Here is a 54,924-nt window from a genome sequence, read left to right on the forward strand (position 1 = left end):
AGCGGCATCAACATCCTGCTCATCGCTCACCGCGACGTCACCGGGGCAGGGGGCTGGCTACGGCTGGCGGCGCCGACCGAGACCGTGCTGCGGACCCTGCAGCTCGTCGGCGTCGATGAGGTCATCCCCTGCCGCCCCACCCTCAGTGATGCGCTCAAGCCCTGAAACGCCCTTGTCGCGCGGTGCTTCGATACGCACACATCCGGCGACCGCCGATGACCGTGGTCGCCCGCTCCGCCGTGCACGTCATGGGCACGCGTCGGTCACCAGGCCACGCGGGGCTCAGTCGTCGTCCTTCCGGGGCGGTCGAGGCGGGGGCTTGCCGGCCTTGGCCGGCGGCTTCGGGTCGCCGTGGGGTGTGCCCCGGGTGTGGCCGTCGGTGTCCTGAGGGTGATGCGGAGCCGGCTTGCGGGGGTCGGCGCGGTGATGTCGGGCCGGTGCCTGATGCGTCGGAGTCGTCCGGTCGGACGAGCCCATGTTCATGGCGACGGGCTCGGTACGGGATCCGGGCGGCGCGGCTGCCGGACCGGAGGTCTCGGGCGAACCGGAATCGGGCTGGGCGCGCGGGGATCCGGTCGGCGGGGCGGCGCTGCGCCTGCTTTCGGGAGTCGCCGTGTCGGCGGGCGCGGGCGCGAGCGCGGTGGTCGAGGGCGTGGCGGCGCCGTTGTCGCTGTCGCCGCTGGTGCCCACGGCGACGGTGAGGGTCGTCCCGAGAGCCACGGAGACTGCGGCCAGCGCGGTCCCCATCGCCCGCCGGCGACTGCGCCGGGTGCCGCCCGGACGGCCGGGCAGGGTGACGGCCAGCTCTTCCGTCCGTACGGGTTCCTCGGTGTCGGGGTGAGCGGCACGGGCCGCCGGAAGGCGGGCCGGGAGAGGGGCCGAGAGCGGCGGGCGGTTCGGGTCGCTCCCGGCGCTGAGGTCGGAGAGTGCCTTGGCGCACTGCTCGGCGCTCGGGCGCGCCTCGGGCTCCCGGGCGGTCATGGCCCGCAGGAGGGCCGCCAGGTCCGAGTGGACCCAGGCGGGGACCGCGGGCGGACGGTGGAGGCGGGCGACCGCGGCTTCCAACGGGGTGCCCTGGTACTCCAGTTCCCCTTTCAGGCACTCCAAGAGGACCAGACCCAGCGCGTAGATGTCCGTGGCCGATCCGACGTGCCGTCCCTCGACCTGTTCGGGGGCCAGATAGGCGGCGGTGCCCGTCAGCACGTCGGGTGACGTATGACGCGTGGCGTCGGCCAGGCGCGCGATGCCGAAATCGGCCAGGTGAGGGACGCCGGCCGTGTCGAGCAGGACGTTCGACGGCTTGACGTCGCGGTGCACGATGCCGGCCCGGTGGACGTGTCCGAGGGCCCGCGCGAGAGCGGTTCCCAGATCGGCCACGCGCCGCTGGGACAGCGCTCCACGCGTCAGGAGGCCGCGCAGCGTGGGGCCGTTGACCAGCTGCATCACCAGGTAGGCGCGGCCGTCGTGGCGGCCGGCGTCGTAGACGGTGACCAGTCCGGGGTGCTGCAGACGGGCGAGGAGGACGGCCTCCGCGGTCAGACGGTCCTCGGTCCGCGGGTCGGCGCCCGGCCGGAAGACCTTGACGGCCACGGGCCGCCGCAGTCGCGTGTCGACGCCTTCGTGGACGTCGGCCATGCCTCCCGACCCGATCTTGGCGCCCAACCGGTAGCGGCCGGACAGGACATGAGGGGACTGCGGATCCGCTGGAACCGGCGCGGGATCCGGCAGGGCTGCTGGTCGGCGGGCCTTCATCTGGGTCTCCGTTGCTGTCACCGCGTACCGGACTCGGCCATCGGCCGTGCTGCGCGGCGGGTACCCCAGGCCGTCTCGGATATCCGGCCGGAGTCGGTGCCTCGATGACAGCCGGGCCTGCCGGCCGCCCGGCGCAGTCCCGCTGCGGTGAACTCTACTGCTCCTCGGCCCGACCGGCGGAGTCGCCCCGGGCTCGCTCGACAGCAGGCCCCGGCGTGCCCTGAGCGTGCGCGAAGCGGTCACTTGCCACGGGCGCGGGCACGGAGGTGGCCGCCTGGCCGACGCCCCGTCGGAAGTCAGATGACGAGCAGTCAGGAAGCGGAAGAGGAAGCGCCGTTGCCGCCTCGTGCGGGTGTGCGCAGGGCGAGGAGGGCGACGTCGTCGAGGCCGGGCGGCCGGACGCGGTGCAGGAGTTCGTCGGTGAAGGACGGCAGCGGGCGGTGGGCGAGGGCGGCGGCGTGCTGGCGCAGTCGGTGCAAGCCGTCGTCGAGTGTGCGGCCGGGTGCCTCGACGAGGCCGTCGGTGTACAGCAGCAGGGTGCAGCCCGGTGGCAGCACGACGGTGGCATCGGCGCGGGATGTGCGGACTCCGGTGCCGAGCAGGAGGCCGTGACCGTCGGTGAGATAGTGGGCCAGGCCGTCCCGGGTGACGAGGAGGGGCGGTGGGTGGCCGGCGTTGGTCCAGGACAGCAGCCAGTGGCCGTCACTGGTTTCCGTCACCCGGGCGAGGACGAGGGTGGCCATGGCGACATCGGTGATGGGCATGATCGCCTCGTCGAGGCGTTCGACGATCCGGCTCGGCGGCCCCTGCTGGGACCAGGCGTAGGCCCGGAGCATGTTGCGCAGCTGTGCCATGCCGGCGGCGGCCTCCAGGTCGTGGCCGACGACGTCTCCGACGGCCAGCGCTGTGGCACCGTCGGAGAGGCTGAAGGCGTCGTACCAGTCACCGCCGACCTGTGAGGCGTCGGGGGCGGGCAGGTAGCGGACGGTCATCTGCAGGCGGGGCACGCGTGGCATCTGCGGCAGCAGGTGGTTCTGCATGGTCTCGGCGACCTTGCGCTGGCGCTGGTACAGGCGGGCGTTGTCCAGGGCCAGGCCGGCCCGGCGGGCGATGTCCTCGAGCAGGGGAAGGTCGGCGACTGTGAAGTCGCCGGGCTTCTCGGCGCGGCCCAGGGTGAGGGCTCCCAGAACGTCGCGAGTGCTGCGGATGGGGGCGATGGCCGCGGAGTGGATGCCGGTGGCCTCGAAGAGGCGGCGCTGTTCGACCGCGATGCCGGAGTCCGGTGCGCGTCGGTAGGTGTCGGGCCCGGCCAGGGTCGAGGCGACGCCCCGCAGGGCCTGGGACAGGGGCATCGGGGACTCCTCCGGTACCGGCGGCATGGGCCCTTCGAGCTCCTCGTGGTGCACCAAGGTGTCGCCGTCGGCGTGGACCACGGCGGTGCGCCATACCTCGTCGCGCTCGGTGATCAGGTCGACGACGGCCCAGTCCGCCAGACGTGGCAGGACCAGGGACACGAGCCGGCGCAGCGCCTCGTCGACGTCGAGGGTGGACGTCAGCTGGGTGGTGGTCTCGGCGAGCAGCGCGAGTCGCTCGAAATCGGTCAGCGATTCGGTGGTCGGCCCCCGGCGCGGTCCCGTGCTGTCGGGCGCCTGGTCCTCGGCGTGGAAGATGACGAGTGTGCCGGCGCGTCGGCCGCCGATGTCATAGGGCGTGATCGTCCACAGGACGGGCAGCAGGGTCCCGTCACCGCGCTCGAAGTACTCGTCACCGCCTTGTGCCGGGCTCCCGGCGTGGAACGCCTTCCGCATGCCGCACTGCGTCGTGGACAGCGGCTGGCCCTGAGGCCCTCGGTGCAGCAGGTCGTGGGCGTCCTGCCCCATGAGCTCGCCGGCCCGGCGGCCCAGCAGGTGTTCGGCGTGGCTGTTGACCGCCACGACGCGGCCCTGTTCGTCCACGACGTAGGCTCCCGCCCCGATGGCCTCCAGGGCCGTACCGGGCTCAGTGGACGGCAGCGCCGGGGACCGCTCCCGCTCGGTCCCCGTGGACTCCGGCCCCACCATGGTCACCTCCCAGAGCGTCGGGTTGTCGCCCTCAGCGTCGCTCAAGCGTACGTACGGGGATGTCTCGCCCGCTTCTCTTCCCGGGTTCCCCGTTGCCGTGCTGTCCGGCACGGCTGACCCAGCGCACCGGCTCCTGCCCGGCCGGTAGCCGCGGTCCGGGTCGCCCTGCGGTGCGCCGACCGCCACGGCCGTCCGAGCTTGCGGGACCCGGGGGCAGGTCGGTGCAGTGACGGACTGCACGGTCGCCGTGGAACGAGTCAACGCGGCGGCACGGTCGTCGTCGCCGTGCCGCCGCGTTGCTCACCCATGCCCCACCCCCGTGTGCCCGGCCTCAGTCGATGCACGCGCCTTGCAGCTGGTCGCCCGCAGCCCTCGGCACCGCCGTCGCCGTCGCCGTCGTACGTCCCACGTCGCTCCAGGTCGTGAGGCGAAGAGCACCGGGGACCACGACGATGCCCCCGCGGCTCGACGGTGACCGTTCTTCGTCAGCTCGCCGGCGACGTGGCCACCCTGACCGTGTCCAGCTGCGCGGCGGTGGCGTCCGGCAGGTTCATGCCCGCTTCCCGGCCGGTGGTGAGATAGCGCAGCACCGGTTCGGTGAGACGTTCGCCGGGCGCGACGGCGGGAATGCCGGGCGGGTAGGGAGTGATCATTTCGGCTGCGATGCGGCCCGCCGCCTCGGTGATCGGTACGTGCTCCGCAGGCCCGAAGAAGGCGTCCCGCGGCAGCCGAACCTGCTCCATGCGCAGGTCGGCCGGCGCCGGCACGTCCACCCGGGGGCCGGGCGGAAGTCCGGCAGCGGCCTGGACCAGGGCCTTCAAGGCAGCCACCAGTTCCCCGGTCGTGTCCGGATCGTCGCCGTGCGTGATCTGGGCGCTGATGCGGCGGTGATCCACCAGGTGGGCATCGATCGCGTGGTGTTCGCGCAACCAGTCGGCGGCCCGGTACCCGGTGATCTCGAGGGCGGAAACGTCGATGACCACCGGTAGGGGGTCGAAATCGTCCGCGCGTCCCGGGCCGCAGAAGTCGTCACGGTCGTTCACATGGAGGCCGTCGATGTCCTCGACGGCCGACCGGACGCCGGCCGCCAGTTCCAGCGCTCCGCCCACGAGTTCCCGGCCGTGCAGGGCCATCTGGCGACGCCAGCCGTCCAGGCCGGCGTAGATGAGGACGGACGGGCTGGTGGTGCTCAGCAGATCGGAACGCATCTTCAGCAGCTCCGGCGGGACGAGATCACCCTGTAGATGGAAAACGGACCCCTGCTCCAGGCCGCTGCCCATCTTGTGGATGCTGGTGACGCAGATGTCGGCGCCCGCGTCCATCGCCCACGACGGCAGGTCCGGGTGGAAGGGGAGGTGGGCGCCCCACGCCTCGTCGACGATCAAGGGCAGACCGCGCCGGTGACAGACCTCGGCGACCGACCGCAGGTCAGCGCAGGCGCCGTACGGGGTGGGGCTGGTGATCAGCGCGCCCTTGGCGTCGGGGTGGGCCTGGAAAGCCGCCTCGAAGTCGCCGGCCGCCGGCGGATGGGCGATCGACAGCTCGGCGTCCCAGCGCGGCTCCACCCAGACGGGCTCGATCCCGGACAGCACCAGCCCGGACACGACCGACTTGTGCGCGTCCCGGCCGATCAACAGCTTCTCGTGCGGTCCGGCGACCGCCAGCATCGCCGCCTTGACCGACAGCGAACTGCCGCACGTCGTGAAAAAGGTGTGCTCGGCACGGACCGCGTCCGCCATCAACTGCTCGGCCCGCTCCAGCACCCGCCCACGAGTGAGCCGGTCGTCCAAGCCGCCCGAGGCCAGCAGATCGCCGAGGAAGACCGCGTCACCGAGGACCTCCCGCACCGCGGGATCAGCACCGCGTGCCTGCTTGTGACCGGGCGGGGTGAACGACAGTTGGCCCGTACGGCGGTACTCGATCAGCGCTTCGAGAACGGGTGCTCGGGTGTGGTCGACAGCCATGCCGGCACGGATTCCCCCGACCGCCGGCTTCAATCGGCGCCCCGTGCCGATACCAGGAGGTGAGGGTCCGCACGGATGGATGAACGAACCCGTCAGGTGGCAAGGAGTGAGTCGTCTTCGGTACGGGCACCGGGCAGGCGGTGCCGGGCCGCGATGAGGGCGGCGTCTACATCGCTGGTTCCAGTCGCCACGCACAGCGTGTAAGCGATGTCGTTCATCCGCCGGCGCACCTCTTCATGGCCCTCGTCCGCGTGCAGGACGCGCAGCGTCTCGTACTGTTCGATCAAGTTCTTCAGCACAGCGGGGTGTGCCATGAGCATCGCAGGTCTCCCTTGCAGTCACCACTCACATGGGTCGTCCACCGGCGCATGTGCCCCGCCTTGCGGACACCATTCCCGTGTCGCCGGGTCGTGCCGCTGTCGCGGTCCCGACCAGGCGTCGATCCTGTGATCCCGACCAGGCGTCGATCCTGTGATGACGCCACACCGTGTGCCGTGTCGTGAACCGGATAGGCGGCGGTGCCCGGGGTAGAACGATGTCGGCTCCTAGTGCCAAGGGAGCTGGAGCAGGCCCGGACCGGGCGGCTCCCGGTATGAACGAAGGATCGATCGATGGCCAGCGGCACCGTGAAGTGGTTCAACTCCGAGAAGGGATACGGCTTCATCGCCCAGGAGGGCGGAGGACCTGACGTCTTCGCACACTATTCCGAGATCCAGGGCGGCGGATTCCGCGAGCTCACCGAGGGCGAGCGCGTCACCTTCGAGATCGGGCAGGGCCACAAGGGGCCGCAGGCCCAGAACATCGTCCGCGGCTGACCAGCCGTACCCCTCACGGGCCAGGGCGGCTGCCGTCGGACGGCCGCCCTGGGACGCGGGCTGCGGCGTCCGTGCCCTCCTGTTTCTTCGGCTCGCGCACCAGCGCGGCCGGGTCGTAGGCGACGACCTCCACCTCCCGGTCGGCGCAGGGGAGGGTGCGGGAGACGACGTACTGCTTCAGGTGGGCGTGAGGGCTGGTGACGCGTCAGAACCCAGCCGCACCTGTAGGTGCGGGCCGGTGGCGGCGGCCGGTTCTCGCGCGGTCAGGCCGGCTGCCACAGTTCGATCCGATTGCCCTCAGGATCGGTAACCCAACCGAACCGACCGACGCCCGCCATTTCCTGGGTCTCCGGGGCTACGTCCGCTCCCTGGGCGCGCAGTTGCGCGAGCATCGCGTCCAGGTCACGGACTCGGAAGTTGAGCATGGTCTGCTGGGCGCGGGACCCGAAGTAGTCGGTCTCGGACTCGAAGGTCGCGAAGACCGTCACCCCGGCTTCCTGACGCCACAGGCCGTTCTCGTCGGCGTCCAGGCCCAGGCAGTCGCGGTACCACGCACTCAAGGCCGCAGGGTCGCCGGCCCGCATGAAGTATCCGCCGATTCCCAGCACACGTTCCATGTCCCCATCTTGTCAGGGCGGCGACCGGGCGGGCAGGCACCACACCATGACCCGGGCCGGACCCGTCTCGACGGCGGTCAGCACATCACCGCCGCGATCACCCTCGATGCCGTCGAGGACCTGGGGCTTGCCGAAGGCTCCGCGGTGCACGCGGATCTGGTTACGGACCACGCGGAGCCTCCGGGCGTGGCGGTTCCGCCTGACGCGCCCGCCGCACCGCACCGTTCGGACCCGGTGTCGGCGAGTGCCATGCGGTGCCGTGACCGGAGGCGTCCGACCGGTGCGTGCGGAGGGCCGTACGACCCGGGCGAAGTACTCCGGCGCCGCCATGCCGTCGACGGCCTCGCGGTCGGCGACCTCGGCGGTCACGGCATCAGTCTGTCGGCAGGCCTGCTGATGCGGCGAGGCTGCCCAGTGCTGCGTGGAGCGCTTCCCGCTGGGAGTCGTCGAGGCGGGCGGAGAGTTCCTCGTCCAGGGCCCGGGCCTCGGCGGCGCAGCCGGACAGGAGTTCATGGCCCCGGTCGGTGAGGGAGCTTCAGCGTGGTGGGGCTGGTTCGGCTGCCCGCCCCGGCCCTGAACCCGGGGGAGTCGGTCCACTCCGGTGTCGTCCTGTACGCCCGTGCCCACGCCGCCCGGGCCGTCCCTCTCAGCGCGGTCGTTCTGGTGCTTCTGGCCGCCGGCTCCTGGGACCTGCCCGGTCCGGTGCTGATGGTCGCGGGTCTGGCGCAGCTCGGCGACGCGGCCATCGGAGCCGCCCGCCGCAACGTGGGCATGCTGATCAGCGCGAGCGGGCTCGCCGCGGTCCATCTGGTGTCGGCCCTGTGGCTGCTGTCCCGCTGAGCCACACGGGGCCGCAGGGGGGTGTGCGAGGATCCCGGTGTGAACGATCTGCATCTTCGCCGTGCAGGTGAGGCGGACCTGGCCGTCCTGGTGCGCCTCCGTGACGACGCGGCACGCTGGATGCTGGCCCGCGGTATCACCGGACAGTGGCGGCCGGGAGAGCTGGACACGGGCCACTTCTCCCGGGTCATGGAGTACGGCGAGGTCTGGCTCGCGGAGGCCGGCGGGCGCGTCGCCGGGGCCTGGGAGCTGTGGTGGGAGGACGAGGGCGCCTGGGGGCCGCAGCCGCCCGTGGCCGGCTATGTGCACCGGCTCATGGTGGACCGGGGCGTCGCCGGGCCGGGGACGGGGAAGGCGCTGCTGAACGCGGCGGAACACCGGGTGGCGGCGGTGGGCAGGACCTGTGTACGCCTGGACTGCTTGGCCGGAAACGCGCGGCTCAACGCCTATTACCGGCACGCTGGTTACCGCGTGGTGGGCCTCAAGGAGGGCAAGCCACAGCCGGGCGGGACGCCGAAGTCCTTCACGCTGCTGGAGAAACAGCTTCGGTAGGCATGGTGGGGCCCGGGGCCCTGCTGGAGGCGTTCGGTCCTTGGCACTCCAGGCGCGTTCGCCGTCGGTAGCGTGATCGAGTCGGCGCAGGCCGTCCTCCGCGCGGCACTTCAGCAGCTCCGTGACCTTCTGTGGGATCGGGCAACGTCAGCCACTGCGACGGCGTACGCCCGTACAGGCGAGCACCACCGTCGGCATCGACACCCATTATTGGTCTGGCCGTGCCGTGACCACACGCATGTCCCCTGGTCGGGGACGCGTCCTCGCAGGGCGGCTGGGATCAGTCCGGAAACGCTGGGAAGAGAGTGAGGGGTTGGCGATGGATCTGGTACTCGACCCGCCGCGCGGAGTTGCGCCGATCCTGCTCGGCATGACGCTCGACGAGGCGGTTGCCGCGGCGTCCGACTGGGGCGAGCCCCGCGTGCCGCGACGCCCGGGCCGAAATTCGGCGAAGGCGTCCTGGACCCTCGACCACGTTTCCGTACAGGCCCTGGCCGAGGACGGAATCCATGTCACCGCCGTCGAGTTGTGGTGGCCCGGTGAGGGCCGTGTGTCCGGCACACGCGTCCTGCTCGAGGGGGACGAGGTGTTCACCACACCCGCCGCGACCCTCTTCCAGCGAGCCGCCGAGCGAGGCAGCACGGTCGATACGTCGCAGCCCGAGTACCCCGTGATCCCCGGGGTGTCGCTGGGCTTCACCCGACAGACCTCACAGAACGTCGAGCGTGACGCCGACGGCCTGCCGACGTGCGTCACCTCGGTCCTGGTGGGAGACGAGAACTACTACACCTACCTTTACGAAGAAGGCGGTCGACAGCGTCTCGATGCGAAGTGACCGGGCCGGAAGGCATGACGGAGCTTTTGTCGCCGCGTGCACATCGGCCACGAGGAGCTGAGTGTCACGGGGCGGCGGGTGGTTGCCGGTAGACGGCGGCCAGGGCGGTGATGGTCTGCGCCATGGCTGCTCTGAGTCCGGCGGGGGCTACCACCTCGGCTTCTGCGCCGAGCCGTAGGAGCATGCCGACGGCGTGTTCGATGGACTCGGTGGGGACGACGACCTGGATGCGTCCGTCGGCGTCCGGCGGGCCGGCGCTGTCCTGGGCGGCGCGTGCCACTGCCGGTTCCCAGAGGTCGGGCAGCTGGTTCAGGATCCGTGGTGAGAGCCGTACCACCGCCTCGCCCGTGTGCCGGCGGGCGTCGAAGTCGGCCAGGTAGGACTGCCAGTGCGCGGCCAGGTCGAAGTCGGCGGGCCGCTCGAAGCGTTCCTCCAGCACCTGGATCCGCAGGATGTGGGAGATGCGGTAGGTGCGCACCTGCTCCCGTCGGCCCGCGACCAGGTACCAGCGGCCGGACTTGAGTACCAGCCCGTAGGGCTCCAGGGTCCGGGTGACTTCCTGGGGAGCTTTCCACCGCCGGTAGCGGACGCGGATGCGACGTTGCCGCCATACGGCGTCGCTCACGGCGGCCAGGTGCGGGGTGGAGTCTGCTTCGGCGTACCAGCCGGAGGTGTCGAGGTGGAACCGCTGCCGTATCCGTGCGGTGTCCTCGCGTAGTTCGTCGGGCAGTGCCGCCGCCAGCTTGAGCTGGGCGGTGGCGAGTACGGTGCCGAGCCCGAGGTCCGCGGCCGGCCCGGGCAGTCCGGCCAGCCAGAGCGCCTCCGCCTCCTGGCGGGTCAGCCCGGTCAGGCGGGTGCGGTAGCCGTCGACGAGCCGATAACCGCCGTCGTGACCGGGCTCGCCGTAGAGGGGGACTCCGGCGGCGGCGAGCGATTCGATGTCCCGGTACATCGTGCGGACGGACACCTCCAGCTCGTCGGCCAGCTGTCGGGCGGTCATCCGGCCGCGGGCCTGGAGCAGCAACAGGATGTTCAGCAGTCGACTCGCACGCACGGGGCAAGTCTGCCGCACTCCACTGACATGGGATGTCAGGGAATCCGGATTAGCTTTCCGGCCGTGCGCACACCCAGCGCACCGGACACGGCAAAGGACAGGCGCAGATGAGTACTTCATCCCTCCGCAAACCCGGCATCGGCGACTTCGACTTCCTCGTGGGCACCTGGGAGGTGACGAACCGGCGGCTGATCGCGCCGCTGACCGGCAGCACCGAGTGGGACGAGTTCCCGGGCACCGTGGTCTGTCACGGCACTCTGTTCGGCGGAGCCGCCAACCTTGACGAGATCAGCTTTCCGACCAGAGGGTTCAGCGGCCTGACGCTCCGCCTGTTCGACCCGGTCCACGCGCAGTGGTCCCTGAACTGGGTGAGCAGCCGGACCGGGCTGCTGCAGCCGCCCGTCGTCGGCCGGTTCCGCGACGACGGATGCGGCGAGTTCCACGGCGAGGACACCCACGACGGCAGGCCGGTGCTGTGCCGCTTCGTCTGGTCGCGGATCACCCCGACGTCGGCCCGCTGGGAACAGGCGTTCTCGGCCGACGGCGGGCAGAGCTGGGAGACCAACTGGACGATGGACTTCCGCCGGACCGGGGAAGGCTCCGCGTGAGCAGGGTGCAGGCCACGCGGGAAGGCGCGGCCCCGCCGGCCGGGACACTGACCGTGTGGCAGGGAGCGGCGCTGTACGTCGGCGCCGTCCTCGGCACCGGTGTGATCGCCCTCCCCGCGCTGGCGGCACGGGCGGCCGGACCGGCCTCGCTGCTGGCCTGGCTCGCACTGGTCCTGCTGTCGGTGCCCCTGGCGACCACGTTCGCCGCGCTGGGCGCCCGGTACCCGGACGGCGGCGGCGTCTCCACCTACGTCCGGCATGCCTTCGGCGCACGGGCGGCGGCGGTGGTCGGCTGGTGCTTCTACTTCGCCGTACCCGCCGGTGCTCCGGCAGCGGGGATGTTCGCCGGCGCCTACGTCGAGGCGTCGGTCGGCGGCGGCCGACGCACGGTGGTGGCCACTGCGGCCGTGCTGGTGATTCTCGTCGCGGTGGCCAATGGCTTCGGAGTGAGTTTCACGGGCCGTATGCAACTCGCGCTCGCGGTGGGGCTTGTGGTGCTGTTGCTGGCCGCCGTGGTCAGCGCACTGCCGCACGCGCACGTGCGCAACCTGCGGCCCTTCGCACCGCACGGTTGGCCCGCGATCGGCTCGGCCGCGGCACTGCTGGTGTGGAGCTTCGCAGGCTGGGAGGCCATCACCCACCTGGCAGCCGATTTCCGCCGTCCGGCGCGAGATCTGCCCCGGGCGGCCGGCCTGGCGGTCGCCGTGGTCGGCGTGCTCTACCTCGCCGTCGCCGCCACCAGCGTGCTCGTACTCGGTCCGGCCGCAGGCACCGTCGGCGCCCCGCTGGCCGAACTGCTCGCCCTCGGCCTCGGCGGAGGCGTTCACGCACTGGCCGCAGCCGCTGCCGTGCTGCTCACTCTCGGCACGATGAACGCCTACTTCGCCGGAGCGGCGAAACTGGGCGCGGCGCTCGGCCGGGACGGCGCGCTGCCCCTCTGGTTCAGTCAGGGAAGCAGTGTCGGCGAGGTGCCGCGGCGCAGCCTGGCCGTCGTGTCGGGGCTGTCGTATCTCGCCCTCGCCGCCACCACGGCCGCCGCCGTCGGCCCGCGGCCGCTGGTCCTGCTCACCACCGGATCGTTCGTGACCGTGTACGCCCTGGGTACCGCCGCCGCCCTGCGCCTGCTTCCTCGTGGCGCCCTGCCCCACCGTTCGGCACTTGTCGCGCTCGTCGCGGTGGCGGTGCTGCTCGTCATGACGGGCTGGTACCTGCTCTGGCCGCTGATGGTCACTGCCGGCGCACTGGGCTACCTGCGGTGGCGCCGTGCGGCAGGTTCTCCCGTGTCCTGACGTGACCGGCGTTCCGCATCAGATCAATGGCCTTGGGGCGGCCACCGCGGCTGCGGCGGTCGCCCCGGGTGCCGCGGGACGCGGGGGTCTGCGCGTTCGGACGCCGGTGGTGGTCGAGCCCCGGCGTCCTGGGGAGGCTACTGCTGGGCGCCTTCGGCCAGGGTGTGCGCCACCAGGGCGTTGGCGTGACCGTGTCCCAGGCCGTGTTCGGTCTTGAGCCAGGTGACGAGTTCCATGTGCTTGGTCAGCGGCGAGGTGCGGATCAGGTCCTTCCACTCGGCTATCGGGCGACCGTACTTCTTCTCGATCGAGGGGAAGTAGCTGGCGGGGCCCTTGACCGGTGCAGCCATGGCGCAATCTCCTGTCGGTTCGGTTCGGTTCGGTTCGGTTGCGGGGTGTGCGGCGGTGCGGGTGGCGAAGCGGGATCGAGTGGCTACTGCCGCGTCAGGGAAGCCGATCGGGCCAGTCGGACCGTCAGGGCGCTGAGCCACAGCAGGCCGAGTCCCGCCCCGGCGGTGAAGGCCGCCACCGTGACGGACGAGGCCGCGAAGCCGGCGAGGACGCCCGCCGGCACGAGCCGGGAGGCAAGGGTCCAGCCGCGCTGACCCAGGGCGGTGAAGTGCCGGGCCAGGACCAGGGACGCGGCGCACAGCGCGAGGTAACCGGTCATGGCGCAGGCCATGTGGATGGCGCCGTGCGTGCTCAGGGTCCCGGCGGGTGCCTCGGGAGCGCCTGCCGGAAAGCCGGCTCCGGGGTCGGGCGCGAAGAGGGCGGCGAGGAGGAACGAGGCGCCGAAGACGCCGACCAGACGCGGTGCCCAGGTGGCGCCCGGCGTGCCACGCAGCACCTGACGCAGCCCGGCCGCTCCGGCGATGGTCAGCGTGCCGGTCAGCAGGAAGACGGTGACCTGGATCCAGCCGAGGGCGCCGAGGCTGAGCTGACTGATCGCGTTGCGGGAGAAGTCGAATCCCTGCCGGGTCAGGCCCTGGAGGAGTCCCGCGCCGAGGAAGAGGGGGCCTGCCGCGATGCCGCCGGCCAGCAGGAGTCCCGCTGCGGGCCGGGCCGGGGTCGTCTTTGCGGCGGCCCGGGGGCTGATCGCGTGGGTCATGCGGGACCTTCCTTGTCCGGAACAGCGACGGAACTAGACGGTGTAGTACCGGGTGGGAACTGGACGGTACAGTACTCGTAGTCAAACTGGACTGTCCAGTACTCATCGAGGGAGGCGTCATGGACCCCACCACGCAAGGCCGGTCCGCGCGCAAACACCAGGCGATCATGGAGGCCGCGACCCAGGTGTTCCTGGAGAAGGGCTATCCCGGCACGAGCATGGACGACATCGCCAAGCTGGCCGCGGTGTCCAAGCAGACCGTGTACAAGCACTTCGCCGACAAGGAGAAGCTGTTCGCGGAGATCGTCCTGGCCACCACCGACCGGGTCGACGCCATGGTCGATCTGGTGGCCGACATCCCCGCCGACGCCGCCTCCATGGAGGAGAACCTGAACCGGCTCGCCCGCCGGTTCCTGGGTGCCCTCACCCAGCCCGAGGTCCTCCAGCTGCGGCGCCTGATCATCGCCAACGCCGAAGCCTTCCCCGAACTGGGCACCGCCTGGTACGAAAGGGGCTTCGAGCGGGTCCTGGACACGCTGGCGGCCACTTTCGGGCGCCTGGCCGGCCAGGGGCTGCTCCGCACGGACGACCCGCTCCTGGCGGCCAACCACTTCGCCGGTCTGCTGCTGTGGATCCCGGTGAACAAGGCGATGTTCACCGGCTCGCTCCAGCACACCGAAGCCGACCTCGATCACTACACAGCTGCCGGTGTCCGGGCCTTCCTTGCCGCATACCGCTGACGCCACGCCGAAGCGCCGCATCCGACGGACGCCGAAGAGGCCCGCATGCCCTGGTGCGAACGCCCCGTGGAACGCGACGGCGTCCGCCTCTCCCGCCGGGACCGGGGCGGACAGGGCCGGCCCGCCGTCCTGCTCCACGGCCGGGCACGCCGGCGAACGGGACGACCTCGCCCGAACCTCGAGGCACGGCTACCGTGTCGTCGCTGTGGACCAGCGCGGTCACGACGCCTGCGAACGCCCCCCGCGCGATGAGAGCCGCGCCGCCCACGTCGTCGGCATCACGGCCGTCGCAGACCAACTCCACCTGGACCGGCCCGCCCTGTGGGCCGGTCCCCGGGCGGCCGCACCACCATGCCCACCGTCGCCGCGCATCCCGGCCCGGTCGGTGCGCTCGCCTTCGTCGAGGCGGGCCCCGGCGGTCCGAACCCGAACGTGAAGGCCGAGACCGGCGCCTTGCTCGACGGACGGCCGACACCGTTCCCCTCACGCCGGGCGGCCCTCGACTTCTTCGACGGCGGAGCGGTCGGCGAGTCCTGGGCCGCCGGCCCGGAGAAACGGAACGACGGACGGTGGCCGCGTTTCGACCACGAGGTGATGGTCGCCCCACCGGCCGAGAACGCCCGCCGGTCCTTCTGGGATGAGTGGACGAGCATCACCTGCCCGACCCCTCGAGCGTCGGCGCCCGGCGTCTCGGAAACGAAGCGTTCTGCTGTCAGCCGAGACTGCCCCGCCGTCCGTGGCCCAGGCGACAGGATCGTCCCATGCAACCGGTCTTCGTTCTCGTACACAGTCCGTCCGTGGGTCCCTCGACCTGGCAGCCTGTGGCCGATCACCTGATGGCGGCGGGACACCAGGTACGGGTGCCGTCCCTGCTGCACGTCAGCGAGGGAGCTCCGCCCTTCTGGCCCCGTGTCGCGGAGGCCGTACGCGACGATCTGCGGCAGGTTCCGACCGGCAACCCCGTCTCGCTGGTGGTGCACAGCAACGCAGGCCTGTTTCTCCCGGTGATCCGCTCGGCCCTCGACCATCCGGTGGCCGGCTCGGTGTTCGTCGATGCCGCACTGCCGGCCCGGAGCGGACCGACCCCTGTCGCCACCCCCGAGTTGTTGGAGTTCCTCCGCCCGAAGGCTGTGCACGGCCGGCTGCCGCGCTGGACCGATTGGTGGGACGAAGCCGACGTGGCACCGATGTTCTCTGATCCGACGGTGCGGCAGACAGTCGTCGAGGAGCAGCCAAGCCTGCCGCTGTCCTACTACGAGCAGTACGTCCCGGTCCCCGACGCCTGGGACGACCACCCCTGTTCCTACTTGCTGTTCGGCCCTCCGTATGACGACTTTGCCACCGAGGCGCAGGAACGCGGCTGGCGCGTGGCGCACCTGCCCGGCGCACATCTCCACCAGATCGTCGATCCCGTGGGCACGGCCCGGCAGCTCGTCGAACTCGCGACTGCATACTGACTGTCATGGCCACCTATGACACGCTCGGCGCGACCTACTCCCGGACACGGCAGCCTGACCCGCGGATAGCAGCCCAGATCCACGGCGCTGTCGGGGACGCCGCCGACGTGATCAACGTCGGAGCGGGCAGCGGTTCCTACGAGCCGCCGCAGACGGTCCTCGCGGTCGAACCCAGCGGGGTCATGATCAGCCAGCGTCCGGCGGGAGCCGCACCGGCGGTGCGGGCGGTCGCGGAACATCTCCCGCTGGGCGACAACGCCGCCGATGTGGTGATGGCGTTGCTGACCGTGCACCACTGGGCCGACCTGAGGGCCGGCATCGAAGAACTGCGCAGGGTGGCCCGCCGCCGGATCGTCGTCCTGACCTGGGACCAGGACATCTTCCGCGAGCGGTTCTGGCTCGTACGTGACTATCTCCCCGAGGCCGCCGCGTTCGACGACGCCCGCGCCGTCCCTCCCGGCCGGCTCGTCGACTTGCTCGGCGGGGGACGCCAGGAGCCGGTCCCCGTTCCCCACGACTGCATCGACGGCTTCGGCGCCGCATACTGGCGCCGCCCCCATGCCTACCTCGACCCGCATGTCCGCGCGAGCATCTCCATGCTGGCCCAGACCGGCGACCAGGCACTCGAGGCGGGGCTTGCCCGGCTCGCGGATGACTTGTCGGCCGGTCGCTGGCACACCCGCTACGCCGACCTGCTCGGCCACGAGACCACGGATGTCGGCTACCGGCTCATCGTGAGCGACCTCTGACCACGTACGGGGTCCGGGCAGCCGTCGTCCACCCGAGAGGGCCGTCGCCGCGATCCGGCCTGGCCCGGTCCGTGATCCGCCGGGCGGCTGCACGGCAACGACCCAGGCCTTGTAGCCGAGTTGCCTCAGGATCCGGTCCTGCGGCGCCGTAATCGCACCACCTTCGACTGGGACGACTCCTGGCGCCTCGACGGAGGGGAAACTCATTTCGGCAGTCCGGCAGTCCGGCAGTCCAGCAGTCCGGCTGAGCGGCAGGCTCTCCGGCGACTTCACCTTCATGCTGGGGCGCTGAGTTCTCCTGGTCCGGTGTGGGCGGGATGGGTAGATTCCCGCATCGGGAGCATGGAGACGGGCTCGGACAAGCCGACGGGAGGCGCACTGAGATGGCAGAGAGTGTCGGCCGGACACCGGCTGCCTGGCCCGACAGGGTGTGGCGCAAGGCTCGCTGGGCATTGCTCTCGGTGCTGCTGCTCTCGTTCGTCACCACGCTGCTGCACGTCGTACCGGCCCACGGATCCACGCACGCGCTGGTGACGGACATCAGGGCCGGGCGCACGCACACGGTGCAGACGGACGCCCAGGGCAGGGTTGTCACCGTGCGTTGGAACACCGGCCTGCTCGACGACCACAGTTACGTCTACCGGCCGACATCCTTCGTCGCGGGCACCCATGAGGCCGACCTGGACCTCAGGGCGACCGTGGACCGGGCAGCGGGTGCCTCCGCGCGGTCGGTGCGCTTCAGCGAGTACGACGCCACCTACGGCGCCGGAGGCCTGAGCCTGCTGTTCCCCGTCGGCTACGTCCTGCTCGTTCCCTGGACTTGGCTCAGGCTTCTGGTGATGTCCACGGGGGTCGTCGTCCTGATCCGGATGATCACCGCCCGTCGTCACCGTCTGGCCACCGGCCCGGCCTGGGTCCTGGCCGCACTCGTCACCGGTGCGGGCTTCGTGGGATACCTCTGGGTCGAATCCGGGCAGCAGCGATCGCCTGCCAAGGCCCCGCATCGGCGCGGCGCGTGGCTGGCCTCGCTGGCCTCCGCTGCCTCCACGGCCGCCCTCGCAGCCACCGTGCTTCTCGCAGCCGGTCGGCTGTGATCCGGTGGGGCGGGGCGGGAGGAGTCGCGGTGCCGGGCTGCGGCCCGGCACCCGTCGGCAGAGGGCGGGTCGGTCTGCCCATCCGACCTGCGCAGGTGGGGTTCACCGGCGCATTGCTTGCGCGGAGCACAGGGGCACGGCCTGCGCTGTGCGTATGTCACCCGGCCCGTGGGCGATCCGCCCACCTCCGACGACAGCTTCGACGTGTACGCCCGCAGTCCGGCTGATCCGGCCGACCAACTCGACGAACGCCGCGAGGCTTTACGGCTGCTGTTCGCCCTGCTCGCGATTGAACCTCCTCAGCGCCGCCTGTGCGGACCCAGGCTCAGCAGCACCGTGCCGAGCTGGGCCGAAGTGAGTGCCGGTGTGGGCAGAGGGGGTGTGGCCGAGCCGGCGCGAAGGCCGTCCAGGAGCAGGGAGAGCGGGCGGAGCCAGGCATCCGGGGCGACCGTGGTGAGCGCGGGCACTGCCCGGCCCAGTGCTGCCAGGGCGAAGAGCACGTCCTCGGTGGTGAGGTCCGGGCGGATGATGCCCTGCTGCTGACCGCGCCGGAGCAGTCCGTCGATGGTTTCCCGGTTGTGGGCGTGGATCGCCTCCAGGGAAGTGACGCCTTCCAGGTGCGTGGTCATGAGGTCGTTGGTGCCGCGGTCCGCGGCCAGGCCCGCGAACACCGTCCGCAGGTAATCCGTGAGTCCTTCCCATGCGTCTTCGGCGGTTCGTGCCCGCTCGCCCGCCGCCATGGTTTCGGTGAGCGCATCCCGGAAGACCTCGTCGACGAGCGCGGCACGGGTCGGGAAGTGACGATAGAGGGTGGCGTTGCCCACACCGGCCCGCCGGGCGATGTCGTCGAGGGGGGCATCCAGGCCCTGCTCGGCGAAGACCTCGCGGGCCTTGTCCGTCAGCAACTTCCGGTTGCGCAGCGCGTCGCGGCGTCCTACCGGCGGACGGTCGCCCATCGTGTCTCCCTCTTCCTCTGCCCGTACCGGGGATCCCTCCCCGGTACGGATGTTATCGTCAACCGAGTAAGCGGGGACTGTTCCCCGTTTCGTCTCGCGCGGACGGGTCGTTCGCGGTCGTTCGTAGGGAAGGGGAAGACGTGTCCGGCAGCGCACTCGTGCTCGGCGGCGGCGGACCGGTGGGCGGGGCCTGGTTGACCGGAGTACTCGCCGGGCTCACCGAGGCCGGGATCGATCTCGCCGGCGCCGACGTCGTGATCGGGACCTCCGCCGGTGCCGTCTTCGGATCCCGGCTCCTGTCCGGCGTTCCGGCTGCAGAGCTGTACGAGCGCCAGCTCTCCGGTGCGGACGCGGTCCGTCTGCCGGTGACAGTGCGCCAGACGGCTCGCTTCCTGTGGGCGGCGCTCGGCTCCCGCGATCCCGAGCGGTCCATCGAACGCCTGGCCCAGGCAGCGACACGCGCCCGGACCGGTGCGGAATCGGAGGTGTTCGACACGGTCGGCGCATTGCTGGGCGACGTGGACGACTGGCCCGAGCGAGAGCTGAGAATCACCGCGATCGACGCGCGGACCGGACAACTCGAGGTGTTCGATTCGCACTCCGGGGTGACGCTTCTCGAAGCGGTCGCGGCGAGCTGCGCCGTGCCCGTCGTATGGCCGCCGGTCACCGTAGCGGGGCGTCGCTGGGTGGACGGTGGCAGTCGTTCGACCGCCAACCTCCAGCTCGCACGCGAGTACAGCCGGGTACTGGCGGTCGTGCCGATCCCTCAGGCGGTCGGTCCCCATCCGAGCGCCTCGCAGCAGGCCGCGGAACTGTCCGACGGCGGGGCACGCGTCGTCCTGCTGTCCCCGGACCGTGCCGCGCGCCGCACCATGGGCCGCAACATGACGGACGACACGCGCCGCCCGGCTGCCGCCCGCGCGGGCCACGCCCAGGCCAGTGCACTGGCCTCTTCGGTAGCGGACCGCTGGCAAGGGTGACGTGCGTGCGAATGATCCACCGATCACGAGGTGGGGGGCGAAAAAGGGTTCGTCGCCTGTCGTCCAGCGGCGCTAGCCTCGCCGATCATGGGAGCACGAGCGCAGTACGTGGTGGTCGAGAACGGCACCTGGCAGCGGTACTGCTCGCACTGCGCCGCCCACCGGGTGGTCGACGATCTGCTGCCCGGTCCGGTCGCGGCGACGCGCTGCTTCCGCGCCAACCGGGAGATCGACGAATGGCTCGACGACACGTGGTGCGAGGGCGCCGCGCTCGTCGACCATGACCGCCGGATCCTGCTCTGGTTCGCGTTCGCGGACGGCTGGGCCGACCACCTCGCCGCCCGCGCCGTGCTGGCCCGGACATGGCCCGGCTGGGATGTCCGCTTCGCACACGACGGCATGGGCGATCTGACGCACCACCTGGGCCTCGGCAGGGACCTGACCCGCGCGCCGGACTGGTTCGAGACCATCGGGCCGTCCGGTTCGCGGGCACCGGGGACACCGAGCCCTGGACCGTCGTCTCCCTGCGCCTGCCCGCCGGCGGCGTTCGTGCGTGGGGCAGCGCTTGGGAGCCTGTCGATCACGTCGCCGGCGGTCCCGGCCTGATCGACCTGCTCGGCGCGTCGTCCACCGGCCCTCCGTCCACGGACATGCCGTACGGCGGCGTCCATTTCGATCCGCAGGTGCGCACCGTCTCGCTCTGGGCCGTGCAGACCGTGGCCGGCATCCACAACTGGCCGCTGCCGGGCTGGGAGAACTGGGTGCTCGACTTCCGCGGCGACGACCACACCCGGCAAACCGGCCTGCTTCCCGCGGACTTCGCCTTCCCGCAGTCTTCGCTCGCGACCGCACTACGGCGGCTCAGCGAGGGCCTCGGCACCCCGCCGCCCGACCACGACGCGCTCCTTGGCCGCGCAACGGCGGCGCCTGGTCCGGATGGCACCGCCCCCGTGGTGGACCCCGCTGCCCTGCAACCGCACGAACCGGCCGATCCCACCCCGGCCGAACTCGCCGAGCTGCGCACGGCACTCCGAGCGCTGGTCGCGCAGGCGGAGACCGACTGACCACCGAACGTGAGGTGGCGGTCCGCTCCGGTCGGGGAACCGGGCGCGGACCGCCACGGGGTCATACCGCCGACCCGGGGCGTTGTTCAGACGGCGGCGGCCTGGGAAGCGGCGCGCAGCGGTGCGAGCGCGGTGCTCCAGGCGACGACCTGATCCAGCAGTGTGTCCAGCGCGGCGACGCTGTGGTCGGCCGGCTGGAAGGCGGTGTAGTTCTCGAACTCGGTCATCAGTGACAGCGTGACCTGCTGGCCCACGTCGGCCATCCGCAGCGCACCGCAGATCAGCCGCAGTTGTTCGGCCGCCCGGGCGCCGCCGACGACGCCGTAGGAGACGAATCCGGCCGCCTTGTCGTTCCATTCCGCGTAGAGGTGGTCGAGGGCGTTCTTGAGCACCCCGGAGGTGGAGTGGTTGTACTCGGGGGTGACCATGACGAACCCGTCGAACGAGGCGATCCTGGCCGCCCAGGCCCGTGTGTGCGCGTGCTGGTAGTGGCCCTGCATGGCCGCCAGCGGCTCGTCCAGGTGGGGGAGCGGGTGGTCACGCAGGTCGATCAGCTCGAACTCGGCGTCGCCGCGGCGTGATGCGATGTCATGGACCCACGTGGCGACCTGTTCGCCGTTGCGGTTGGGGCGGGTGCTGCCGAGGATGATGCCGATCCTGATCATGTCCGGTTCTCCTGTTCGGTCTGTGAAGCGAGGTGTGGTGCGGCGAATCCGTCAGCGGGCGGCCGCGCCGCGCGGGGGTACGGAGCGCGTCAGGGGGCTCTCGTCGAGGTACCGGATCTCACGGAAGCGTTCGGTGAACCTCCAGCCGTCCGGGATCCGCCGGTAGCGGTCGTGTCAGATGGCGTGGTTCACCCCGGAACGGCCGTCGCCGCCGCGCCCGACCCCGGACATGTACGCACGCCCGGACGCGGTGTCACCGTCGAGGTGGATCACGCCCATGGGCGTCCTGCACCAGGAACTCCACGAAATCCGGTACCCGTCGGCCCCAGGGGCGGATCTGCTCCCGGCCGGACATCTCGGCGGGGATGTCCGGCATCCGCCACACGCCGTCCGGTGTGAACAGCGACGCGACACGGTCGTGGTCACGCATCATCACCGCGTCGGTGAACTCACCGCGCAGCGCCTCTGTCTCGACCCGGTCCGCGATCGTCCGAAAGTCGCTCATCGGTTCCTCCCTGCCACATCCACGGGGGAATGCTGTGCCGTCGTCAGCAGTACGACGGCGCAGCTCCCCGAGATGTCAGGCGAGACGCCGACCGCACATTCCGGTGCCCTGTCTCGTCGATCCGGTGAGCGCAGATCCGATCGATGCGGGACAAGGGGAGGACGGACCGTGACCACCGGAGACGATCAGAGCCTGGACGCGATCACGAGCGAGCGGCGTCAGCTGATCAATCTCGCCTACCGGCTGCTGGGCTCCCTGGCCGAGGCCGAGGACGCCGTCCAGGAGACCTACGCCCGCTGGTACGCCATGTCCCGCCGGCAGCAGGACGCCATCGAGTCCCCCGGCGCCTGGCTGACGAAGGTCGCGGGCCGCATCTGCCTGGACCTGCTCCGCTCGGCACGGGCCCGGCGCGAGCGCTACGTGGGCGAATGGATTCCCGAGCCGCTGCCCGAACCCTCCCAGTGGACGACCGGGCCGGCAGGCGGCGCCACGGCCGACCCGGCCGACCGGGTGACGCTCGACGAGTCGGTGAACATGGCCTTCCTCGTCGTGCTCGAATCGATGACCCCGGCCGAACGCGTCGCGTTCATCCTGCACGACGTCTTCCGCTACTCCTTCGCCGAAGTCGCCGAGATCGTCGGCCGCACCCCGGCGGCCTGCCGTCAGCTGGCCTCCTCCGCGCGCCGCCGCATCCGCGCCTCGCACACGCCGGAGACCCCGGCGGCCCACCAGGCCGGCATCGTCAGGGACTTCAGGCAGGCATGGCAGGCCAAGGACATCAGTGCCCTCATGGGCCTGCTCGATCCCGACGCCACAGTGATCGCCGACGGCGGCGGCCTCACCGGAGCCTCACTCCACCCCGTCGAAGGCAACGAGCGGATCGCGCGCCACCTGACGGACCTCTTCGCCAAGGCGCCCGGGGACCTGACCGTCATGGAGCGCACCGTCAACGGCCGGCCCGGCCTGGTCGCTCAGCAAGACGGCCGCACCGTGGCGGTGTACGCGTTCGACATCGTGGGGGACCACATCACTCACATCTGGGCCGTACTCAACCCCGACAAGCTCCGCCCCTGGACGACGGTCTGACAGCAGGTCGGCGCAGGCGCCGTTCCGTGCAGGTGGGTGCCCGCGGGGAACGGCTGGTCTCTGCGCGGCTGAGCACGGCCGTTCGGGTCAGCGGGCGTCATGGGGAGGCCGGCCGGTCTCTCCTGGACCGGCCGGCCCCGCCCCCGCACGGGCCCCCGGCTACCGCAGGTCGATGACCGTGCGCAGCTTCCCGCTGGTGGCCGTGCGTTCGAACGACTCCCGCGGCGTGGTCTCCACCGACAGGTCCAGGAGGCCCTCTGCCTCGGCCGAGGCCAGCTCCGGGATCTCGGCGATGAGCACCTCCCGCGCGGCAGCGGCGTCGCCGGCGTACTGCTCGTCGAGCCGGACCGTCAGCCGTTCCCGGCCGGCGCCGGGGGCGATCAGCAGCTGCACCTCGCCGTGGTAGGCGAGCCGCTCCTGCGCGGCCCGCAGGACGCGCCGGTAGTTGACGAAGTACGTGCCGACGCGCACCACATCACCGTAGCGCCCCAGCAGTTCCAGACGCGGTACGTGGCTGCCGCACGCGCACGGGCCCGGCACGGCGCGTCCCAGGTCACCGATCTCGTAGCGTTCCAGGCGCTGTCCGGACCGGGTCCGGGTGGTGAAGACCAGCCGTCCCGGCTCGCCCGGCGTCACCGGCCGGTCCTCCAGCGGATCGAGGATCTCCAGGGTGTGCAGCTCGGTCAGCACATGGTGGACCGAGCCCTCGCAGGCCGTGCACTGGTAGCCCAGCGGCCCCAGATCGGTGCTGCCGTACGCGGCGGACCGGATCGTCTCGACCCCGAACTCCTCGTGCAGCACGCGCCGTTGCTCGGCTGTGAAGTGCTCGCCGCCGTAGAACACCGTGCGGACGCCGCCGTAGGCACGCAGCCGGTCCGCTTCAGCGTGGAAGAGCTGCCACAGGTAGGACGGCATGCCGAAGACGGTGTCCACCCCATGGGCGACCAGGGCCTCGGCCACCACCGTGTGGTCGGGACCCGCGGCCATCGGGATCTGGGTGGCGCCGAGCCGCTCCAGGATGGAGAAGAAGCTGATGAAGCTGCCGTACATCCCACCGCAGTAGAACAGGTTGGCCGCCCGGTCGCGGGCCGGGTCGAATCCGGCGGCGAGCAGCCCGTGCGCCGCCGCGCGCATCTGGTTGTCGTAGTCGTCGCAGGTGAACACCGACAGGGCGGGCGCGCCGGTGGAACCTCCGCTGCGGAAGTACAGGTGCGCGTGGCGCGCGTCCAGCGTCGCCAGCGCGCGCTGCACACCCTCCTTGCCGAGCAGGGGTGCGTCCGGGGCCGGGGGCAGCACCGGGGGCGCCACCAGGTCGTCCAGACAGGCGACGGCACCGAAGTCGGAGCCGGGCGCGCGGACGCCGACCCGACGGCTGTAGCGCTGCAACGCGTAGACGCCGTCGTGCGGTTCGCCGTCGTAGCCGTCCAGCATGGAGCCGACCGGGGTGACGCGGGTGACGCCCGCGGCGAACAGGGCGCGGGAGAGCTCCGCCACATCGGCGCGCCCACCTGCGACGGCGGCGGTCTGGAGGTAGCGGCGCATCGGCCGCAGTGTCGCGGTGACGGCGTTCCGCGGCAGCGGCTTCACCCAGACGCTGCGGTGCAGTGGCGAGGCGTCGAGCGCGGGACGGGTGTCCGCGAGCACTCGCCAGGAGCCGTCCCGGGCGGCGAACACGCGGGTGAGACCGAGGTGTTGTTCGAGCCGCGCGAGCTGCTGCACGGTGGTGATCTCCGCCTGCTCGGCGGCGCCGGGCAGCGGCGCGGGCCGGGCGTCGGACACCTTCGACAGCCGCTCGGCGAACCGTCCGGCGACGGCGAAGAGTTCTTCGGCGTCGTCGGTGTCCAGGTAGACGACCTGCGGGCTGGAGCACGCCTGTTGCTCGAAGCGGCAGACGTCCTCGGCGAGGGCGTCGAGCAGCGTGTCGTCGGCAGCAGCCCCACGGGTCAGGTAGGCGAACGAGATCCGGTGCCCCCACTCGACCACGCGGCAGCCGGACGGCGCCAGTTCGCCCACCGCGCGTACGGCGTCCTCGCCACCCCACACGGCGATCGCATCGGCCTGCCCGCACAGTGCCTCGAGCCAGTCCCGGCGCGACGACGAGAAGCGCAGCACGACGACGCGTTCGGCGATCAGACCGGTCGCGTCTGCCGCCCCCAGCGCGGCGAGCAGCTCAGGGGCGAGATCGGTGTCGGCGCTGCTGGTCTTGAGGACGTTGAGGTTTCCGGCCAGCAGGCCCTCGACGACGCTGAGCGGTGCCACGGCGGCGGCGTTCGACGGGGCGATGTGCACCAGCAGGCCCACCGGCGCCCACGCTTCGTAGACGGTCTCGCGGGCGTCCGGCCGGGTCAGGCGCTCCGGGCGCAGCCCACCCAGCTCCCGCCGCAGCTTGCGCTCCAGCGCCTGCCGGGTCAGGGCGGCCGCCAGCTCCGCCAGGACGGGCGCGGCCTCGCCGTCGGGCAGGTGTCCGGCCAGGCGGCCGTACAGGTTTGAGGCGGGATCGGCCAGGTCACCGGCAACGGCCGCACAGGCGTCGAGGACCACCTCGGTGGGCAACGGGCGTGCCAGGACGCGCCCGGCCGAATCGGACAGCCCGGTGAGCCGCCGGCCGGCCTCGGTGCCGTCGACCCATTCGCCCTGCCAGAGGTGGAGTACGGAGGAAGTCACGACATTCCCTTCAGCAGTTCGGCGGCGGCGACCGCGCAACTGCGGTTGCGGCTCACTCCGGCACGGCCGTGCACGGTGAACCAGTCGGTGGACGACGGGCAGGGGCACTCCTCGCCCGGGTGCAGCGAGGCCAGGTCGCCCATCACGACGCTGTGCGCGGGCACGGAGGTGATGTAGGGACTGACCAGGTGCAGGAAGCCTGGCTCCCCGTACGCCAGCGGACGCAGCGTCCCGGTGTCGCGGATCGCCGCCCGGGACCAGACCGGCACGTGCAGCCGGTGGTACGCGCACTCGACGTACGGCACGCAGTGCTCGACGGAGCCGAACGTGTCGCGGATGCGGTCGCCGGGGATGCCGAGGCGTTCGGTGACCTCGGCGTAGAACGCCTCTTTGCCGATCTGCCGGTCGGTGTGGCCCTTCCAGCCGCCGCCGAGGATCACCAGCGACCCCGCCGGCAGCCGCAGCGGCTCCAGCCCCATCGCCCGCATCCGCTCCAGGGTGAAGTACAGGAAGGCGGGGAAACCCAGGATGCGGACCGGCACGTCGTCCTGCGCGTACCGCTGCAGCGCCGCGATACAGCCGTGCACGTCGAACTCGTGGCCGCTGCCGGTGTGCCGCAGCGCGTGCGTGGTGTGCCGCGCCGGGGCGAAGTCGCACAGGTAGTTGTCGGTGAAGGACGTCCCCAGCTTCAGCGACGGCGCCGGCTCGTAGCTGTACAGCAGGTAGTTGACGGGCTGGTCGGGGGTGATCCATCCGTAGTGGTCGAAGATCCGGGCCACCATGCGCTGCGCCGAGCGGATGGTCCACTCGTCGAAGAACATCTGCGACTTCTGACCGGTGGTGCCCGAGGAGGTCAGGTGCAGGAACACCTCGTCACGGGGGACGGACAGCACTTCGTGGCGCTTGAAGAAGGCGGCCGGCAGCAGCGGGGCGCGCACTCCGGCACCAAGGGTGGGTGCGGGGTCCTCGGGGGGATCCTCCAGCAGGGTGGCGAAGAAGGAGGAACGGCCGGCGTGCCAGGCGTTGGTCTCGGCCATGGCGGCGGCGAACAGTTCGTCGGTGCTCGGGCCCGACGCGTACGGCTCGGCCAGGTCGCACAGCCGCTGCACGTGGCCGAGCGCCGCCGGGTCGGGGACCTCGACGTCGGCGAGATGGGGGTTCATCGGGACACCTCGTGAAGGGGCAGGTAGGTGGAGGTCCAGGCGCTCAGATAGGCGCCGAGGTAGGGCTGGAGCAGGGGGCTGACCGCCGTCGTACGGAAGTCGATCTGGCGGCTGGTACGGGAGAGCACCACGTAGTCGTGGAGGCGGTCGCCGATGCGGCGCATCGCCGGATAGACCGCACTCGGTACGAACCCCGAGGCGAGGAAGACGTCCAGGGCCTCGGTGTCGGCCAGCGGCAGCAGTGTCTCGGCGTAGTCCGCCCCGGCCCGGGTGACCGTGGTCATCAGCGTCTCCAGCGCGCCGCTGACCGCGGCGGGACGCGGATGGACGGCGACGAGGGCGCAGCTGCCGGCGACCCGATCGAGCTCGGCGTAGGCCTCGAAGCCGCCGTCGGCGGCCACCAGAAGCGCGTTGGGCGTGTGCAGCGGGAAGAAGCGGTCGCCGGCGTCGGGAAAGTGCTCCAGGAAGCGGCGGCGCACGAAAGCCGGGGCGGAGATCAGCTCGATCGGCTCGGCACCGGGTGTCGCGCGCGGCGCGGGACGGGCGGGCACGCGAGTACTGTCCGCGTAGTCGATGCCGACGCCCACGCGGGCGGCGGACAGCAGTGCCGCCAGGCGTTCGGGTACGTGCGGGACGGCGGCCCGGCGGGCCAGCACGCCGTCGGCGTAGCGGGCGAACAGCGCGAGGGTCTCGCACCCTTCGACCTCGACGGCGTTGGGCAGCAGGCCGAGCGGCCTGAAGCCGTTGCGCACGACGACGTGCTGAGGGCCCTCGGTGACGACCCGGACCGTGGCGTACACCGAGTCGAGCCGGCCGGTGGCGAAGGCCTCGTCACAGACCGCGCCGGTCAGCCGGGAGGCCAGCCCGCCGCCGCGGTGGCCGGGATGCACGGCCAGGCCCAGCAGCTTGCCGATACGGCTGCCCGGATCGGTCTGCACCACCGCGGAACCGACCAGGGCACCGGCGGGCGTGCGGGCGGTCAGCCAGTGGGCGGTGCCGTCGGTGATCAGCCGCCGCATGACGGCCGGGTCGCTGCCCAGCGGCACGGGGTAGCCGTGCCCGTACACGTCGAAGTACAACTGCCGTAGGAGGGCGATGTCCTGGACCACGGCGGGGGAGAGGACGATGTTCATGACGGCTCCCCCTCCGCCGCGAGAGCCGGTACGGCGCCGTCGGGCGCCTGCGCCGCGTCGGTGCCCGCCCGTCCGCAGAGCCACCACAGCGCCAGAGCCACCGGCACCAGACCGGCGCCCTGCACCAGGCAGAGGGTGCGGGCCGTCAGGTGGTCGCCCAGTGTCCCGAAGACGAGGGAGGACAGGGGGAAGGTGGCACCGAGCAGCGCCTGCATCACCGCGAAGAACCCCGGCTTGTCGTCGGCGGGGACCAGACGCTGGAACAGCGCCACGAACCGGACCCCGATCACACCGACGCACCAGCCGACGACGGTGAGCGCACCGAGCGCGACCATGCGGTCGGCGACCAGGCCCGGCAGCGCGAGGGCCGCCGCCGTCACGGCCAGGCACACGCTGCCGACGGCGACCGGGCGCCCCGGCAGGCGGGCGCCGGTGAAGGACCCGATGAGGGTGCCCGCGCCGAGCGCCGCCTCCAGCAGGGCGACGGTGGAACCGGTGGAGCCGAGGACACCCCGCGTGTACAACGGCATCACGACGTAGACGGCCGTGGTGAACACGTTGGCGGCGGCGAAGCAGAGCAGGGTGCGGCGGATGAACGGCAGGGAGGCCAGGATCCGGCGCAGTGTCCGCCGCTCCCCTGCCGGGCCGTTTCCAGGGCCCTGTTCCGGCGCGGCGGCACGTGGGAAGCGGACCGAGAGGACCAGCAGGGCGGCGAGCAGATAGGCGGCCGCGCAGCAGGCGACGACACCGGTCAGGCCGCCCGAGTCGACCACGAGCGGCCCGAGCAGCCCTCCGCCGAGCCCGGCGACCGACTGGGTGGACAGCTCGAAGCCGGTGGCCGCCTCGATGTCGGCGTCCTCGACCAGCTCGGGCACCGATGTCGTCAGGCACGGGTCGAAGACCGCCTGACAGGCCGCGAGTGCCAGCCCCGCCGCGTACACCGCGGCCATGGGCAGCGCGCCGGCCTGGGCCGGTACGGCGGCGGCAGCAGCGACCACGCCCGCCGCACCGGCCGCGCCGGCCAGCACCGTCCGGTGTGGCCGGCCCGCGACGATCCGGGCGACCACGGGGGCGAGTGCGACCGCGGGCACTGTGCTGACCATGAGGAACAGTCCGGAGTCGAAGCCGCGATGCCCGCCGCCCGCGAAACCGACGAGCCACCAGACCGCGCCGACCTGGAACATCCGGCTCGCCGCCTGGGTCAGCAGCTGGCCGGCCCAGACGCGGCCGAAGGCGGGATTGCGCAGCACGAGGGGCCGGCGGCCGGTACGCGGCGTGGGCCCGCTCACGTCAGGGGCCGTTCGTCGACGACCCGGACCAGCTTGCCGGAACGGGAGTTGACGACCAGATCGCGGTGGTGCGCCCACTCGACGACGAGCGGGTTCACGTGCCCCGCGGTCACCGCGCTGCCGTACAGCGGTCGCTGGGTGAGGATCGCGGTGGTCACCGCGTCCGCCAACTCCGGACTTGCGCTGCTCGGTTCGCCGGTGGCCAGGCGCAGCACCAGTCCGTCCCGGCCGTCCTCGCGACGCACCACGAGCTGCAGCCCGGTCACCTCACCGGCCGTGTCGGCGGTCGTGACGATGTCGTGGACGTCCTGCGTGTGAAGGGTGACCGGGCCGACCCGGACCCCCTCCTCGGCGCGGCCGAGGATGCGGAAGACACCGCCGTCCCGGTCCACCCACTCGGCCTGGTCGCCGACCGGGTAGCGCAGGACGGGCATCAGCCGTCTGCGCAGGTCGGTGACGACGAGCCGACCCGGCACCCCGTTCTTCCCGACGGGGCCGTTCTCCTCGTCGACGATCTCGACCACGGTGTGGGGCGTGAAGGCCCGGTGGATTCGCGGGTCGTCGCCGGGCACGGCCTCGCCCAGCAGTCCCGCGTCGACGCTCGCATAGCCCAGCGAACGGGCTTCTGCGTTCGGGAACGCGGCCTCGAGAAGCGGCAGTTGGTCGCCGAAGAGACACTCGCCGCCGAAGAACAGCAGCTCCACGTCCGCAAGGGTCCGGCCGGCGCGGACGAGGCGCTCGGCGAGGGCGCACAGGGTGGTCGGCGTACCGGCGACGACCTGGACCCGGAACTCCTCCAGGGTGGCCGTCGTGGACTCCCACGGAGTGGCACCGCCGATGGGCAGACGTACGTTGGCCACGGGCGACCGGTGCAGCGAGTCGAGGACGAAGCTGAAGCTGGCGTACAGGTCACCGGCGTAGAACAGGTCAGCCACCCGGTGTCCGGGGCGCAGACCGGCCTTGACGATCCCGGCGCCGAACGCGGTCGTGAACTCCCGCCATTCGTCACGGGTGTAGTAGGAGAACTTGGGCGACCCCGTGGTGCCACCGCTGCGGAAGACGACGGCCTCTTCCAGGGGGGCGGTCAAGAGCGTGTTGGCACGCGGGGAGTTGGCCCGCCAGAACTCCGCCTGGGGTACCACCGGAAGATCGGTGAGGTGCGCCACCCGGCCGGGAAGATGAGAGTAGAGGTCCCGGTAGAAAGGCGAGTTGTGGCGCGCGAAGCGTATGAGCTCCGCCAATGATTGAACGGGCATCAATTCCTGCTCGAAGGCGTGAACCGTCGGCGGGAAAGGCCGACGGTGGTACGACGGGTCGGGCCACTCCGGAAAGGAGGCGAGCCGCGTCGTTGTTGACGTATGAATCAACGGTGCACCCGTACGAACGGGGCGCCCGGACCAGAAGGATATCTCAGGATCCGGGACGGACTTGCGCCCCAACCTGGTTTCTGGCCACGGGTACTTCGCGGCGCACGGGGACGGAATCCGATTGCTTTCGGTTCCCGTGGAGGAGGAGATCGCTGTCACATGGACAGAGATTCCATAAGCAATGGTTGAACACCCCTCAAGAGACTTTTATGGCAATGGTCGGCCCAGGGGCGTGGCCGACTGCCGGGCGACATCCGGTCAGGCCCCGCGGCGTCGGGTGCGTGTCGGGCGGGGCGTCGTGTCCGGCGCCGCTTCCTTCGGTGGCGTGCGGGTTCGCTCGGCCGTCGCTCCCCAGAAGCGGGCGAGTTCCCGATTGGGCATGCCCGGCCGGCCGGCCCCGTCTACGCCGGAAGGTGTACCGTTCCGTGGCAGTTCGGTCCGGTTGGTCCGCTCCAGTCGGGCATCGATATCCACAGGTTGTGCTTGCGATGGACCGTGGGATCGGCGGGACTCGAGCCGATCTTGAGTGTGGCTGCCGTCTCGTCGATCCAGATGAACCGTTCCGGGTGCCGGGTCCGCAGTGCGAGGGCCGCGAGGTCCCCGGCCACCGCGACGAAGGGGTGCAGGCGCTTCCCGCCGTCGGTCGTCAGCTCGTCCGCCGGTCGATTCCCGGGGGCCTGTGAGCTGCCGGCCATGCTCAGCCACCGTTCCACCGGCTGCAGTGACTCGTTGCCGTCCCGGCCGGCGTCGTGCGCGGCGGCCGAACCGTCGCCGCTGTCAGGAGGTTCCCAGAGGCACAGGGCGTGGCGCCGCCCACGATGACGGAGTGGGTCGGCCCTGTCCAGGCCAAGAAGGCCGCCGCACCGGCGCACGCGCCGATCCGCAGATATGTCGCGGATGTCCTGCGCAACCGCCACCGGCGGGCGAGCGGGACCCGGCGTCCCACCCTTCGTTGAATGCGAACCATCCGTCTGCGGCGCGCGTACATGTCCACCCGGGACAGAAGTCTTCCGCCACGCAAGCGGAGTGACTCGTTCGGCGCTTCGGTATCTTCCCTCAGGATGGCGGATGACCTGACTCATCGCGGTCTTCCTCCGCTGGCCCGGTACGCATGATGCCGGCAACCACGCCACCCCGTGAACGGCATGCAGGCCGTGAATTGATCGCACCCGGCGCCGACAAACGCTCTGCGCGGTGGTCCCTGCGTTTGCCAGCCACTACGGGCGGCAGGAGACTGGTGACATCAGCGTGACAGTGCCGCTGAGACGGGGACGGTGCCAACGCTTCTCCCGTTGCAGCCATACCGGCAGGCACCCGCGGTGTGTCTGCGACTGGCCATGTTGAACGTCGAAAGAATCTCCTCGCGTTGATGGTTGAACGCGATGAGCGCTGATCTGAGAACAGCCGAGCACGCAGTTCGCGACGATGAATGATCAGCCTTCGGTCCTCTCGCTCAGGAGGATGCCCCATGAGTAGGACTCGCCCGATCAACTGCATCATCCCCCCGTACATTCTCGACAAGCTCCTGGACAGCGAAGACCGCGAGGTGCGCCAGGCCGCCTTGGACACCCTGCTGGTGACTGCTCGCCTGCGGGGAGAGCGGGCGGTCCGTGCGTCCCTCGCCGGCGCGGCCGCGCCTGGTCACGGTCGGCGCACCGTCTTCGACTGTGAGCAGGAGGAATCTCTCCCCGGCGCCGTCCTGGCCAGGCCGGAGGACGGCCCGGAGTCCGCGGACCCGTCCGTCAACAAGGCGTTCGACGCACTCGGCGTGACCCGCGATTTCTACAAAGAGGTGTTCCAACGCGATTCGATCGACGGCCGCGGGATGCGCCTGGACGGATACGTCCACTTCGGCTTCCAGGTCAACAACGCCTTCTGGGACGGGCGCCAGATGCTCTTCGGCGACGGGGACGGAAAGGAGTTCGGCAACCTCACCGGATCCCTCGACGTGGTCGGCCACGAGTTGACGCACGGTGTCACGGATCATCTGTCGGCATTCGAGTACCACAATCAGTCAGGGGCCCTGAACGAGTCGATGTCGGACGTCTTCGGGTCGCTGGTCAAGCAGTGGTCGCTGAAGCAGACGGCCGAGGAGGCGGACTGGCTGATCGGGGTGGACGTGTGGACTCCGGGAATCGATGGCGACGCCCTGCGATCCATGAAGGACCCGGGGCACGCCTTCAACAATCCGAAGTTCGGAAAGGACCCCCAGCCCGACCGTATGAGCAAGTTCATCCACCTGCCCGACACCAAACGAGGGGATTTCGGCGGAGTGCACTTCAACTCCGGCATTCCCAACAAGGCGTTCTTCCTGACGGCCGCGCGCATCGGCGGCTTCGCATGGAAGGCTGCTGGAACCATCTGGTACGAATCCCTGAAAGCGTCGAGCGCCGACGACCAGTTCCAGGACTTCGCGGGCACCACGTTCCAGAAGGCCGGGGAACTGTTCGGTGCCGGCAGCCCCGAACAGTCGGCCGTGCTGTCGGCGTGGCAGGAGGTGGAAGTCCCGGTCAGGGGCGTCCCGACCGGAGTCGCCCGGGTGCAGAGCTTTGCGGTCAACGGCAACGGCGGCGCGGGCCGGGAGGACGGCCTGGCAGCCGTCACCAGGCAGATCGGGGCGCTGAACGACAAGGTCACGGGGCTGGCCAAGGAAGTGGCCGCGCTGAAGGTCACCAGGTGAAGGTGGCTTTGGAGACATACGGCGGGCTGGCGGCGGTGACCAACCTCCGCCGCCCGCCCAGGAGGCTGGACACAGATGCCCTGCCCGAGGCGGCCGCGGGTGAACTGGGCGAGCTGCTCGCCGCGGCCGGCTCGATGCCCCAGGAGGACCAGGCCGGCCGCACCAGGGACGCGATGAGCTACACGATCACCGTGGAGGACGGCGACCGCGTGACGGTCCTCGAGCAGTCGGACGCCGCCATGACCCCCGCGTTCGCGGCTTTGCTCACTTGGCTCAAGAGGCACTTCGCACAGGAGTGACGCGCGACGGGTGTCAGGTTGCCGGCACTCGTCCGGGGCAGCGCTCGGGCGTCGTTGATCGGGGTGGGAGCGACGTGAGGCGGTGGGTGGCAGAGGCCCGGGTGCCGGCGGCCCGGGCCGCCCGCCTGTCTACGGGCAGTGCTCGCCGTACTTGACCGCGTTCAGTGTGACCGGCTGCCCGGCCGGCTTCGTCCCGGCGGCCGGTTTCTGTGTACACACCTGCCAGTTCGACTCGAGCAGCACCATCCGGCCGGCCCCGGTCGCGTCGTTCACCGTGATCGAGGTGCTGGAGTCGAGCGCGTCCCGGGCGGCCTTCACGCTCTTGCCGTGGAGGTCGGGCATCTTCCCGCCGGCCGCCGAAGGTGCGGCCTGGTCGTGGGCCGGACAGGTCTCAGCCAGCTTCACCGCGCCGAAGTCCAGCTCGGAGTTGGTCGCCACGACGGTGCCCGCCTTGACGTTCTGGGAGCAGACCTTCCAGTCGCGGTCGAGGATCTGCATGCGGTCGCGGCCGAGGGAGTCGTGCGACTTGAGGCTGTAGAACCCGGCGCTCTGGGCGGCGTCCTGGGCGGACTGGAGCCCCATGCCCAGGAAGTTCGGGACGGTCTTCTTGGTGACGGTTCCGTTCTTGCCGCCGCCGGTGCCGACGGCAGCGGTCGCGGTGCTGGTGCCGGCCGTCGCGGTGGCGGTGCTGCCGCTGTCGCCGGTCGTGGTGGTGGATCTGCAGGCGGTGGCCGTGCTGAGGACGGCGATTGCGGCGGCGGTGCAGGCGAGTGCTCTGCGGTTCATGGTCCCCCCTTGAGCGGGTGTTGCGTCGAGGGGCGAGCGTACGGCGATCGGGCGGGGCGTGAGGGTCGTGGGCCGGGGCCGTAACCGGATCGGGTGACCTGCAAGGACCAGCCCCCGACACGTCTGGCGCCATGCCGGGGGCTGCGGTCGTGCTCGGACCGGCCGGAGATCGGCCGGGGGGCGACACGCGCACGCCCCCGCCGACGTGTGTCAGGGCTCGCGGGCCTGACCCTGGGCGGTGCCGGCCGCGCCGCCGTGCAGATGGGCGGCGAGTTCTTCAGAGCTGGGGGGCCGGGGCAGCGTACGGGAATGGTCGGGGCGCAGCCCCTCGAGGAAGACGCCGAGGTGGCGCGCGGTCAGGACGGCGGCCTGCTCGTGCGGGAGGTAGGGCAGCGGGCGGCACAGCAGCGCGGCGGTGATGATGAGATCCGCTGCCGTGACGTCCGCGCGCACGGTCTGGCGGCGGCGCCCCTCGGCCAGAATCTCCTCCAGGACGGCGGCGATGTCGCGTTGCCGTTCGCGTGCCTCGGGGTCGTCGGTCTGTGGGCCGCCGATCAGGGGCAGCACCAGCAGGTCGCGGCTGTCGATCATGCTCCGCAGGAACGTCTCGACGGCCGCGGCCGGATCCGCCTGCGCAGCCGTCGCCGCCGAGCGGGCCGCGTCCAGGACGATGCCGAACCCCTCGACGACGACCGCCGCGATCAGCGCGTCACGGCTGGGGAAGCGCCGGTAGAGGGTGGCGATGTTCACGCCCGCACGTCGGGCGATCTCCTCCAGTGGCACGGCGGTGCCCGATTCCAGGAAGGCGCCGCGGGCAGCGCTGAGAATCTGGGCACGATTGCGCGCCGCGTCCATGCGCAGTCGCGGTGCTGCGCGCCCTCCGGCCGGTTTGGCGGACACCGGTTCACCTCTGCTCTCGTCCTGGCCTGCCGGATCGAGATTACGTCACACCCGCTTAAGTGAAGGATTTCCTTCGCTTAGTGCTAGCCTCGTGTCGGCGCCCGGGACAGCGGTGCCCCGGCTGTCCGCTCAGGCACTCCCCGGAGTCGCCCAGCGGATGCCGGCGGCGCGTCCGGTGAGCGCTCCAATCATCAGTGGAAGGACTCACCCATGACCGCAGTGAGCTGTGCGCGACTTCGAGGAAAGGTCGCCGTCGTCACCGGTGGCAGCCGGGGCATCGGCGCGGCGGTCGCGTCGCGCCTGGCAGCGGAAGGCGCCGCCGTCGTCATCGGCTACCGCGGCAATGAGCAGGCGGCACACGACCTCGCCGCGACACTGAACGCAGACGGCACCCGTGCGCTCGCGCTGCGCGCCGACGTCGCCGACCCGGACCAGACCGAGGCTCTGTTCGAGCAGGCGATGGCCCGGTTCGGCCGGATCGACGTCCTGGCCTCGTGCGCGGGTGTCGAGCACTTCGGCGCGCTGGAGAACATCACCCCGGCCGACTTCGACCACGTCTTCGCGGTCAACACGCGCGGTCAGCTGTTCGCCGCACAGCGAGCCGCCGCCCGCATGAGTGCCGGCGGCAAGATCGTGCTCACCTCCTCGATCAGCGCCACACGCGCGGTCTTCGAGCACACCCTGTACGCGGCCTCCAAAGCGGCCGTGGAGGCGATGGTCCTGAACCTGTCCGCCGAACTCGGCAGGCGCGGCATCACCATCAACGCCGTCGCCCCCGGCGGCACCGCCACCGACATGGCCGCCGAACACGGCGCCGGCTACCAGCACCCCCAACTCCGCGGCACCCTGCCCCTGCCTCAGTGGCTCGAGGTCCACGGCGCCCTCGGCCGCCTCGCCCAGCCACAGGAGATCGCCGCCGGATACGCCTTCCTCGCCTCCGGCGACGCCGCCTACCTCACCGGCCGCACCCTCCCACTCGACGGCGGCTACTTCTGACTCCCCGACGCCGGGCTCTTCACGGAGAACGGCACCACCCTCACGCATCCCGGTCCGCACGCCCCGACCTCCGGCAAGAAAGTGCCATGCCCTCCTCGAACCCCCAGGCCCTCGAAGAGCCGACCCGGCCCCGCCACCGCGCGAACCACCCACCCCACCCCCTGGACGACACCCAGCACGGCATCCCGGCCCCGGTCCTGGATGCCGGCGCGCCGAACCGCAAAGCCATCACCGTTCCGGTGATCACAGCGCTGCTCGTCGGCGCCGCGTTCATCGCCGTGTTCCTCGCGGCCTTCCACGCCCCCACCTCCCACCGACTGCCCCTGGGGATAGCCGCCCCGGACGCGACCGCGGCCCGTGTGGAACTCGCGGTCAACGACCTCGACAGCCAGGCGATGAGCTTCCAGCGCTATCCGGATCCGGCTGCCGCACGCGCCGCCGTCGCACACGATGAAGTCCCCGCCGCCCTGGTCACCGACGCGCACCGGCAGCTGAAACTGCTGGTGGCCGGCGCACAGGGCCCCTCCGCCATCGGATCGATCCAGTCCAGCCTGGTCACCGCGGTCGGACATCCGATCCCCGTCAGCGACGTGGTGCCACTGACGGAGGACGACTCCCGCGGACTGTCGATCTTCTACGCGTGCTTCGGGGTCGTCCTGGCCGGCTACCTCTTCGCCGTGTCCTCTTACCAGATCGCCCCGCGCCTCGCTCTGACCGCGCGTATCGCGAGCACGGCCGCCTTCTCCGCCGCGTCCGGCCTCGTCGTCGCCTCCATAGCCTGTCTCGCCCTCGGCGCGATCCCGGCCGCCTTCGCCACCACCGCGGTCGTCACCGCCTTGCTCGCCTTCTCGCTGGCGGCCTCCGCCGGCCTGATCATGCGTGCCTGCGGACCCGCGGGAGTCCCCCTGGCCTCCATCGCGCTGCTGATCCTCGGCAACGCATCCAGCGGAGGCATCCTGCCGCCGCAGTACCTGCCCCCCTGGCTGGCCCCGCTCGCCTACGCCATGCCGCCCGGCATCGCCGTCCGCGCCCTGCGCGGCGCGTCCTACTTCCACTCCGCGCACCTTGCGACCGGACTCACCCTGCTCGCCTGCTGGACCGTCGCCTGTCTCACCGCCCAGTACGCACTGGACCGTGCGGCCCGCAGCCGCACCCGATCCGCCGCCTAGTCCAGCGCCCTGCCCCTCGCGAACACGCGACGAGCTGCGCTCGCCTCCCCGCACGGCATCGGCTCACCGGGCGCGAGGGACCGGGCGATGCCAGGATGAGCCGGTGACCTCAGAGCGGCGACGCCGGAGCGACGGTCGAGGCGTCTCGCCGTGAATCAGCGGGCTGCAGGGAAGGAGCGCGTCCATGTCCACAGAGGATCACCCTGAACCCCTCCGGGTGTTCATCCTCAACGCCTCACTGCGAAGAGACTCTCTCAACACTCGCCTCGCCGACTTGGCCGAACGCCTCGTCACCGACAGCGGGGCCGTGGTGGACCGCGCCCCCTTGCGCGACTTCCCCCTTCCCCCGTACGACGGGGACGTCGAGACCGCCGAGGGGATCCCGGCGGCCGCGCGAGACCTCGGACGGCACATCACCGACGCGCACGCCTTCGTCATCGCCGCCCCCGAGTACAACGCCTCCGTCCCCGGTGTTCTGAAGAACGCACTCGACTGGGTCTCCCGGATGCGCCCCCAGCCGTTCAAGGACACCCACGCACTGCTGCTGTCGGCCTCCCCGTCCCTCGTCGGGGGCAACCGTGGCCTGTGGGCCCTGCGCGTCCCTCTCGAACACCTCGGCACTCGCGTCTACCCCGACATGTTCAGCCTCGCCGCCGCGCACCAAGCCTTCGCCCCGGACGGCGGCCTCGCCGACAACGGCCTGCAAGAACGCCTCGCCGAGACCCTGCGGGCCTTCCTGGCGCTCGTCGAGGCCGACACGCGCTACGTCTGCCTGGAACGCCGCTGGTACGAATTCCTCGGCGACCGCACGGGCGCCCATGTCACCCAACGAGCGGAGGACTGATCCGCACCCTCAACCCTGGCTCGAGATCAGAACATATGATCAAATAAACCGATGCGTACCCCCCACATCGCGACGCATCAACTCACCCAGTCCGACGGGCGTTTCACCGAACCCGTTCCATCCGCCCGTGATCCGTACGAAGAACTGGCCTCGCTGGGCGACCCGTCGCTGGACGATGCCCTCACTCCAGACAGCACACCGCCCCTGCGGACCGACGACGCCGACGAGCCATGGGCCCCGCCCAACCACAGGCGCGGCAGTCGCCGCCGCAACCGGGCCACGGGCCTGCCCACCCTCGCCAAAGCCGTGGCCTGGCTCCTCACCCTCAGCTGTCTCCTCGTCCTCGCCGACCGCTGGGCACTGCTCTACGCCGAGCGCAAAGCCTCCGAGCGACTCAAGGACCAGCTGCACCTGACCGCGGCTCCCGAGGTGAGGATCGGCGGCTTTCCGTTTCTGACCCAGCTGGCGGCACGGCGCCTGGAATCGGTCAGCATCACCGTCCCGTCGGTCCCCGCCCACCGGGTCACCCTCACCCAGATCACCGCCACCGGCCACCGCATACGCATCGACGGCGACGGCCCCACTGCGGTGCGCGGCGCGCTCGTTCCGCAGCTGCACGGACGCGTCCTGCTGTCCTTCGCCGACATGGACCGCGAACTCGGCGCCTCGCAGGTGGACTTCACCGCCATGGGGCCGGACCGCATCCGGGCCAGCGGCTCCCTGCGCATCGCGGGAGACGATCTGCGTGTACGCGCCGACGCCCGCGTCCGGCGTGACGGGGACCGCGGCATCGCCACCGCCGTGGACGGCATACGGCTCGACATCGGCGACCTCGCGACGTACCGGCCCGGTACCGGACCCACCGAGGGGCTTCACCTGTCGCCGGGCTCAGTGCGCCGGCTCACCCAGGAGCGGGACAGGGTCAGGGCGCTCCTGGGCGTTCCGGAGATCGTGCGCCGCCTCGGTGTACCGGACAGCGCGGTGCGCCTCGCACTGCGCGACGAGAGCGAACTCCACCGGCTCACCGGCGCACCGCGTTTCCTCCACGGCCTGACCCGCGTGAACCTGCTCGACACGGCGCTCGCCCACCCGGAGGTGCTCACGTCGCTGGGCCTCGACCCGTCCCTCCTCGCCGCGCTGACCAAGCTCACCCGCCCGCAGCTCGCGGACCGCTTCACCTTCTCCTTCCAGCTCCCGAAACCGCCGGCGGGCGTCCTGCGCCTGCAGCGCGTGGCGGTGGGCAAGGACGGTGTCCACGCCGACATCGGCGGGAGTGGACTGCTGTTGGGGCATTGAGGCGGCAGGCAGGCCCTCCCGTGACGGAGCCGACACGGTGGGGGCCCGGTGCAAGATCGCGTAGGATGCAGGTGCAAAATCGATCAACTGTTGCAGTCATCCGCCAAGTTGGAGATTTCTCCACGGATCAGACCAAGGATGACCGCGCAGGGGGGAAGGAAGATAATCGATGAAGTCGACCAGGACTCGGCGACGCCTCGCCGGCGCCGCGGCCACGGCCCTGATGGTCGGTGCGGGTGTCCTCGCAGCCGCCCCCATGGCGGCGGCCAAGGCCAACCAACTCACCATCGACAAGGTGGTGTTGCACCAGCCGGACGTACAGGTGAAGGTCACCTACTCGTGCGACCCGGGACTCGACCACGAACTCGTGGCCAATGCCAGCGTGCCGGGCAAGGGCGCCGATCCCGAGGTGATCGCCGCCGGCACGATCAAGAAGGACAAGCTCGTCTGTGACGCCGACACCCACGTCGCCCAGGTGACCATGCGTCCGGCTTCGGGCTCGTCCCTCGTCAAGGGAGAAAAGATCAAGGTCACCGTCTTCTACTTCGACAACGACGGGTTCAGCTACGCCCGCGAGACGGCCGCCGCCGTTCTGTGAGCGGGCCGGCGCACCGGCGACGCAGTGTCCGGGTACACGCGCCGGGAGGTGTGAGTCTGCCTCCCGGCGGCCCGTGACACCGCCGCCGGAAAGGTGGGCCACCTCGCGTGGGTGGCCCACCTCGTGCGGCGAGGGGCAGGTGGGCGGTCGTGGTCCGGAGGCCGATCTGCCGCGGAGGGCATGACCGCTGAGGAAGTGATGAGCACGCCGACCGTCCCGGGCGTCGAGTCCCGGCTCGATGGCGAGGAACCATGCCCGGGCGGACCCGGTACCGAGTGGTGACCCGCTCAGCTGCCTGCGCTCCCTCGGACGGAGGACGCTCCCTACCGGGCGATCCGCGGCCGGCTACTGATCGGACGGAGTGATCCGCCGGCCCGTCAGGATCGTGGGCCGGATCGCCACCCACATCTCGCGTTCCCCGCCCGCCCAAGGCGTCGAGTGTGCGTGCCGGGCGAGCCTGCGCACGGCCTCCGGGTCCGTCACCACACTTGCCGGGCCGACGGCGAGCACGCTCCAGCCCTGGCTCAGGGCCTCGTCGACGTGGTCGACCTCGAAGGCGATCTCCCGCTCCGCTGCCCCCGCCGCCACGGAGTCGGGCGCGGTACGGAAGACGATGGCGTCGTCGACGACCTCGTAGTTGACCGGGACGACCACCGGGCTGCCCTCGGACGCCGACACAGCGATGCGTCCCACGCCGTGCGTGGAGAGCAGGCTGCGGCACTCCTCCGGGTCGAGATCCCGGAACCGGGGGTGCAGCAAGGCATGGCCCTGACCGGGCGGGAGATCCATGCCTCCGCCGCGCAGTGCGGCGACCGTGGTGCCCAGGGCATCCGCCAGCCTGACGAGAGTCGCCGAGTTCGGGTCGGCAGGGCTCTCCTCCAGATGGGCCAGGTAGCCCGGCGACATCCGGGCCCGGCCCGCTGTTTCCTCCCGGCTGAGCCCACGCCTTCGGCGTTCGGCGGCCACGCGCCGGCCGACGTCGCCGGGATTGCCCGCCCCGGCCGGCCGGGGCGCCGTGGAGCCGGAGGCCGTTTCCTGCGTGTCCGGCGGCGTCTGGGGCGCGGCCACGGGCGCGCCGTGCTCAAGGTGGTGGACATGGGCGTCCGGGCCGGGGAACACGAGCGTCACCTCGTCCGTGTCCGACCAGCGCACGTCGTAGGGGGGTGTTCCGTCCTCGTGACGGAGTCCGACGATCTCGCCGTCGCGCCTGGCGCCGCCGGTCGCCGGACTCTCGATGACGAGTTGGTCGCCAAGGTGAGCTCGCATGATCGCCGCCCTCTCCTCAGAGTGGTGCTGTATCCAACCTGCCACGCGGGTCGCCCCGCCGCACGGGGCGGCGGCCTCGTGTCCGCGGGGCGCATGTCCAGCACCGGGAGGCGACATGCAGCGGGCGTCCTCGGGCGAGGTGGTCTGCTGCGGGTTCACTGCGTCGTGACGTGGCCGTCCGCGAGGAGCCGACGACCGTCCGTCGCTCGTCCCGCGGTGGTCACATCTGGGGGACCACGGCGACGGGACACGGTGCGTGATGCAGCAGTGCGTGATTGATCAGGCCGAGTTGCAGGCCCGGGTGTCCGAGTCTCCGCCGGGCACCCACGACCAGCAGATCCGCCGTCGACGCTGCCTCCAACAGTGCCGCTCGTGCCGGCTTCTCGATCAATCGCCGGCTCACCGAGGCGTCGCGGTACCTTTCCGCAGGTCGGCGCAGAGCGTCGTCGAGCACCTGAGCCGGGGGACGCCGGTGGGCTTCCAGCGGCCATGACGATGCCTGAGGTGTCGTACAGGCACCGGACGGTGTGCTCCAGGCGTGCACGGCCACGAGCCGGCAGCGCCGTACATCGACCTCGCGCAACGCGAAGTCCACGGCGGTGCCGCTGTCGTCCCCGTCCTCGACCCCCACGACGACACATCCGAAACGGTCGGCCCGGTGCTCCGGGGTGCCGCGGACCACCACGACCGGGCAGTCGGCGCGTGCCGCCACGGCGAGGCTGACCGAGCCGAGCAGCATGCCGGGAAGTTCTCCGAGCCCCCTGTCCGCGAGCACCAGCGCAAAGGCGTTTCGCCCGTGGCCGACCAGGGCGGAGGCCGCGTCCTCGGGTGACACCTCGCTGGTCAGCCGCACCGCCGGAGCGTCCTTCATGGCACGCTGCGAGGCGGCGCTGATCACGTCGGACGCTTCCTGCTCACCGCCCGCCGCGTGCAGGAGGTGGAGCGGGACCCTGTGCCGGGCCGCCTCGGCGGCGGCCCATTCGACCGCCTCCAGACTCGCCTCGGACCCGTCGACGCCTACCACGAGGGGAATCGTCACCGCGCCCGTCTCCTCTCCTGCCGCATGGCACGGCTCCGGTCCCCGTCACGGCTGCACGTGCGCCGTGGCAGGGACCGGGACCGGGGCATCACCCGAGAAGTCTCGCCGCCGCACGTGGGGCCGCCGAGGAGGCCGAGAGATACCGACTCGCCCCGCGGCTGCTGCACGTGTGGCCGACGCTCGCCCCGGGACCGGGCCGGGCGGCGGCCGGCGCGGACGCGCACGACGGCCTCCAGCATGGGCAGGCGGTGCGCGGCAGGTCGTCGGTTCGGCCGGGAGGCGAGCCGTGGTGCGTGGGAGGTGCGGGTGGTGGTCATGCGGGCTGCTCCGTCCGCCGCGCCAAGGACGCCTCGACGACGGAGTCCTCCAGGGTGGAGATGTCGGCCTCGGGCAGATCGAGTTCACGGGCCCGCAGCAGACGGCGCATGACCTCGCCGCTGCGGGTGTGCGGAAGGTGTTGGTCGAAGGCGATCTCGCGGGGTGCCACGGCCGGGCCCAGCCGACGCCTGGCGAAGGCCAGCAGGTCCCGCCGGGTCGCGCCGTTCGCGTCGAAGCCCGGCCGCAGCGTGACGAACGCCTTGACGATGTTCCCGGCCAGGGGATCGGGGCGGCCGATGACTGCGGACTCGGCGACCGCCGGGTGTTCCATCAGGGCGCTCTCGACCTCGAACGGCCCGATGAGGTGTCCTGCCGACTTGATGACGTCGTCGGCCCGCGCGACGAACCAGTACCAGCCGTCGGCGTCACGTCGCACCAGGTCGCCCGTGAGGTACCAGCCGTCCGCGAAGGCCGCGGCGCTGCGTGGCTCGTCGTGCAGATAGCCGCGGAACATGGACGGCCAGCCGGGCCGCAGTGCCAGCTCGCCCTCCACTCCTGGCTCCTCCAGTACGGTGACGTGCCCGTCGGCGACCTCGGCCCGGCCGTCCTCCCCGCGCCGCAGCACCGCCGCCTCCACACCGGGCAGCGGGCGCCCCATCGAGCCGGGACGGATGTCGCAGGCGGCGAAGTTGGCGATCATGATGGCGCCGGTCTCGGTCTGCCACCAGTTGTCGTGCACCGGCAGCCCGAGCACGTCCCGGCCCCACACCACCGCCTCCGGGTCGAGCGGCTCGCCGACCGACGCGATGAACCGCAGCGCACTCAGGTCGAACGAGCGCGGCAGGTCGTACGGCCCCGTCCTCGGCGTCGTCCGCATCAGCATGCGCAGGGCCGTCGGCGCCGTGTACCAGACGCTCACCCGCTGCTCGGCGAGGATCCGGTACCAGCGGCGGGCGTCGTAGTCGCCCTCGTCCACCACGACCGTCACGCCGTGCATGAGCGGGGCGACGATCCCGTAGGACATGCCCGTCACCCAGCCCGGATCGGCCGTGCACCAGAACACGTCGTCCGCATGGAGGTCGAGGGCGTACAGCGCGGTCATGCAGTGGGCGACGGCTGCCTCGTGCACGTGCACCGCGCCCTTGGGGATGCCCGTCGTGCCGCTCGTGAAGTGCAGCAGGGCCATGTCGTGGGGCGATGTCGGAGGGATGGTGAAGGTGTCGGCCGCGTCGGCCATGAGCGCGGCGAGGGAAGCGGTGCCGGGCAGTTCGTCCGCGCCGTCGCCGACGATCAGTACGTGCCGCAGGGCGGCGAGTGCACCGCGTTGCCCGGCGATCTTCCTGCGGTAGAACTCCGCCGTGGTGACCAGGACCTGCGCGTCGCCCAGCGTCATCCGCTGGAACACCGGGTCCGGTCCGTAGGCGGAGAACAGCGGGCACAGGACACTGGTGTTCTTCAGCGTGCCGAGGACCACGGTGTACAGCTCGGGGCAGCGTCCCAGCAGCGTCACCACCCGGTCGCCGTGCCCGATGCCGAGGCCGCGGAGCACGTTGGCGAACCGTGCCGTCGAGCGGGCCAGCTCCCCGTAGGTCAGCGAGGTGACGGACCCGCCCCGCCCGACACAGCGCAGCGCCACCGCCGTGGCCCGGTCCGATGCCGCGTGCCGGTCCACGGCCTCGTGCGCGATGTTCAGTCCGCGCCCACCGGGCAGCCCCTGCAGCCAGCCGCGTGCCGCCCGCCAGGAGAAGCCCGCGCACTCCTTGTCGTAGTCGCGGAGATGGGGGACTGCGCCCGCCGGGATGTCCTTCCGGAGGGTCTCCCACGGCATGGCGGCCCCTCCTTCCTTCGGCCCGCGCCGACCATCCGCCCGGATCAACCCGCCTGCACCGCAGGGCGACCGGGGCGCCCAGCACGATCAGTGCCCGGCCCTCGTGGAGTCCGGCTGGTGCGGCCTCGGGCGGTGGGCGGCGAGGTGCTCGCGGGCCTCGGTGTAGCTGTCCGTGTCCATCTCCCCCGAGGCATAGCGCCGGTCGAGGATCTCTTCCGGGGTCTCCCGGGACTCGCTGTCCGACCAGCCGCGGCTGCGGCCGGAGGCGTCGCCGCCGAGCGCACCGTGCGCCAGGCGGATCACGGCCCACACGGCGAGGGCGACCAGTGCGATCCACAGCAGTGGAACGAATGCCATCCAGGCCCAGCCACCGTTCCAGTACACCACCGGGCTCACCTCTATCTGCGAAGGTTTCGTACAGCGTCCCTCCTGTTCATGGTGGGCCTCGGCCGGGCGGAGGCACCAAAGGTCCTTCGGCCCCTCTCCTGGGCCACTCGGCTCAGTGGCCGCGCAATGCGGCGAGCGTGGCGTCGAGGTCGGCCGGGCGGGGACGGTTGTGCGGCAGCTTGCCGAGCACAGGTGTACGAGCGAGACGACGAGCGGTAGGGGGTCGAACGTCCCTCGGCACGGGCCGAAACGCCCTCGCGGCCTCGGCCCCGGTGATGCGACGGTGAAGCTCAGTGGCCCTGTGCTGCACGACAGGCGGCCCCGTGAAAGGCGGTGGGGACGATGACACCTCCTCTGGTGGTGGGCGTCGACGGATCGGATTCCTGTCTGCTGGCGGTCGACTGGGCCGTGGACGAAGCCGTCCGCCATGGTCTGCCGCTCAGGCTGGTGTACGCCTCCCTCTGGGAGCGGTACGAGGCCGGTCTCCCCTCGGTGGGCGGAGGGCGCGCTTCCGAACAGGTGCCGGCCGGGCACGTCGTGGCCTCGTCGGCCGATCGTGCCGAACGGCGCAACCCGGACGTGAAGGTCACCACCGACATCATCCCGGAGGACGCGGTGAACGCACTCGTCCGCGAGGGCGACGAAGCCTTCGCGCTGGTGACGGGCTCGCGTGGCCGGGGTGAGCTCAAGGGACTGCTCCTCGGGTCGGTCGGTCTGGCCGTGGCGGCCCGGGCACGCACCCCGGTGATCGTCGTCCGGGGAGACGCGGCCGGACTCACGGGAGCACATGGGCGGATACTGCTCGGACTCGGTGAGACCGACACGGGGGCGGAGACCGTGCGCTTCGCCTTCCGGGAGGCCGAGGTACGCGACTGCGTCCTGGATGTGGTGCACGCCTGGCGCAGGCCCGCCTACGACAGGCACGGTGACCGGGTACGGGCCGGAGGACCGGCGGACACGTACCAGGAGCAGGCCTCCGTTGTGGTGGACGCCCGGCTCGAGGCCGCGATCGCCGAGCATCCGCACGTGCGAACGCGTCCGGCCACACCGGAGGGACCGGCCGGCAAGATCCTGGTGGACCGGTCGGCGGCCGCGGACCTGGTGATCGTCGGAGCCCACCGCAGGACGGGCCACTTCGGATTCCAGCTCGGCCGCGTGAGCCACGCGCTGCTGCACCATGCCAGGTGTCCGGTCGTGGTGGTGCCCGAACGACGGTAGGTGCTTCGCGTCGTGCGAGACCCGAGGGCCGAGAGTGCGGCGAGCTGAAGGCCGCGACCGCGGCGCGCCGCGGTCTGCGCCGCGCTTCAGCCGAACAGACTGCGGATCCGGATGGTTCCGACCCGCCGCCAGGTGCCGCCGGGCAGCAGCATCCGCTCGCGGTCCGCATCCGCTCGCGGTCCGCGCTGCGAGCACGCGCGTCCTGGCGGTTCTCCGGCCCGCCGGGTGGGGCTGCGCACCGGCTGAGGATGAGCCAGGACCCGCCCCTGAAGAGCCGATTCAGAGCTCACGCCCGGCTCCGGCCCCCGTAGGCGGCCCTGGCGGCTCCTGCAGGACGCTCCAGGCGACCGGCCCCAGCAGATCGGCGAACCGTCGGAAGAGATCGAGGAACAGGTCGTCGATCGTCAGCATGCCCACCACGCGGCCTGCGTCCAGGACCGGAAGCCGGCGCACCCCGGTGCGGCGGAACGTCCGGTAGGCCACCTGAAGGTCGTCTACGGCCTCGACCGTGACGACACGTGCCGACATCACGGCATCCGCCCGGGTCCTGGGGTCCAGGCCGCCGCCGAGGCCGCGCACGGCGAGGTCGCGGTCGGTGACGATGCCCCGCAGTGCTCCGTCCTCGACCACGAGGACGGACCCGACGGCGTACTCGGTCATCCGCCGGGTCACCTCGACCAGGGGGACACGGGGTTCTACGCACACCGGAGGAACGGTCATCACCTCGGAGATCTTCATGGGACCACTCCTCGGTGTCCGACGTCGTCGGACGGGGCTCAGAGAACGTCGAGCAGATCGGCGACCGGCCGCCGCGGGCTCGCGGGGCCTTCAGGGCCGTAGCCGATCCGGATCACCATCTGGACGTGCGCCATCGCCGAGACGGGATCGCGGACGGCCCACCGGGTCTCCGGCCACTCCAGGGGCTGTGAGGTGATCGAGGCGACCAGCCCGTCCACGGTGGCCCGGAGCAGCACCCGTTCCAGTGCCTGACCGGCCACGAGCCAGTCCACAGGGTTGTCGCGGTCCGTACCCAGCAGGGCGATGTTCGGGTTCCGTTCGAACGGCGCCCAGCCACGTCCGGGCATAGGACGGCCGACGGCGAAGTCACGCACAGGAGTGGAGGTACCGCGCTGCCGGGGACCGAACGCCTCGCCGGGGATGCCGTCGGCCGCCCCAGCGGCATGGGGCTGCTCCGCGTGGGTCCAGCGCGCCGTTTCCTCACGCACGTCCGGCGTGAGCGCCTCCCTGTCCTCCGCGTCCCGCACCAGCTCCAGGATCGTCTGCACATGCCATGCCCCGGGGAACAGCAGCTGGGCCCCCTCTTCACGGGCTGCTCCGGACAGTCCCTCCCGCACCGGCCCGGGGATCTCCTCGTCGCGGAAGGGAAGCCGGCTGGAGTGACGGTGGCGGATCGCAGGGCCCAGCCGGGCGAGCGCCCCGTCGGGTGGGCCGGTGCCGCACAGGTGCACCTCGGCGAGGAGTTCCGGGTAGGCAGGGTCGGGCAGCAGCCGGACGATCGGCGCCAGCCCCGCCGTCGCGGCGGCCACGCGGAGGTTGAGCAGCGCGGCGCCACACCCTATGTGCAGGCCACGGTTCTCCGGGTCGATTCGCGGCAGGGCGCGCTCGGGATCGGCGTACAGGCGCAGGACATTGATGTCTCGCAGGTAACGGAACGTCCAGGGCTGGGCGTTGTGCAGCGAGGGCGCCGCCGCGGCGTCCGCCACGAGCCCGGCGACGGTGTCCACGTCGAGAGGTTGTCCAGTCACGGCCGCTTCCTTCCTGCCGGTCTGCCGGTTCACTCGCGGGTCGGTACGGCGATGACAGGGCAGCGGGCATGGTGCAGCACGCCTTGGCTCACCGAGCCCAGCAGCATGCCGGCGAAGCCTCCGCGGCCCCGGGTCCCCACCACCAGGCCCAGCGCATGCGCCGAGGCGTCGGTGAGCACCTGGACGGGATGCCCTACAAGCACCTCGTGGTGCAGCTCCACCTCGGGATAGCGGCCCTGGCGTCCTGCCACGATCTCGGAGAGGAGCCGACGGCACTCCTGCTGCGGCTGGTGCTCGTCGAAGACTCTCATCGGTCCGGGCTCCCAGACGAGCAGGGCCCGCAGCCGGGCGCCGCGCAGGGCTGCTTCCTCGAACGCCACGTCGACCGCGGCACCGGAGTGTTCGCTGCCGTCGACGCCGACGACGAGGTACGCGGGTTCCTGGGTGATGTGTTCCGGTTCGGGGACCACCACCAGGGGACAGTGCGTACGGGCCATGACCGGCAGGGCGACCGCCGCCGAGCCGAACGCCTCCTGTTTCCGGCTCAGGTGGCGCGAGCCCAGCACGACGGCGGTGGCGTCGCGGCTCTGCTCGCCCAGCACCCACACCGGGTCGCCCTCCGCGAGCAGGGAATCCACCTCGAGCTGCGGGTGCCGGGCCGAGACGAAGTCCATGGCCTCCTCCAGCACCTGCTGCCCCGCCTTGTGCAGCGCCTCGTTCCACTCCTCCCACGACGGCGGGACTTCCCGCCCCCGGTAGCCCCTGGTGGGCACACCCTCGACGTGAACGGCGCGCAACGGCAGCCGACGGCGGGCGGCCTCGTCGGCGGCCCAGGCCAGCGCCATCCGGTGGGCGGGGTCGGGATCGACGCCCACCACCACCGGTCGGCGCTCAGCCGGCCGGGACATGGCCGCCCCCTGATCGCTCCTGGGTGCGGGAGCGGACATCGCCCTCGCCTCCTTCCTGCGGTGGCGCGCAAGGACGTGCCGCCACCTATTCCATGGAAGCCTCTGACGGCCTCGGCCTGCCAGGGGCCATAGGTCCCCACGACGGGCCTGCCGACCCCTCCGCCACGGGCTGGTCAGCGGTCGGTGTCCGGAGGCTGAGAGCGGGGCGGAGCAGGGGCCGGCCGTGTCCGGCAGGGGGTGCGGTGCTCCGGACGCAGGCGGGCTTCGATGCCGGCCCGTACGGAGGCCGTCAGCCGTTCAAGGGTGTCGGACCGCACCGGCGGGACCGGCTCGGGGCTCTCGATCCGACGTGCCGATCCGGGCAGACCGGCGACGTCCTCGCGGAATCGCCTGCGAGCGTCCTGCCAGTGGTCCGGCGACCATGTCCGCCGCCCACCCCGCATGACCGTGCGCAGCAATGGCTGTGCGGAGTCCGGTGGTTCCTCGGCCACCAGGGCGATGACGTCCGGCCGTCCGGGCCGGCGGAAGACCTGCTTGCGGCCCGGGGCGGTGACTTTCGCCACCAGGAAGCCCCGGCCGGGCGGAAGGTGACGCGCGAACAGACTGAAGGTGGCCGGCGCCCACATGTCCTCCCGGAGGTAGGACATGGCCATGGTCACCTCGTAGAGGTCGGTGGTGGTGACGTCGGACATGGTGCTCGCCGCCGGCGGTCGTGGTCCTCTCCCACCAGTCTGACCGCGCGCACGAGAGAAGGGGCTTCAGGGCATCGGGGACGGGCTGTTCGGCCCACTTGCTCCGGCTATCGCGTCGCGCTGTCGTGAGCAAGGTCGAACCCGACGTCGACGACCCCTTCGACCGCCCTGATCAGGCGTGCCGCCACCGGGACGAGGGCGGTGTCATGGATCCGGCCGGTGAGCGTCACGACACCGTCGTTCACCTCCACCTGCACGGCCGAAGCCGGCGGCGCGAAGAGGAACGAGGCGATCTCGCGCCGCACCTCCTCGGCAATGTCCTCGTCGTCGCGCAGAAAGACCTTGAGCAGGTCGGCGCGGCTGACGACGCCCGCCAGCAATCCGGCGTCGTCCACCACGGGCAGTCTCTTGACGCCTTCTCGCGCCATGAGGCGCGCGGCCTCGGCGAGGGTGGCGTCGGCCCGGACCGTGACGGCGGGAGAGGACATGAGGCCGCCCGCGGTGAGAGCACCGGCCTTGGCGACGTCGACCGGTTGCCGCAGCTGGAGACGGCTCGCATCGGGGTCGTCCCGCAGCTCCTCCTTGGGCAGCAGGTCGGCCTCGGAGACCACACCGACCACCCGCCCCTCGCCCTCGATCACGGGCAGGGCGCTGACCTGCCAGTCGTCCATCAGCTGCACGATCTCCTTGAAGGGTGCCCGACGGCCGACGGCTGCGACCGTCTGCGTCATGACATCGCTGACGATGTGAGGGGTGCCGTACATGGTTACTCCGTAAAGGCCTCGCTGAAGTGTCCGGCGCCTTCCAGGGTGTGCCGGGAGACGGGGAAGTGCCAGGGGCCGCCCGGCCCTGGGGCGGACCGTCCGGAACCGGCGGGGGTCGGTCGGTCCCCCATGGGGCCGTGTGGCCTCTGACGCCGCCGGCGCCGCGGTTCCACGCTTGTACCGGAACCCCACCACGGAGGCGAGACCATGTCGGGAACCATCGTCGTAGGCGTCGAGGACTCGCCCGAGAGCCGGGCCGCGGCCGAGTGGGCGGCGCGCGAAGCGATGCTGCGCGGCCTGCGCCTCAAGGTCGTGTACGTCGCGGAGCCGACTCCCAGGTTCGTGGCCCGGACTCCTCTGCTGGATCCCGAGACCTACCGCCACTGGGCAGAGCAGTTGACACGCGAGGCCGCGGAGGGCATTCGGCTTCGCCACCCCGGCATCGAGGTGATCACCGAGCAGCTCACGGGGACCGTGGCCGACGTCCTGTGCGAGGCCGCGGGCTTCGCGGAGCTGCTGGTGCTGGGTTCACGAGGTCTCGGCGGGCTCGAGGGATTCATGGTCGGCTCGGTCAGTCTGGGCGTGGTGGCCCGTGCCGAGCGTCCCGTGGTGTTGGTGCGTGCGGGAGAGCAGGCCGCTGACGAGCACAGGATGGACCCGGTGGGCGTGCCGTCCGCTGCGGCGCCCTTCCGGCCCGTGGTGCTTGGCCTCGACATCGACCACCCGGACGACACCGTGCTCGAGTTCGCCTTCGACGCCGCCGCACTCAGGAGGGCCCCTCTGCGGGCCGTGCATGCCTGGCCCGAACCGCCGACGTCCTTCTACCGCTTCGCCGGCGACGCCGAACTCTACGACGAGCTGGAGCGCGGGCAGGCTACCCTCCTGAACAAGGCGCTGCGTCCGTGGCGGCAGAAGTTCCCGGACGTCGAGGTCTTCGAGGCGAGCCGGTGCGGTGGCGCCGCGCAGGTCCTCGTCAACGACTCCCGCGACGCCTCTCTCGTGGTCGTGGGCCGGCACATCCGCACCGGCTCGTTCGGCGCCCACCTCGGCCATGTCGCGCACGCGGCCCTCCATCACATCGCCGCCCCCGTCGCGGTCGTCGCGCACAGCTGACCTGCCGTCTCGAAGAGGAGACGTGCGGCTCGCTCCGGGAACGCCACGAGGGTGCTTCAGCGGCCTCCCGCCTGAGCGGGCCGCCCGAGGTGGCGGTCGTACCCGAGCCCGTCCGACCCGCTCGTCGGCAGGTGGCCGCCGCCCACTTGCCCGTATGCGGTGCGAAAAGGGGACAAGAGGTGTCCGGGTTGGCTTCTAGCGTCGTGCTGGAAACCGCCGAAAGGACACCGAGCCATGCGTATCGCGGTCACGACGCCCACGGGGAACGTCGGACGCCATGTCGTCGCCACGCTCCTGCGGGCAGGGGTCCGTCCTCGAGTGCTGGCACGCGATCCGGGCCGCCTGGCCCCCGAGATCCTCCGTGAGGTCGACGTGGTCGCGGTGGACCAGCGTGACCCCGAGGCGGTCGTCGCCGCCACCGCCGGGGTCGACGCCCTGTACTGGGTGGATCCCCCGTCCGCCGGCGAAGATCCGCTCGCGGACTACGGGTTGGCCACGGTGAGCCTGGTGAGTGCGGTCGAGGCGAACGGCATCGAGCGGACGGTCTTCCAGAGCAGCGTCGGCGCCGAAAAGCGCCACGGAGCCGGCGAGATCGACGGCCTCGCGGGAACCGAGCTCGCTCTCGACGCCCTCGGCGCCACCGTCACACACCTGCGCTGCGGCTACTTCTTCACCAACCTGGAGCTCCAGCTCGATGCCGTACGCGACGGCCTGATTCCCGTGATCTGGCCCTTGGACCAGCCTCTTGCCTGGGTCGCGCCGCGCGACATCGCCGAGACAGCCGTGGCGCGGCTGCTGTGGACCGGATGGTCCGGACGCTGTGTCCGGGCCGTCCACGGGCCGGCCGACCTCACCTGGCCGCAGGCCGCCGCGATCGTGTCCGCGGCCACCGGCCGGCCGTTGCGCGTCGAGCGGGTCGGCGACGATGCGATGCGGAGCCTGCTGCGCGCGTCCGGGATGACCGACGGTCTGGTCGAAGCGGTCATCGGGATGTCGACCGGGCTCCGGGACGGCTTCGTCCCGGAGCAGCCGCGTACCCCGCACACCACCACGCCCACGACTCTGGCGGCCTGGGCCCATGACGTGCTCCGCCCCCGGCTGTGACCGTGGCAAGGCGCGCCGTGCGTCGCCTCAGCGGATGCGAGCCCAACCCGGGGCGGTGGGACCCGGACAGGGGGAGGAGCGCCTCGAAAGGCTTGGTCAGCTGCGTGCCGAGCTGAGGGTCGGCATACCTTACGGGGCGCCGGATCTCTCGTAGCGCCTTTCGCCGTGCACGGCAGCCGTCAGCCGGGTGTCGTCGCCGTGCCGATCGATGTCGTCAGCAGGACGCCGGCGACGAGTTCGGGACGGATGCGGACGGCCTGGTCCATGCCCTCCACGGGCACCCAGGGCTGCAGCAGTTCACGGACGCGGGCCAGTTCGGCCGGATCGGTCACCAGCCGGGCGTAACCGGTGACGACCACGCTCCAGCCGAGGTGGGTGTCGGGGTCGATGACGTCGGCCTCGTAGGCGACGACCACGCCCGTGCCGTCGGCCCCCTCGGCGTGAGACGTCAGGGCCGCGCCCTCGTGGGTGCGGATGACGATGTCCCCACGGTCCAGGACGTGGTTGACCGGCCGGACCGTGGGCAGGGCCTGCCGGGTGAAGACGATCCTTCCCAGCGGCACACTGCCCAGCAACCGCAGCGCCTCGGCAGGGTCGAGGTCGATGCGCCGGTGCGCGGGGGTGTGGTTGCGGGGCATGTCCTGCTTCTTCGCGGGTGAGTGACTGTTTCCCCGTCGGCTCAGGTCGGACCGTCGACGCCGAGGTGCGATGCGGGCGGAGCGACACCGCGGGGGATCGGTGCCGCTCCTGTTCTCACTGTCGTCCACGGCGTACCTGCTCTCCAGTGCCGGTCGGGCCCGATGGGGGACCGGAGGTCCCTGCTAAACGCTGCTGCTCGCCTCCACGCCGGTCAGCGCCGCCCGGCCGGCCTCCAGACGGGCCACGGGGACCCGGAACGGCGAACAGGAGACGTAGTCCAGGCCGGTGGCGTGGAAGAAATGGATCGACTGCGGGTCGCCGCCGTGCTCACCGCAGACACCTGTCTGCAGGCCCGGTCGGGCCGCACGGCCCTCCTCGACCGCGATCCGCACCAGTCGGCCCACGCCCTCGCGGTCGAGTGTCTCGAACGGTGAGGCGGCGAAGACACCCTTGTCGAGATAGGCGGAGAAGAACGCCGCCTCCACGTCGTCGCGGGAGAAGCCCCAGGTGGTCTGGGTGAGATCGTTGGTGCCGAAGGAGAAGAACTCCGCCTCCTCGGCGATCCGGCCTGCCGTGACCGCGGCCCGGGGCAACTCGATCATCGTGCCGACCGGACAGCGGACGGCCACGCCGGTCTCCGCGGCGACCTCGGCCAGGACGCGTGTGATCTCTTCGCGGGCCAGTCGCAGCTCCTCGACGGCGCCGACCAGCGGCACCATGATCTCCGCCCGCGGCGAGCCGCCCGCGCGGGTGCGCTCGACGACCGCCTCGGCGATCGCCCGCACCTGCATGGCGACCAGTCCCGGAACCACCAGTGCGAGCCGCACGCCCCGCAGGCCGAGCATCGGGTTCTCCTCGTGCATCCGCTGCACCGCGTCGAGCAACTCCACGTCGTGCGCGTCCGGTTGTTCACCGGTGGCCTCGGCCGCGGCGACGCGCACCGCGAGGCCGGTGAGGTCGGGCAGGAACTCGTGCAGCGGCGGGTCGAGGAGCCGGATCGTGACCGGCAGGCCGTCCATCGCCCGAAGAAGGCCTGTGAAGTCCTGCCGTTGGAGCGGAAGGAGAGCCGTCAGGGCCCGCTCGCGGTCCGCGTCCGTACGGGCGAGGATCACGTCCTCGACCAGTGTGCGCCGTTCGCCGAGGAACATGTGCTCGGTGCGGCAGAGCCCGATGCCCTGGGCCCCGAATCGCCGGGCGCGGGCCGCGTCCTCGGGGGTGTCGGCGTTGGCCCGAACCTCCAACCGCCTCGTGGAGTCGGCGCATTCGAGGGCCCGGCCCACCGCCGCGACCACGGTGTCGGCCTGCTCGCCGCTCTCCAGGTATCGCATGGTCCCCGAGGCGACCAGTGGGACGGCTCCTAGGTACACGTCACCGGCGGAGCCGTCCACCGAGAGGACGGTGCCCTCCTCGACGACAGTGCCCTCCGCGGTGGCGAATCGCCGTGCCCCGGCGTCGACGGTGACGTCCTGGGCCCCGCACACGCACACCTTGCCCATGCCGCGGGCGACCACGGCCGCGTGGCTGGTCTTTCCGCCCCGGCCGGTCAGCACCGCCTGCGCGGCGACCATGCCGGGCAGGTCGTCGGGAGTGGTCTCCTCGCGGACGAGGACCACCTTCTCGCCGGCGGCGGCACGCCGTACGGCCTCCGCCGAATCGAACACCGCCGCGCCCACCGCGGCGCCAGGCGAGGCCGGCACGCCGTGGGCGAGGGGTTCACCGGTGGCGGTCGTGTCGAAACGGGGGAACATCAGCCGAGCCAGCCCGTCGCCGCTCACCCGCGCCAGGCCCTCGTCCGAGCTGATCAGCCCCTCCTCCACCAGCTCGGCGGCGATGGCGAACGCCGCTTCGGCCGTGCGCTTGCCCACCCGGGTCTGCAACATCCACAGCGTCCCGCGCTCGACGGTGAAC

The 54,924-nt window shown here is 71.5% G+C and carries 55 protein-coding genes and 2 pseudogenes (2 of these 57 only partly in view); 27 read left to right on the top strand and 30 right to left on the bottom strand.

Annotation, left to right across the window (positions count from 1 at the left end):
- Positions 1-165: the 3' portion of an STAS domain-containing protein gene (locus tag ACIHEJ_RS33225; RefSeq protein WP_400141101.1), read on the top strand. It extends 153 nt beyond the left edge of the window; the window shows 165 of its 318 coding nt (coding positions 154-318); its start codon lies off the left edge, out of view; the stop codon is at positions 163-165.
- Positions 166-282: 117 nt separating this feature from the next.
- Here ACIHEJ_RS33225 and ACIHEJ_RS33230 read toward each other — a convergent pair whose 3' ends face one another.
- The 4 genes from ACIHEJ_RS33230 to ACIHEJ_RS33245 form a co-directional block, all read right to left on the bottom strand.
- Positions 283-1,752 (bottom strand): protein kinase, encoded by a 1,470-nt coding sequence (locus ACIHEJ_RS33230; protein ID WP_400141103.1) that lies wholly within the window; start codon positions 1,750-1,752, stop codon positions 283-285.
- 311 nt (positions 1,753-2,063) lie between these two features.
- Positions 2,064-3,812, bottom strand: a complete 1,749-nt coding sequence (locus ACIHEJ_RS33235; protein WP_400141249.1) for a SpoIIE family protein phosphatase — start codon at positions 3,810-3,812, stop codon at positions 2,064-2,066.
- A gap of 485 nt (positions 3,813-4,297) precedes the next feature.
- Entirely contained in the window at positions 4,298-5,776 is a 1,479-nt protein-coding gene (locus ACIHEJ_RS33240) for an aminotransferase class I/II-fold pyridoxal phosphate-dependent enzyme (protein WP_400141105.1), read from the bottom strand.
- Positions 5,777-5,868: 92 nt separating this feature from the next.
- Positions 5,869-6,096 (bottom strand): DUF5133 domain-containing protein, encoded by a 228-nt coding sequence (locus ACIHEJ_RS33245; protein WP_400141107.1) that lies wholly within the window; start codon positions 6,094-6,096, stop codon positions 5,869-5,871.
- A gap of 291 nt (positions 6,097-6,387) precedes the next feature.
- On the opposite strand from ACIHEJ_RS33245, the gene ACIHEJ_RS33250 reads away from it, so the two are divergent.
- Complete coding sequence (locus ACIHEJ_RS33250) at positions 6,388-6,591, top strand: cold-shock protein (protein ID WP_400141109.1); 204 nt, start codon at positions 6,388-6,390, stop codon at positions 6,589-6,591.
- Positions 6,592-6,854: 263 nt separating this feature from the next.
- On the opposite strand, the gene ACIHEJ_RS33255 is transcribed toward ACIHEJ_RS33250, so the two are convergent.
- Positions 6,855-7,208, bottom strand: coding sequence for a VOC family protein (locus ACIHEJ_RS33255; RefSeq protein WP_400141111.1), 354 nt, complete (start codon positions 7,206-7,208; stop codon positions 6,855-6,857).
- A gap of 57 nt (positions 7,209-7,265) precedes the next feature.
- Between ACIHEJ_RS33255 and ACIHEJ_RS33260 the strand changes: the two are divergent.
- The 4 genes and pseudogenes from ACIHEJ_RS33260 to ACIHEJ_RS33275 all read left to right on the top strand — a co-directional run.
- Positions 7,266-7,361, top strand: a pseudogene (locus tag ACIHEJ_RS33260) (TOBE domain-containing protein); the annotation flags it as partial.
- 387 nt (positions 7,362-7,748) lie between these two features.
- Complete coding sequence (locus tag ACIHEJ_RS33265) at positions 7,749-8,048, top strand: hypothetical protein (protein WP_400141113.1); 300 nt, start codon at positions 7,749-7,751, stop codon at positions 8,046-8,048.
- A gap of 39 nt (positions 8,049-8,087) precedes the next feature.
- Positions 8,088-8,600 (top strand): GNAT family N-acetyltransferase, encoded by a 513-nt coding sequence (locus tag ACIHEJ_RS33270; protein ID WP_400141115.1) that lies wholly within the window; start codon positions 8,088-8,090, stop codon positions 8,598-8,600.
- A gap of 319 nt (positions 8,601-8,919) precedes the next feature.
- Positions 8,920-9,435, top strand: coding sequence for a hypothetical protein (locus tag ACIHEJ_RS33275; protein ID WP_400141117.1), 516 nt, complete (start codon positions 8,920-8,922; stop codon positions 9,433-9,435).
- Between the two features lie 64 nt (positions 9,436-9,499).
- Here the strand turns inward: ACIHEJ_RS33275 and ACIHEJ_RS33280 are convergent, their stop codons facing one another.
- Entirely contained in the window at positions 9,500-10,489 is a 990-nt protein-coding gene (locus ACIHEJ_RS33280) for a helix-turn-helix transcriptional regulator (protein ID WP_400141119.1), read from the bottom strand.
- A 107-nt stretch (positions 10,490-10,596) separates the two neighbouring features.
- Between ACIHEJ_RS33280 and ACIHEJ_RS33285 the strand changes: the two genes are divergently transcribed.
- Both ACIHEJ_RS33285 and ACIHEJ_RS33290 read left to right on the top strand, forming a co-directional pair.
- A complete protein-coding gene (locus ACIHEJ_RS33285) occupies positions 10,597-11,097 on the top strand; it encodes a hypothetical protein (RefSeq protein ID WP_400141121.1) in 501 nt (166 codons plus the stop codon).
- On the top strand, positions 11,094-12,386 hold the full coding sequence (locus ACIHEJ_RS33290; protein ID WP_400141123.1) for an APC family permease: 1,293 nt from the start codon (positions 11,094-11,096) through the stop codon (positions 12,384-12,386). The genes ACIHEJ_RS33285 and ACIHEJ_RS33290 overlap by 4 nt, the downstream gene beginning before the upstream one ends.
- Before the next feature lie 137 nt (positions 12,387-12,523).
- Here the strand turns inward: ACIHEJ_RS33290 and ACIHEJ_RS33295 are convergent, their stop codons facing one another.
- Entirely contained in the window at positions 12,524-12,736 is a 213-nt protein-coding gene (locus ACIHEJ_RS33295) for a DUF4287 domain-containing protein (RefSeq protein ID WP_400141125.1), read from the bottom strand.
- Positions 12,737-12,819: 83 nt separating this feature from the next.
- Complete coding sequence (locus ACIHEJ_RS33300) at positions 12,820-13,494, bottom strand: DUF998 domain-containing protein (RefSeq protein WP_400141127.1); 675 nt, start codon at positions 13,492-13,494, stop codon at positions 12,820-12,822.
- Positions 13,495-13,613: 119 nt separating this feature from the next.
- Here ACIHEJ_RS33300 and ACIHEJ_RS33305 point away from each other — a divergent pair, with 119 nt between their 5' ends.
- From ACIHEJ_RS33305 to ACIHEJ_RS33325, 5 genes and pseudogenes are all read left to right on the top strand, one after another.
- A complete protein-coding gene (locus tag ACIHEJ_RS33305; RefSeq protein WP_400141129.1) occupies positions 13,614-14,234 on the top strand; it encodes a TetR/AcrR family transcriptional regulator in 621 nt (206 codons plus the stop codon).
- A 797-nt stretch (positions 14,235-15,031) separates the two neighbouring features.
- Positions 15,032-15,691: an alpha/beta hydrolase gene (locus ACIHEJ_RS33310; RefSeq protein ID WP_400141131.1), complete on the top strand. Its 660-nt coding sequence runs from the start codon at positions 15,032-15,034 to the stop codon at positions 15,689-15,691.
- Positions 15,692-15,696: 5 nt separating this feature from the next.
- Entirely contained in the window at positions 15,697-16,440 is a 744-nt protein-coding gene (locus tag ACIHEJ_RS33315; RefSeq protein WP_400141133.1) for a methyltransferase domain-containing protein, read from the top strand.
- An 84-nt stretch (positions 16,441-16,524) separates the two neighbouring features.
- A pseudogene (locus tag ACIHEJ_RS33320) lies at positions 16,525-16,647 on the top strand (DUF1062 domain-containing protein); the annotation flags it as partial.
- A 176-nt stretch (positions 16,648-16,823) separates the two neighbouring features.
- Positions 16,824-17,534 carry a hypothetical protein gene (locus ACIHEJ_RS33325; RefSeq protein WP_400141135.1) on the top strand — a complete coding sequence of 237 codons (711 nt, stop codon included), beginning with the start codon at positions 16,824-16,826 and terminating at the stop codon, positions 17,532-17,534.
- Positions 17,535-17,833: 299 nt separating this feature from the next.
- Here ACIHEJ_RS33325 and ACIHEJ_RS33330 read toward each other — a convergent pair whose 3' ends face one another.
- The gene (locus ACIHEJ_RS33330; RefSeq protein ID WP_400141137.1) at positions 17,834-18,490 is read right to left on the bottom strand and encodes a TetR/AcrR family transcriptional regulator; all 657 of its coding nucleotides are present in this window, start codon (positions 18,488-18,490) and stop codon (positions 17,834-17,836) included.
- 140 nt (positions 18,491-18,630) lie between these two features.
- Between ACIHEJ_RS33330 and ACIHEJ_RS33335 the strand changes: the two genes are divergently transcribed.
- The 3 genes from ACIHEJ_RS33335 (at position 18,631) to ACIHEJ_RS33345 (ending at position 20,534) form a co-directional block, all read left to right on the top strand.
- Entirely contained in the window at positions 18,631-19,470 is an 840-nt protein-coding gene (locus ACIHEJ_RS33335) for a patatin-like phospholipase family protein (RefSeq protein WP_400141139.1), read from the top strand.
- A gap of 87 nt (positions 19,471-19,557) precedes the next feature.
- Positions 19,558-20,076 (top strand): hypothetical protein, encoded by a 519-nt coding sequence (locus tag ACIHEJ_RS33340; protein ID WP_400141141.1) that lies wholly within the window; start codon positions 19,558-19,560, stop codon positions 20,074-20,076.
- Between the two features lie 44 nt (positions 20,077-20,120).
- On the top strand, positions 20,121-20,534 hold the full coding sequence (locus tag ACIHEJ_RS33345) for a hypothetical protein (RefSeq protein WP_400141143.1): 414 nt from the start codon (positions 20,121-20,123) through the stop codon (positions 20,532-20,534).
- 86 nt (positions 20,535-20,620) lie between these two features.
- On the opposite strand, the gene ACIHEJ_RS33350 is transcribed toward ACIHEJ_RS33345, so the two are convergent.
- Both ACIHEJ_RS33350 and ACIHEJ_RS33355 read right to left on the bottom strand, forming a co-directional pair.
- Positions 20,621-21,199 carry an NADPH-dependent FMN reductase gene (locus ACIHEJ_RS33350; protein WP_400141144.1) on the bottom strand — a complete coding sequence of 193 codons (579 nt, stop codon included), beginning with the start codon at positions 21,197-21,199 and terminating at the stop codon, positions 20,621-20,623.
- Positions 21,200-21,452: 253 nt separating this feature from the next.
- Complete coding sequence (locus ACIHEJ_RS33355; protein ID WP_400141146.1) at positions 21,453-21,704, bottom strand: nuclear transport factor 2 family protein; 252 nt, start codon at positions 21,702-21,704, stop codon at positions 21,453-21,455.
- Between the two features lie 168 nt (positions 21,705-21,872).
- On the opposite strand from ACIHEJ_RS33355, the gene sigJ reads away from it, so the two are divergent.
- Positions 21,873-22,790, top strand: coding sequence for an RNA polymerase sigma factor SigJ (gene sigJ, locus ACIHEJ_RS33360; protein WP_400141148.1), 918 nt, complete (start codon positions 21,873-21,875; stop codon positions 22,788-22,790).
- 159 nt (positions 22,791-22,949) lie between these two features.
- Here the strand turns inward: sigJ and ACIHEJ_RS33365 are convergent, their stop codons facing one another.
- The 6 genes from ACIHEJ_RS33365 to ACIHEJ_RS33390 form a co-directional block, all read right to left on the bottom strand.
- Positions 22,950-25,454: an acyl-CoA reductase gene (locus ACIHEJ_RS33365; protein WP_400141150.1), complete on the bottom strand. Its 2,505-nt coding sequence runs from the start codon at positions 25,452-25,454 to the stop codon at positions 22,950-22,952.
- Complete coding sequence (locus tag ACIHEJ_RS33370) at positions 25,451-26,617, bottom strand: acyl-protein synthase (RefSeq protein WP_400141152.1); 1,167 nt, start codon at positions 26,615-26,617, stop codon at positions 25,451-25,453. Before ACIHEJ_RS33370 ends, ACIHEJ_RS33365 begins: the two co-directional genes overlap by 4 nt.
- Positions 26,614-27,750, bottom strand: a complete 1,137-nt coding sequence (locus tag ACIHEJ_RS33375; RefSeq protein WP_400141154.1) for a GNAT family N-acetyltransferase — start codon at positions 27,748-27,750, stop codon at positions 26,614-26,616. The genes ACIHEJ_RS33370 and ACIHEJ_RS33375 overlap by 4 nt, the downstream gene beginning before the upstream one ends.
- Complete coding sequence (locus tag ACIHEJ_RS33380; protein ID WP_400141156.1) at positions 27,747-29,039, bottom strand: MFS transporter; 1,293 nt, start codon at positions 29,037-29,039, stop codon at positions 27,747-27,749. The genes ACIHEJ_RS33375 and ACIHEJ_RS33380 overlap by 4 nt, the downstream gene beginning before the upstream one ends.
- The gene (locus tag ACIHEJ_RS33385; protein WP_400141158.1) at positions 29,036-30,295 is read right to left on the bottom strand and encodes a phenylacetate--CoA ligase family protein; all 1,260 of its coding nucleotides are present in this window, start codon (positions 30,293-30,295) and stop codon (positions 29,036-29,038) included. Before ACIHEJ_RS33385 ends, ACIHEJ_RS33380 begins: the two co-directional genes overlap by 4 nt.
- Before the next feature lie 512 nt (positions 30,296-30,807).
- Positions 30,808-31,101, bottom strand: a complete 294-nt coding sequence (locus ACIHEJ_RS33390) for a hypothetical protein (protein WP_400141160.1) — start codon at positions 31,099-31,101, stop codon at positions 30,808-30,810.
- 773 nt (positions 31,102-31,874) lie between these two features.
- Here ACIHEJ_RS33390 and ACIHEJ_RS33395 point away from each other — a divergent pair.
- Together ACIHEJ_RS33395 and ACIHEJ_RS33400 are read left to right on the top strand one after the other, a co-directional pair.
- Positions 31,875-33,086: a M4 family metallopeptidase gene (locus tag ACIHEJ_RS33395; protein ID WP_400141162.1), complete on the top strand. Its 1,212-nt coding sequence runs from the start codon at positions 31,875-31,877 to the stop codon at positions 33,084-33,086.
- Between the two features lie 2 nt (positions 33,087-33,088).
- Positions 33,089-33,385, top strand: a complete 297-nt coding sequence (locus tag ACIHEJ_RS33400; protein ID WP_400141164.1) for a protealysin inhibitor emfourin — start codon at positions 33,089-33,091, stop codon at positions 33,383-33,385.
- Positions 33,386-33,514: 129 nt separating this feature from the next.
- Here ACIHEJ_RS33400 and ACIHEJ_RS33405 read toward each other — a convergent pair whose 3' ends face one another.
- Together ACIHEJ_RS33405 and ACIHEJ_RS33410 are read right to left on the bottom strand one after the other, a co-directional pair.
- On the bottom strand, positions 33,515-34,171 hold the full coding sequence (locus ACIHEJ_RS33405) for a PASTA domain-containing protein (protein WP_400141166.1): 657 nt from the start codon (positions 34,169-34,171) through the stop codon (positions 33,515-33,517).
- Between the two features lie 210 nt (positions 34,172-34,381).
- A complete protein-coding gene (locus ACIHEJ_RS33410; RefSeq protein WP_400141168.1) occupies positions 34,382-35,071 on the bottom strand; it encodes a TetR/AcrR family transcriptional regulator in 690 nt (229 codons plus the stop codon).
- Positions 35,072-35,281: 210 nt separating this feature from the next.
- Here ACIHEJ_RS33410 and ACIHEJ_RS33415 point away from each other — a divergent pair, with 210 nt between their 5' ends.
- The 5 genes from ACIHEJ_RS33415 to ACIHEJ_RS33435 all read left to right on the top strand — a co-directional run bounded on the left by ACIHEJ_RS33415 (position 35,282) and on the right by ACIHEJ_RS33435 (position 39,974).
- A complete protein-coding gene (locus ACIHEJ_RS33415; RefSeq protein WP_400141169.1) occupies positions 35,282-36,067 on the top strand; it encodes an SDR family NAD(P)-dependent oxidoreductase in 786 nt (261 codons plus the stop codon).
- Between the two features lie 86 nt (positions 36,068-36,153).
- Positions 36,154-37,236, top strand: coding sequence for an ABC transporter permease (locus tag ACIHEJ_RS33420; protein ID WP_400141171.1), 1,083 nt, complete (start codon positions 36,154-36,156; stop codon positions 37,234-37,236).
- A gap of 184 nt (positions 37,237-37,420) precedes the next feature.
- Positions 37,421-38,080, top strand: coding sequence for an NADPH-dependent FMN reductase (locus ACIHEJ_RS33425; protein WP_400141173.1), 660 nt, complete (start codon positions 37,421-37,423; stop codon positions 38,078-38,080).
- 51 nt (positions 38,081-38,131) lie between these two features.
- The gene (locus tag ACIHEJ_RS33430) at positions 38,132-39,376 is read left to right on the top strand and encodes a DUF2993 domain-containing protein (protein ID WP_400141175.1); all 1,245 of its coding nucleotides are present in this window, start codon (positions 38,132-38,134) and stop codon (positions 39,374-39,376) included.
- Positions 39,377-39,545: 169 nt separating this feature from the next.
- Positions 39,546-39,974, top strand: a complete 429-nt coding sequence (locus ACIHEJ_RS33435) for a hypothetical protein (protein ID WP_400141177.1) — start codon at positions 39,546-39,548, stop codon at positions 39,972-39,974.
- Positions 39,975-40,319: 345 nt separating this feature from the next.
- On the opposite strand, the gene ACIHEJ_RS33440 is transcribed toward ACIHEJ_RS33435, so the two are convergent.
- The 4 genes from ACIHEJ_RS33440 to ACIHEJ_RS33455 form a co-directional block, all read right to left on the bottom strand.
- Complete coding sequence (locus tag ACIHEJ_RS33440) at positions 40,320-41,240, bottom strand: pyridoxamine 5'-phosphate oxidase family protein (RefSeq protein ID WP_400141179.1); 921 nt, start codon at positions 41,238-41,240, stop codon at positions 40,320-40,322.
- Positions 41,241-41,460: 220 nt separating this feature from the next.
- Positions 41,461-42,279, bottom strand: coding sequence for a universal stress protein (locus tag ACIHEJ_RS33445; protein WP_400141181.1), 819 nt, complete (start codon positions 42,277-42,279; stop codon positions 41,461-41,463).
- Between the two features lie 313 nt (positions 42,280-42,592).
- Positions 42,593-44,425: an acetate--CoA ligase gene (gene acsA, locus ACIHEJ_RS33450; protein WP_400141182.1), complete on the bottom strand. Its 1,833-nt coding sequence runs from the start codon at positions 44,423-44,425 to the stop codon at positions 42,593-42,595.
- A gap of 87 nt (positions 44,426-44,512) precedes the next feature.
- Positions 44,513-44,782, bottom strand: a complete 270-nt coding sequence (locus ACIHEJ_RS33455) for an SHOCT domain-containing protein (RefSeq protein ID WP_400141184.1) — start codon at positions 44,780-44,782, stop codon at positions 44,513-44,515.
- Positions 44,783-45,154: 372 nt separating this feature from the next.
- Here ACIHEJ_RS33455 and ACIHEJ_RS33460 point away from each other — a divergent pair, with 372 nt between their 5' ends.
- A complete protein-coding gene (locus ACIHEJ_RS33460; RefSeq protein WP_400141186.1) occupies positions 45,155-46,030 on the top strand; it encodes a universal stress protein in 876 nt (291 codons plus the stop codon).
- Positions 46,031-46,309: 279 nt separating this feature from the next.
- Here ACIHEJ_RS33460 and ACIHEJ_RS33465 read toward each other — a convergent pair whose 3' ends face one another.
- From ACIHEJ_RS33465 to ACIHEJ_RS33485, 5 genes are all read right to left on the bottom strand, one after another.
- The gene (locus ACIHEJ_RS33465) at positions 46,310-46,768 is read right to left on the bottom strand and encodes a CBS domain-containing protein (protein ID WP_400141188.1); all 459 of its coding nucleotides are present in this window, start codon (positions 46,766-46,768) and stop codon (positions 46,310-46,312) included.
- Between the two features lie 38 nt (positions 46,769-46,806).
- Positions 46,807-47,796, bottom strand: coding sequence for an Acg family FMN-binding oxidoreductase (locus tag ACIHEJ_RS33470; RefSeq protein ID WP_400141190.1), 990 nt, complete (start codon positions 47,794-47,796; stop codon positions 46,807-46,809).
- Positions 47,797-47,825: 29 nt separating this feature from the next.
- Entirely contained in the window at positions 47,826-48,704 is an 879-nt protein-coding gene (locus tag ACIHEJ_RS33475; protein WP_400141251.1) for a universal stress protein, read from the bottom strand.
- 173 nt (positions 48,705-48,877) lie between these two features.
- Complete coding sequence (locus tag ACIHEJ_RS33480) at positions 48,878-49,396, bottom strand: hypothetical protein (RefSeq protein WP_400141259.1); 519 nt, start codon at positions 49,394-49,396, stop codon at positions 48,878-48,880.
- A 107-nt stretch (positions 49,397-49,503) separates the two neighbouring features.
- Complete coding sequence (locus ACIHEJ_RS33485; RefSeq protein WP_400141191.1) at positions 49,504-50,160, bottom strand: CBS domain-containing protein; 657 nt, start codon at positions 50,158-50,160, stop codon at positions 49,504-49,506.
- A 207-nt stretch (positions 50,161-50,367) separates the two neighbouring features.
- On the opposite strand from ACIHEJ_RS33485, the gene ACIHEJ_RS33490 reads away from it, so the two are divergent.
- Both ACIHEJ_RS33490 and ACIHEJ_RS33495 read left to right on the top strand, forming a co-directional pair.
- Positions 50,368-51,273: a universal stress protein gene (locus ACIHEJ_RS33490; RefSeq protein WP_400141193.1), complete on the top strand. Its 906-nt coding sequence runs from the start codon at positions 50,368-50,370 to the stop codon at positions 51,271-51,273.
- Between the two features lie 234 nt (positions 51,274-51,507).
- Positions 51,508-52,377: an NAD(P)H-binding protein gene (locus tag ACIHEJ_RS33495; RefSeq protein ID WP_400141195.1), complete on the top strand. Its 870-nt coding sequence runs from the start codon at positions 51,508-51,510 to the stop codon at positions 52,375-52,377.
- Positions 52,378-52,556: 179 nt separating this feature from the next.
- On the opposite strand, the gene ACIHEJ_RS33500 is transcribed toward ACIHEJ_RS33495, so the two are convergent.
- Entirely contained in the window at positions 52,557-53,015 is a 459-nt protein-coding gene (locus ACIHEJ_RS33500) for a pyridoxamine 5'-phosphate oxidase family protein (protein WP_400141197.1), read from the bottom strand.
- Between the two features lie 183 nt (positions 53,016-53,198).
- Positions 53,199-54,924, bottom strand: the 3' portion of a protein-coding gene (ppdK, locus tag ACIHEJ_RS33505; protein ID WP_400141199.1) for a pyruvate, phosphate dikinase. Its footprint extends 962 nt past the window's final position; only the last 1,726 of its 2,688 coding nucleotides appear in the window; the start codon falls outside the window, past its right edge; it ends in the stop codon at positions 53,199-53,201.

The sequence above is a fragment of the Streptomyces sp. NPDC052301 genome (genome assembly GCF_044593395.1).
Lineage (GTDB): Bacteria > Actinomycetota > Actinomycetes > Streptomycetales > Streptomycetaceae > Streptomyces.

Bases quoted from the DNA above. Each gene is read 5' to 3' on its own strand.
- ACIHEJ_RS33285 (WP_400141121.1), top strand. From the start codon at position 10,597: ATGAGTACTTCATCCCTCCGCAAACCCGGCATCGGCGACTTCGACTTC.
- ACIHEJ_RS33485 (WP_400141191.1), bottom strand. From the start codon at position 50,160: ATGTACGGCACCCCTCACATCGTCAGCGATGTCATGACGCAGACGGTC.
- ACIHEJ_RS33495 (WP_400141195.1), top strand. From the start codon at position 51,508: ATGCGTATCGCGGTCACGACGCCCACGGGGAACGTCGGACGCCATGTC.
- ACIHEJ_RS33460 (WP_400141186.1), top strand. From the start codon at position 45,155: ATGACACCTCCTCTGGTGGTGGGCGTCGACGGATCGGATTCCTGTCTG.
- ACIHEJ_RS33355 (WP_400141146.1), bottom strand. From the start codon at position 21,704: ATGAGCGACTTTCGGACGATCGCGGACCGGGTCGAGACAGAGGCGCTG.
- ACIHEJ_RS33325 (WP_400141135.1), top strand. From the start codon at position 16,824: ATGGCAGAGAGTGTCGGCCGGACACCGGCTGCCTGGCCCGACAGGGTG.
- ACIHEJ_RS33420 (WP_400141171.1), top strand. From the start codon at position 36,154: ATGCCCTCCTCGAACCCCCAGGCCCTCGAAGAGCCGACCCGGCCCCGC.
- ACIHEJ_RS33240 (WP_400141105.1), bottom strand. From the start codon at position 5,776: ATGGCTGTCGACCACACCCGAGCACCCGTTCTCGAAGCGCTGATCGAG.
- ACIHEJ_RS33315 (WP_400141133.1), top strand. From the start codon at position 15,697: ATGGCCACCTATGACACGCTCGGCGCGACCTACTCCCGGACACGGCAG.
- ACIHEJ_RS33415 (WP_400141169.1), top strand. From the start codon at position 35,282: ATGACCGCAGTGAGCTGTGCGCGACTTCGAGGAAAGGTCGCCGTCGTC.
- acsA (WP_400141182.1), bottom strand. From the start codon at position 44,425: ATGCCGTGGGAGACCCTCCGGAAGGACATCCCGGCGGGCGCAGTCCCC.
- ACIHEJ_RS33370 (WP_400141152.1), bottom strand. From the start codon at position 26,617: ATGAACCCCCATCTCGCCGACGTCGAGGTCCCCGACCCGGCGGCGCTC.
- ACIHEJ_RS33340 (WP_400141141.1), top strand. From the start codon at position 19,558: ATGGGAGCACGAGCGCAGTACGTGGTGGTCGAGAACGGCACCTGGCAG.
- ACIHEJ_RS33480 (WP_400141259.1), bottom strand. From the start codon at position 49,396: ATGTCCGACGTCACCACCACCGACCTCTACGAGGTGACCATGGCCATG.
- ACIHEJ_RS33475 (WP_400141251.1), bottom strand. From the start codon at position 48,704: ATGTCCCGGCCGGCTGAGCGCCGACCGGTGGTGGTGGGCGTCGATCCC.
- ACIHEJ_RS33430 (WP_400141175.1), top strand. From the start codon at position 38,132: ATGCGTACCCCCCACATCGCGACGCATCAACTCACCCAGTCCGACGGG.
- ACIHEJ_RS33465 (WP_400141188.1), bottom strand. From the start codon at position 46,768: ATGAAGATCTCCGAGGTGATGACCGTTCCTCCGGTGTGCGTAGAACCC.
- ACIHEJ_RS33405 (WP_400141166.1), bottom strand. From the start codon at position 34,171: ATGAACCGCAGAGCACTCGCCTGCACCGCCGCCGCAATCGCCGTCCTC.
- ACIHEJ_RS33440 (WP_400141179.1), bottom strand. From the start codon at position 41,240: ATGCGAGCTCACCTTGGCGACCAACTCGTCATCGAGAGTCCGGCGACC.
- ACIHEJ_RS33395 (WP_400141162.1), top strand. From the start codon at position 31,875: ATGAGTAGGACTCGCCCGATCAACTGCATCATCCCCCCGTACATTCTC.
- ACIHEJ_RS33350 (WP_400141144.1), bottom strand. From the start codon at position 21,199: ATGATCAGGATCGGCATCATCCTCGGCAGCACCCGCCCCAACCGCAAC.
- ACIHEJ_RS33385 (WP_400141158.1), bottom strand. From the start codon at position 30,295: ATGCCCGTTCAATCATTGGCGGAGCTCATACGCTTCGCGCGCCACAAC.
- ACIHEJ_RS33275 (WP_400141117.1), top strand. From the start codon at position 8,920: ATGGATCTGGTACTCGACCCGCCGCGCGGAGTTGCGCCGATCCTGCTC.
- ACIHEJ_RS33300 (WP_400141127.1), bottom strand. From the start codon at position 13,494: ATGACCCACGCGATCAGCCCCCGGGCCGCCGCAAAGACGACCCCGGCC.
- ACIHEJ_RS33455 (WP_400141184.1), bottom strand. From the start codon at position 44,782: ATGGCATTCGTTCCACTGCTGTGGATCGCACTGGTCGCCCTCGCCGTG.
- ACIHEJ_RS33295 (WP_400141125.1), bottom strand. From the start codon at position 12,736: ATGGCTGCACCGGTCAAGGGCCCCGCCAGCTACTTCCCCTCGATCGAG.
- ACIHEJ_RS33245 (WP_400141107.1), bottom strand. From the start codon at position 6,096: ATGCTCATGGCACACCCCGCTGTGCTGAAGAACTTGATCGAACAGTAC.
- ACIHEJ_RS33375 (WP_400141154.1), bottom strand. From the start codon at position 27,750: ATGAACATCGTCCTCTCCCCCGCCGTGGTCCAGGACATCGCCCTCCTA.
- ACIHEJ_RS33390 (WP_400141160.1), bottom strand. From the start codon at position 31,101: ATGGCCGGCAGCTCACAGGCCCCCGGGAATCGACCGGCGGACGAGCTG.
- ACIHEJ_RS33305 (WP_400141129.1), top strand. From the start codon at position 13,614: ATGGACCCCACCACGCAAGGCCGGTCCGCGCGCAAACACCAGGCGATC.
- ACIHEJ_RS33425 (WP_400141173.1), top strand. From the start codon at position 37,421: ATGTCCACAGAGGATCACCCTGAACCCCTCCGGGTGTTCATCCTCAAC.
- ACIHEJ_RS33250 (WP_400141109.1), top strand. From the start codon at position 6,388: ATGGCCAGCGGCACCGTGAAGTGGTTCAACTCCGAGAAGGGATACGGC.
- ACIHEJ_RS33490 (WP_400141193.1), top strand. From the start codon at position 50,368: ATGTCGGGAACCATCGTCGTAGGCGTCGAGGACTCGCCCGAGAGCCGG.
- ACIHEJ_RS33330 (WP_400141137.1), bottom strand. From the start codon at position 18,490: ATGGGCGACCGTCCGCCGGTAGGACGCCGCGACGCGCTGCGCAACCGG.
- ACIHEJ_RS33230 (WP_400141103.1), bottom strand. From the start codon at position 1,752: ATGAAGGCCCGCCGACCAGCAGCCCTGCCGGATCCCGCGCCGGTTCCA.
- ACIHEJ_RS33345 (WP_400141143.1), top strand. From the start codon at position 20,121: ATGCCGTACGGCGGCGTCCATTTCGATCCGCAGGTGCGCACCGTCTCG.
- ACIHEJ_RS33435 (WP_400141177.1), top strand. From the start codon at position 39,546: ATGAAGTCGACCAGGACTCGGCGACGCCTCGCCGGCGCCGCGGCCACG.
- ACIHEJ_RS33235 (WP_400141249.1), bottom strand. From the start codon at position 3,812: ATGGTGGGGCCGGAGTCCACGGGGACCGAGCGGGAGCGGTCCCCGGCG.
- ACIHEJ_RS33255 (WP_400141111.1), bottom strand. From the start codon at position 7,208: ATGGAACGTGTGCTGGGAATCGGCGGATACTTCATGCGGGCCGGCGAC.
- ACIHEJ_RS33500 (WP_400141197.1), bottom strand. From the start codon at position 53,015: ATGCCCCGCAACCACACCCCCGCGCACCGGCGCATCGACCTCGACCCT.